Source organism: Aquimarina litoralis (assembly GCF_019295435.1).
Taxonomy (GTDB): Bacteria; Bacteroidota; Bacteroidia; order Flavobacteriales; family Flavobacteriaceae; genus Aquimarina; species Aquimarina litoralis_A.
In genome coordinates, this window is sequence record NZ_WEKL01000003.1 from 1 (window position 1) to 57,671 (window position 57,671).

General features: G+C 32.9%; 47 protein-coding genes, 1 pseudogene and 1 riboswitch (1 of these 49 running past the window's edge). Of the genes and pseudogenes, 5 read left to right on the forward strand and 43 right to left on the reverse strand.

Features of this window, described 5'->3' with window-relative positions:
* A pseudogene (locus GBO31_RS02160) lies at positions 1-293 on the forward strand (ribosome biogenesis GTP-binding protein YihA/YsxC); the annotation flags it as partial.
* Here the strand turns inward: GBO31_RS02160 and GBO31_RS02165 are convergent.
* From GBO31_RS02165 to gldB, 4 genes are all read right to left on the reverse strand, one after another.
* Entirely contained in the window at positions 290-652 is a 363-nt protein-coding gene (locus tag GBO31_RS02165) for a GTPase (protein ID WP_219006672.1), read from the reverse strand. The pseudogene GBO31_RS02160 and the gene GBO31_RS02165 sit on opposite strands and share 4 nt — an antisense overlap.
* 97 nt (positions 653-749) lie before the next feature.
* Positions 750-2,801: a T9SS type A sorting domain-containing protein gene (locus GBO31_RS02170; protein WP_219006673.1), complete on the reverse strand. Its 2,052-nt coding sequence runs from the start codon at positions 2,799-2,801 to the stop codon at positions 750-752.
* Positions 2,802-2,932: 131 nt separating this feature from the next.
* Entirely contained in the window at positions 2,933-3,271 is a 339-nt protein-coding gene (gene gldC / locus GBO31_RS02175) for a gliding motility protein GldC (RefSeq protein WP_219006674.1), read from the reverse strand.
* A complete protein-coding gene (gene gldB, locus GBO31_RS02180; RefSeq protein WP_219006675.1) occupies positions 3,271-4,239 on the reverse strand; it encodes a gliding motility lipoprotein GldB in 969 nt (322 codons plus the stop codon). Before gldB ends, gldC begins: the two co-directional genes overlap by 1 nt.
* Before the next feature lie 162 nt (positions 4,240-4,401).
* On the opposite strand from gldB, the gene nadE reads away from it, so the two are divergent.
* A complete protein-coding gene (gene nadE / locus GBO31_RS02185) occupies positions 4,402-5,190 on the forward strand; it encodes an NAD(+) synthase (protein ID WP_219006676.1) in 789 nt (262 codons plus the stop codon).
* Positions 5,191-5,335: 145 nt separating this feature from the next.
* The gene (locus GBO31_RS02190) at positions 5,336-5,968 is read left to right on the forward strand and encodes a response regulator (RefSeq protein WP_091407582.1); all 633 of its coding nucleotides are present in this window, start codon (positions 5,336-5,338) and stop codon (positions 5,966-5,968) included.
* On the opposite strand, the gene dnaG is transcribed toward GBO31_RS02190, so the two are convergent.
* From dnaG to GBO31_RS02305, 23 genes are all read right to left on the reverse strand, one after another.
* Positions 5,965-7,926, reverse strand: a complete 1,962-nt coding sequence (gene dnaG, locus GBO31_RS02195) for a DNA primase (protein WP_219006677.1) — start codon at positions 7,924-7,926, stop codon at positions 5,965-5,967. The two genes, GBO31_RS02190 and dnaG, sit on opposite strands and share 4 nt — an antisense overlap.
* A 114-nt stretch (positions 7,927-8,040) precedes the next feature.
* Complete coding sequence (locus tag GBO31_RS02200; RefSeq protein WP_219006678.1) at positions 8,041-11,316, reverse strand: T9SS-dependent choice-of-anchor J family protein; 3,276 nt, start codon at positions 11,314-11,316, stop codon at positions 8,041-8,043.
* Positions 11,317-11,841: 525 nt separating this feature from the next.
* Positions 11,842-12,912, reverse strand: coding sequence for a hypothetical protein (locus GBO31_RS02205; protein WP_219006679.1), 1,071 nt, complete (start codon positions 12,910-12,912; stop codon positions 11,842-11,844).
* A 78-nt stretch (positions 12,913-12,990) separates the two neighbouring features.
* The gene (locus tag GBO31_RS02210) at positions 12,991-13,830 is read right to left on the reverse strand and encodes a hypothetical protein (RefSeq protein ID WP_219006680.1); all 840 of its coding nucleotides are present in this window, start codon (positions 13,828-13,830) and stop codon (positions 12,991-12,993) included.
* Positions 13,811-14,380, reverse strand: a complete 570-nt coding sequence (locus tag GBO31_RS02215; RefSeq protein ID WP_219006681.1) for an RNA polymerase sigma factor — start codon at positions 14,378-14,380, stop codon at positions 13,811-13,813. The genes GBO31_RS02210 and GBO31_RS02215 overlap by 20 nt, the downstream gene beginning before the upstream one ends.
* 81 nt (positions 14,381-14,461) lie before the next feature.
* On the reverse strand, positions 14,462-16,045 hold the full coding sequence (locus GBO31_RS02220) for a S41 family peptidase (RefSeq protein ID WP_219006682.1): 1,584 nt from the start codon (positions 16,043-16,045) through the stop codon (positions 14,462-14,464).
* Between the two features lie 201 nt (positions 16,046-16,246).
* Positions 16,247-17,224 carry a polyprenyl synthetase family protein gene (locus GBO31_RS02225; protein ID WP_219006683.1) on the reverse strand — a complete coding sequence of 326 codons (978 nt, stop codon included), beginning with the start codon at positions 17,222-17,224 and terminating at the stop codon, positions 16,247-16,249.
* Positions 17,225-17,323: 99 nt separating this feature from the next.
* Complete coding sequence (gene rlmN / locus GBO31_RS02230; protein ID WP_219006684.1) at positions 17,324-18,364, reverse strand: 23S rRNA (adenine(2503)-C(2))-methyltransferase RlmN; 1,041 nt, start codon at positions 18,362-18,364, stop codon at positions 17,324-17,326.
* A 78-nt stretch (positions 18,365-18,442) separates the two neighbouring features.
* Complete coding sequence (locus GBO31_RS02235) at positions 18,443-19,414, reverse strand: chalcone isomerase family protein (RefSeq protein ID WP_219006685.1); 972 nt, start codon at positions 19,412-19,414, stop codon at positions 18,443-18,445.
* Between the two features lie 361 nt (positions 19,415-19,775).
* Complete coding sequence (gene queA / locus GBO31_RS02240; protein WP_219006686.1) at positions 19,776-20,825, reverse strand: tRNA preQ1(34) S-adenosylmethionine ribosyltransferase-isomerase QueA; 1,050 nt, start codon at positions 20,823-20,825, stop codon at positions 19,776-19,778.
* A gap of 79 nt (positions 20,826-20,904) precedes the next feature.
* Complete coding sequence (locus tag GBO31_RS02245; RefSeq protein WP_219006687.1) at positions 20,905-22,125, reverse strand: 3-phosphoshikimate 1-carboxyvinyltransferase; 1,221 nt, start codon at positions 22,123-22,125, stop codon at positions 20,905-20,907.
* Position 22,126: 1 nt separating this feature from the next.
* Positions 22,127-22,381, reverse strand: coding sequence for a hypothetical protein (locus GBO31_RS02250; RefSeq protein ID WP_219006688.1), 255 nt, complete (start codon positions 22,379-22,381; stop codon positions 22,127-22,129).
* Positions 22,381-22,707, reverse strand: a complete 327-nt coding sequence (locus tag GBO31_RS02255) for a nucleotide pyrophosphohydrolase (protein WP_219006689.1) — start codon at positions 22,705-22,707, stop codon at positions 22,381-22,383. The genes GBO31_RS02250 and GBO31_RS02255 overlap by 1 nt, the downstream gene beginning before the upstream one ends.
* Before the next feature lie 2 nt (positions 22,708-22,709).
* On the reverse strand, positions 22,710-24,725 hold the full coding sequence (locus tag GBO31_RS02260; RefSeq protein ID WP_219006690.1) for a DUF3857 and transglutaminase domain-containing protein: 2,016 nt from the start codon (positions 24,723-24,725) through the stop codon (positions 22,710-22,712).
* A 16-nt stretch (positions 24,726-24,741) separates the two neighbouring features.
* Positions 24,742-26,661, reverse strand: a complete 1,920-nt coding sequence (locus GBO31_RS02265) for a DUF3857 domain-containing protein (RefSeq protein WP_219006691.1) — start codon at positions 26,659-26,661, stop codon at positions 24,742-24,744.
* 24 nt (positions 26,662-26,685) lie between these two features.
* Entirely contained in the window at positions 26,686-27,138 is a 453-nt protein-coding gene (gene dtd, locus GBO31_RS02270; RefSeq protein WP_219006692.1) for a D-aminoacyl-tRNA deacylase, read from the reverse strand.
* A gap of 53 nt (positions 27,139-27,191) precedes the next feature.
* The gene (gene rsgA / locus GBO31_RS02275) at positions 27,192-28,139 is read right to left on the reverse strand and encodes a ribosome small subunit-dependent GTPase A (RefSeq protein ID WP_219006693.1); all 948 of its coding nucleotides are present in this window, start codon (positions 28,137-28,139) and stop codon (positions 27,192-27,194) included.
* A gap of 52 nt (positions 28,140-28,191) precedes the next feature.
* Entirely contained in the window at positions 28,192-29,274 is a 1,083-nt protein-coding gene (locus GBO31_RS02280) for a bifunctional 3-deoxy-7-phosphoheptulonate synthase/chorismate mutase type II (protein ID WP_219006694.1), read from the reverse strand.
* A 49-nt stretch (positions 29,275-29,323) separates the two neighbouring features.
* A complete protein-coding gene (locus GBO31_RS02285; protein WP_219006695.1) occupies positions 29,324-30,172 on the reverse strand; it encodes a prephenate dehydrogenase in 849 nt (282 codons plus the stop codon).
* Between the two features lie 12 nt (positions 30,173-30,184).
* A complete protein-coding gene (locus GBO31_RS02290) occupies positions 30,185-31,381 on the reverse strand; it encodes a pyridoxal phosphate-dependent aminotransferase (protein ID WP_219006696.1) in 1,197 nt (398 codons plus the stop codon).
* Positions 31,378-32,208 carry a prephenate dehydratase gene (locus GBO31_RS02295; protein WP_219006697.1) on the reverse strand — a complete coding sequence of 277 codons (831 nt, stop codon included), beginning with the start codon at positions 32,206-32,208 and terminating at the stop codon, positions 31,378-31,380. The genes GBO31_RS02290 and GBO31_RS02295 overlap by 4 nt, the downstream gene beginning before the upstream one ends.
* Before the next feature lie 348 nt (positions 32,209-32,556).
* On the reverse strand, positions 32,557-33,744 hold the full coding sequence (gene kbl, locus GBO31_RS02300) for a glycine C-acetyltransferase (RefSeq protein WP_219006698.1): 1,188 nt from the start codon (positions 33,742-33,744) through the stop codon (positions 32,557-32,559).
* Positions 33,745-33,801: 57 nt separating this feature from the next.
* Complete coding sequence (locus GBO31_RS02305; protein WP_219006699.1) at positions 33,802-34,776, reverse strand: NAD-dependent epimerase/dehydratase family protein; 975 nt, start codon at positions 34,774-34,776, stop codon at positions 33,802-33,804.
* A gap of 183 nt (positions 34,777-34,959) precedes the next feature.
* On the opposite strand from GBO31_RS02305, the gene GBO31_RS02310 reads away from it, so the two are divergent.
* Positions 34,960-35,421, forward strand: coding sequence for an Lrp/AsnC family transcriptional regulator (locus GBO31_RS02310; RefSeq protein ID WP_219006700.1), 462 nt, complete (start codon positions 34,960-34,962; stop codon positions 35,419-35,421).
* Here the strand turns inward: GBO31_RS02310 and GBO31_RS02315 are convergent, their stop codons facing one another.
* Positions 35,422-36,732 (reverse strand): glycoside hydrolase family 1 protein, encoded by a 1,311-nt coding sequence (locus tag GBO31_RS02315; protein ID WP_219006701.1) that lies wholly within the window; start codon positions 36,730-36,732, stop codon positions 35,422-35,424.
* 309 nt (positions 36,733-37,041) lie between these two features.
* Between GBO31_RS02315 and gldA the strand changes: the two genes are divergently transcribed.
* Positions 37,042-37,935: a gliding motility-associated ABC transporter ATP-binding subunit GldA gene (gene gldA / locus GBO31_RS02320; RefSeq protein WP_219006702.1), complete on the forward strand. Its 894-nt coding sequence runs from the start codon at positions 37,042-37,044 to the stop codon at positions 37,933-37,935.
* Positions 37,936-37,948: 13 nt separating this feature from the next.
* Here the strand turns inward: gldA and GBO31_RS02325 are convergent, their stop codons facing one another.
* The 15 genes from GBO31_RS02325 to cysD form a co-directional block, all read right to left on the reverse strand.
* On the reverse strand, positions 37,949-38,356 hold the full coding sequence (locus GBO31_RS02325; protein WP_219006703.1) for a response regulator: 408 nt from the start codon (positions 38,354-38,356) through the stop codon (positions 37,949-37,951).
* Complete coding sequence (locus GBO31_RS02330) at positions 38,349-40,268, reverse strand: PAS domain-containing sensor histidine kinase (protein ID WP_219006704.1); 1,920 nt, start codon at positions 40,266-40,268, stop codon at positions 38,349-38,351. Before GBO31_RS02330 ends, GBO31_RS02325 begins: the two co-directional genes overlap by 8 nt.
* Before the next feature lie 196 nt (positions 40,269-40,464).
* Positions 40,465-43,023, reverse strand: a complete 2,559-nt coding sequence (locus GBO31_RS02335) for a PAS domain-containing protein (protein ID WP_219006705.1) — start codon at positions 43,021-43,023, stop codon at positions 40,465-40,467.
* A gap of 280 nt (positions 43,024-43,303) precedes the next feature.
* Positions 43,304-44,053: a head GIN domain-containing protein gene (locus GBO31_RS02340; RefSeq protein WP_219006706.1), complete on the reverse strand. Its 750-nt coding sequence runs from the start codon at positions 44,051-44,053 to the stop codon at positions 43,304-43,306.
* Positions 44,050-45,144, reverse strand: a complete 1,095-nt coding sequence (locus GBO31_RS02345; RefSeq protein ID WP_219006707.1) for an acyloxyacyl hydrolase — start codon at positions 45,142-45,144, stop codon at positions 44,050-44,052. The genes GBO31_RS02340 and GBO31_RS02345 overlap by 4 nt, the downstream gene beginning before the upstream one ends.
* A 50-nt stretch (positions 45,145-45,194) precedes the next feature.
* Positions 45,195-46,148: a methylenetetrahydrofolate reductase [NAD(P)H] gene (metF, locus tag GBO31_RS02350; RefSeq protein ID WP_219006708.1), complete on the reverse strand. Its 954-nt coding sequence runs from the start codon at positions 46,146-46,148 to the stop codon at positions 45,195-45,197.
* 29 nt (positions 46,149-46,177) lie between these two features.
* Positions 46,178-48,877 carry a methionine synthase gene (gene metH / locus GBO31_RS02355; RefSeq protein WP_246615747.1) on the reverse strand — a complete coding sequence of 900 codons (2,700 nt, stop codon included), beginning with the start codon at positions 48,875-48,877 and terminating at the stop codon, positions 46,178-46,180.
* Positions 48,870-49,877, reverse strand: a complete 1,008-nt coding sequence (locus GBO31_RS02360) for a homocysteine S-methyltransferase family protein (protein WP_219006709.1) — start codon at positions 49,875-49,877, stop codon at positions 48,870-48,872. The genes metH and GBO31_RS02360 overlap by 8 nt, the downstream gene beginning before the upstream one ends.
* Before the next feature lie 173 nt (positions 49,878-50,050).
* Positions 50,051-50,158, reverse strand: a riboswitch (SAM riboswitch).
* 94 nt (positions 50,159-50,252) lie between these two features.
* Complete coding sequence (locus tag GBO31_RS02365) at positions 50,253-50,573, reverse strand: 2Fe-2S iron-sulfur cluster-binding protein (protein ID WP_219006710.1); 321 nt, start codon at positions 50,571-50,573, stop codon at positions 50,253-50,255.
* Positions 50,574-50,655: 82 nt separating this feature from the next.
* Positions 50,656-51,711, reverse strand: coding sequence for an NAD(P)/FAD-dependent oxidoreductase (locus GBO31_RS02370; protein WP_219006711.1), 1,056 nt, complete (start codon positions 51,709-51,711; stop codon positions 50,656-50,658).
* The gene (locus GBO31_RS02375; RefSeq protein WP_219006712.1) at positions 51,698-52,300 is read right to left on the reverse strand and encodes a precorrin-2 dehydrogenase/sirohydrochlorin ferrochelatase family protein; all 603 of its coding nucleotides are present in this window, start codon (positions 52,298-52,300) and stop codon (positions 51,698-51,700) included. Before GBO31_RS02375 ends, GBO31_RS02370 begins: the two co-directional genes overlap by 14 nt.
* Positions 52,301-52,321: 21 nt before the next feature.
* Positions 52,322-53,089, reverse strand: coding sequence for a uroporphyrinogen-III C-methyltransferase (cobA, locus tag GBO31_RS02380; RefSeq protein WP_219006840.1), 768 nt, complete (start codon positions 53,087-53,089; stop codon positions 52,322-52,324).
* 51 nt (positions 53,090-53,140) lie between these two features.
* The gene (locus GBO31_RS02385; protein ID WP_219006713.1) at positions 53,141-55,231 is read right to left on the reverse strand and encodes a HEPN domain-containing protein; all 2,091 of its coding nucleotides are present in this window, start codon (positions 55,229-55,231) and stop codon (positions 53,141-53,143) included.
* Between the two features lie 107 nt (positions 55,232-55,338).
* A complete protein-coding gene (locus tag GBO31_RS02390) occupies positions 55,339-56,586 on the reverse strand; it encodes a sulfate adenylyltransferase subunit 1 (protein WP_219006714.1) in 1,248 nt (415 codons plus the stop codon).
* Between the two features lie 163 nt (positions 56,587-56,749).
* Positions 56,750-57,671: the 3' portion of a sulfate adenylyltransferase subunit CysD gene (cysD, locus tag GBO31_RS02395; RefSeq protein WP_219006715.1), read on the reverse strand. 17 nt of this gene lie beyond the right edge of the window; only the last 922 of its 939 coding nucleotides appear in the window; its start codon lies beyond the right edge, outside the window; the stop codon is at positions 56,750-56,752.

Genomic DNA, 57,671 nt, shown 5'->3' on the forward strand with positions numbered 1-57,671 from the left:
AACTAGTATCTGCTTTTGTTCTTGTAGATTGTCGACATGAACCACAAAAGATTGATTTAGAGTTTATGCAGTGGCTAGGTGAGAATCAAATACCTTTTTCCATCATTTTCACTAAAGCAGATAAGCTTACGAAAACCAAGTTACCTCAAAACATTGGGGCTTATATTACTGAAATGCTGAAGTACTGGGAAGAAATGCCTAATTATTTTATCACCTCGTCTTCCAATGGATTAGGTAAAGAAGATGTCCTAAATTATATTGAAGAAATCAACAATCAACTCGCCAATTCTTAAATAATTTGCAGTTTCAACTTTTCAATAAGCTCCGCTACAGATTCCATCTTGCCGAGCTCTTCTGCGCTAATTAAAACTTCATATTCATCTCCTTTTTCTACCATCACTACAGGAAAATGGAATTCTTGATTAGGATGATTCTTGGTTCGAGTTAAAAATTCGTTTTTATATTTAAAAACCATAACATAAGGACTAGTCTCTCTGAATGTTTTCCAAATTCTTTTTTCAGAAAAATTACCATGTGTCAAACTACAAAGACTACAAGAGTAGGTAGATGGACTCAGAATTTTATGTGCAAAATCAAGTGATTTATTCCAAGGATCCGACTCAGCATTATACACGAAAATTATTTTTTTCATACCATCAAACTTAACAAAAAAAGAGTCGCAATCTTATCATTGCAACTCTTTTAAAAAATCATTTCATCGTAGATAATTATCTTATTTACGTTATTCTTTATCTTACAACTAATTGCTGAATTGAAGAAGAACCACTACTATTATCTACGATTGAAATCAAATATATTCCTGATTGTAATCCACTTACATCAATTCTCACAAACCTTCTTCTGTTAATAATATCAACATTTATAGGATTTCCTGACATATCATATAATTTCACTTCCAAATCATTATCTGCAAAACCTCTTGTGATCACATAAGCAACTCTAGAAGCAGGATTTGGAAAAACTCGAACATTTAGCTCTCCTAATCCTTGACATTCTGCACTATTGCCATCTTTTCTTATTACACCAATAGAATTTGACAAATCATATACTCCTGATAAATCTGTCAATGCGTTATTTCCAGACTCTAGACCTTCTATTTCAGAATAACTCAAATGCCAAATCAAACAGGTTCCTACACCGGCAGCATCAAAATCAATTCCTTCTACCGCAGCAATTGTAGGTGGTAAACCTAAAATCAATCCCTGATCATCGGTAATAACCCAAGTAGAATTACTACCAGAATTCCCTGACAAAGAAATACCACTAACATTATCTGCTTCTCCATCAACACAAAAAGCAAATGGACCTCCCGAAATTTCACCTCCATCCACAAATTCATTTCGAATAACTTCAATAGAATTAGATAAGTCATAACACCCTGATAAATCTGTTAATGCATTATTTCCAGGTTCTAAGCCTTCTACGTTTGAATAACTTAAATGCCAGATCAAACATACTCCTACACCAGCAGCATCAAAATCAACGCCTTCTACTGCGGCAATTGTAGGTGGTAAACCTAAAATCAACCCTTGATCATCGGTAATTATCCAAGTAGAACTACTTCCTGAATTACCAGATAAAGAAATACCACTAACATTATCTACTTCCCCATCTACAACAAACTCAAAAGGACCTCCAGAAATTTCGCCTCCTTCTGGCGCATTTCTGGTTACGCTTATTGAATTTGATAAATCATAAACTCCAGACAAATCTGTTAATGCATTGTTTCCCGGCTCCAAACCTTCTACTTCTTCATAACTCAAATGCCAGATTAGACACACTCCTCCACCAGCAGCATCAAAATCAACACCTTCTACTGCAGCAATGGTAGGTGGTAAACCTAAAATCAATCCCTGATCATCGGTAATTATCCAAGTAGAATTACTACCAAAATTACTAGATAAAGAAATACCACTAACATTATCTGCTTCTCCATCAACGCAAAAATCGAAGGGACCTCCTGAAATTTCACCTCCATCTACTTGTCCATTTCGAATAACTTCTATAGAATTAGATAAATCATAACATCCTGATAGATCTGTTAGCGCATTATTTCCAGGCTGCAAACCTTCTATATCCGTGTAACTTAAATGCCAAATCAAACATACTCCTACTCCAGCAGCATCAAAATCAACGCCTTCTACTGCGGCAATTGTAGGTGGTAAACCTAAAATCAACCCTTGATCATCGGTAATTACCCAAGTAGAACTACTTCCAGAGTTACCAGATAATGAAATACCGTTAACATTATCTACTTCCTCATCTACAACAAACTCAAAAGGACCTCCGGAAATTTCGCCTCCTTCTGGCGCATTTCTGGTTACGCTAATTGAATTTGATAAATCATAAACTCCAGATAAATCTGTTAATGCGTTGTTTCCCGGCTCCAAACCTTCTATTTCTTCATAACTCAAATGCCAGATTAGACAAACTCCTCCACCAGCAGCATCAAAATCAACTCCTTCTACTGCAGCAATGGTAGGTGGTAAACCTAAAATCAATCCCTGATCATCGGTAATAACCCAAGTAGAATTACTACCAGAGTTTCCTGATAACGAAATACCACTAACATTATCTACTTCTCCATCAACGCAAAAATCATAGGGACCTCCCGAAATTTCACCTCCGTCAATATTTAGATCGTAACCATCAATTAAATGTACTGAAGAATAAGCCATTGAGAAGCTTATAAAAAAAACAAAAGTTACGATTAGGACGTAACAAGATTGGAAAGATGACTCTTTATTCATCTTTCCTGAATAATGTAAAGTAGTTTTCATTTTAGGTAAGTTTTAGTTTTAAGAAATTTGTGTGATCACTAAGTGATTATTCTCAAAATTATTACCTAAAAAAAACCTAAAATGTTAGACACCTAACACTTAGACTTTTCAAAACTGTATATCTTTAATGTTTATTTTCTTTTAAGATCAAGTTTCTCTGCAAAATAATCGCAGAAATCTTTCATCGTTGCAGTCATTTTCTCATCTTGAGTAGCTCTGTTGAATGTTTCACTCATCGACACCAAAGTTTGATGAAAAAACACCTTCATTTCATCTACTGGCATATCTTTAGTCCAAAGATCAATACGAAGACTTTCCTTATTCTTATTATCCCAAACTGACAACAACAGTGCTTTCGTTTCTTCATTTTCTACGCCACCATCTTTTGCTGTCCAATTTAATTTTTCTGGAACTCTATTTTCATCCAGTTCTATTTCAATTTTGATTTCAGATTTATGAGTTTCTGCCATTATCTTGCGGGTTTATATTTTGAAGCATTAAAAATTGTTTCAGCATCTGTTAACAATAATTGGCGCAAAGATACATTGTTATTTTTCATATACGCACTTACAATTCTCCAACCGATATATTGTCCAACTCTATCTGGAGCTTCTTGATCAATTTCTTCTAAATAAAATTTGGAAAAAGGACCTGGATATAAGAATCTTGGTGATAAATCTGCTTCCGTACTATATAATAATTGCCTATCAATAAAATATCTCCAAATTTCCTCTTCATTCGCTTCTACCCATTCAAATTGATTTTCTGTATAAGCCATTTTTTGGCTATCCAAGAAGTTTGGAAGAAATAAATCAGTTAAATATAATTCCTTGCCATAATAAATCATATTAGCCAAAAAAGTTCTATTTCTAGGCAATTCTACTAATTGACGCGCATACATACTTGCAACATCAGGAATTATTTGACTTCTTACAAAACGATCTTTTAAATATGCTTGTATACCTCCGTAAAAATGATGATCAGCTCCTAGATAGGTATCCAAAGAAATAATCAACAAATTATCGGATAAAATCACTTTTCGTTGATAATCAACATWAGATGTAATCGTAATCACCCTAGGTACTGTTGCCTCAGGAAAATAATATTTTACATGCTGCAATAGCGATTCTAACTGCTCTCTCTCAACAGTAAAATCACTATAAGCCTTTTCCACTTCCCGATTAATTTCAAGTTGTATAGTATCCCTAGTTTTTTGTATCCAAACACTGTCATTATCAACTCCAGGGAAAAAGAAAGGGTATTTCTCTTTCACAGATGACAAATTCTCTTCTGTCACATCTGCAAAAATTCTATCAAAACGTTCAATACCAATCTCTACAGGTATTGCCGCAATTTCCTTTTCAAGTTTATTTTCTTTAGAACAAGAAGAAATTATGCAAAAAACTATTACTATTTTTAAAAACTTGGTATACTTCATTAGAATATTATAATATCTAGACAAATAACTGCACTTCCTATTTAACGCTAGCTTTTTTTATTAATTTTATGTCGCAAATGTACTATTATCAAATCTGGTAGCGATACTAATAGTTCATAAATACAAAATTGATATAATTTAATACCACAATAAAAATAAAATATGCAGACTGAAAAAGTGATTGAACACATCGTAAATTGGTTAAAGGATTATGCTAACAATGCTAAAATTGGCGGTTTTGTTGTAGGAATAAGTGGAGGAATAGATAGCGCTGTTACCTCTAGCTTATGTGCCAAAACAGGACTAAATGTTTTATGTGTAGAGATGCCCATACACCAAGCTCAAAGTCAAGTTAATAGAGCACAGGAACATATAGCACAATTAAAGCAACGTTTTGATAAAGTATCAAACACACGTGTAGATCTCACACCAGTTTTCGAAGAGTTTAAAAATGTAGTTCCAAAAGGGGACTCAGAAACACTATTAAACCTATCTCTTGCCAATACCAGAGCGCGTTTACGAATGACGACTTTATACTATTTAGCTGGTATAAATGGATACTTAGTAGCTGGTACTGGAAATAAAGTTGAAGATTTTGGTGTAGGTTTTTATACTAAATATGGTGATGGCGGCGTTGATATAAGTCCAATTGCAGATTTATTAAAGAGCCAGGTATATGAATTGGCTAAAGTACTAGAAGTACCCGAATCGATACAAAATGCTACTCCTACAGATGGGTTATTTGGAGATAGTAGAAGCGATGAAGATCAGATTGGAGCGAGTTATGACGAATTGGAATGGGCTATGAAAATGAAGGATTTAGGTAAGAAAAGTGATGATTTTTCTGGCAGAGAATTAGAGGTTTTTACAATTTATTCTCGTCTAAATACCGTAAATCAACATAAAATGATCCCAATTCCGGTGTGTGAAATACCCGTTAATCTGATTTAATCAACTTTTTATCGATAACTTGATAAAAAAAAGTTTACGACTAGTAGTTCTTATTAATTTTGTAATTAAAATAAATATCAGAATTACCCCTAGAGATGTTAACCCCTTTAAAATTAAAATTAACATTTATCAATTGTAAACAAGAATGACAAACGTACTAATCGCAGATCATCATCCTATTACTAGAAAAGGGATCGTTTCTTTGCTTAGAAACTCTGAAGATTTTGAAATCATCGGAAAAGTAAGCAATGGAAACGAAATGTATGATATTTTGAAATCTAATACTCCGGATATATTGATCATGGAATTAGACTTGCCTCAAATCAATGGCATTATGGCCTTGCGAACCATAAAGAAAGAATTTACTGGAATAAAAGTTATAATATTTAGCTCACATCCTGAAGAAATGTATGCACTTAGCGCTATAAAAGCTGGTGCTTCAGCATATTTATCAAAAACCGTTGCTACCAAAACTCTTAAAAAAGCTATTGAGCGTGTTGCAAGGGGTGGTATTTATCTTAATGACAATCTTACTCAACAGTTGGCGAATGGGAACACCAATGAGAATAATATGGTTGTTAAGTATAAAAAATTATCTTCTCGAGAAATAGAGGTATTAAACTTATTATCTTCTGGAAAACGTAATAAAGATATTGCGAGCACTTTATCAATTAACGAAAAAACTGTAAGTACTTACAAAACAAGATTACTTAAAAAGCTTAAAGTTGATAATCTTGCTGATCTAATTCATCAGTCTAGGTTATTACACATCAACTAAATCACTCTATTTAGTTTCTGATATAACAGTTTTTTTAACGTTTGATAATCTCTGATATCTTCTAAAATATTTAGATTATTTTCAAAATTTTGGGCTTTCACTTCTTGTGAAAGCTCATTTATTTTTTGATTAATCAAGAATCTGCGTAAATTCAAAATAGTATCTGATACATATTGCGAAACTGTATGTTCTTTCTGTTTTACATGAATTTCTTTGTCATACCACCTATGTAGAGCATGGCGCTCTTCATCCATCATAATTTCAGTAATTTCATAGGCTATTTCTGGAGGTATTTGATTGATAAAATGCTCAATCTTAAAATCTTCTTCTCGATTTAATTGTTCAATCAATACTTTATAGACTTCTCTAAAGATATTTTGGGTGAATTCAATTTCGTCTTCTTGAAGATCTAAATATATTTTTTCAAAAACTTTGGTGGTATACAATTCAGGCTCTAAAAACAATTCACCTTCTTCATTTTCTTTCATAACCAGATCCTCAAACTCCTCTTCCTGAGTGCCATACAGCAATAAAATTTCAATAATTCTCTTTTCTAGACTATTTAGTTCATTTATTTTCGGTTGTTGTTGCGGTTCCTTGTTGACGACCTCTAACGGCTTTTTAGACTCTTTTTGCTGCTTACGTTCCTCTTTTTTATCTACGTTACGAATTTGAGCTAATGTATCAAAAAGCACATCTTCAGAAATATCCATAATTCGAGAACATTCCTGCACATAAATCTCACGTTTGATCACATCAGGAATTTTAGCAATACTAACCACCATATCACGCACTAGTTCTGCTTTCTTGATAGGATCTGTTTTCGATTCTTCCTGTAACAAGGAAGCTTTGAATCGAATAAAATCTTGTGCATTTTCGTTTAAGTATGCTGTAAGTTCATCAAAGGTATTTTGCTTTGCAAAGCTATCAGGATCTTCTCCATCAGGAAAACTACAGACCTTTACGTTCATACCTTGTTCGAGAATAAGATCAATTCCTCGTATGGAAGCACGCATTCCAGCTGCATCTCCATCAAATAAAACCGTAATATTTTTTGTTAGCCTATTAATCAATCGTATTTGATCAGGAGTTAATGCTGTACCCGATGAAGAAACTACATTTTTAACTCCAGTTTGATGAAACTGAATTACATCAGTATATCCCTCTACTAAAAAACAATTATCCTCTTTAGCGATAGATTGCTTAGCATGATATATCCCATAAAGTACTTTACTTTTATGATAGATATCACTTTCAGGTGAATTGAGGTACTTTGCAGCTTTCTTTTCATTTGTCAAAATTCTTCCTCCAAAACCCAAAACACGTCCTGACATAGACTGAATAGGAAACATCACTCTACCTTTAAATCTATCAAATTGCTTTTCTTCTTTTACAATGGTAAGCCCGGTTTTTTCAAGAAATTCTAACTTATAACCTTTTTTRATAGCTTCTTTGGTAAATGCATCCCAAACATCTGGAGAGTATCCCAATCCAAACTTTTCTATAGTCTCTGAAGTAAATCCTCTTTCTTTAAAATAAGATAATCCAATAGCTTTACCTTGTTCTGTTTTGTGTAGGGTGTTTTGAAAAAAACCATTAGCAAACTCACTTACCAAATACATACTCTCTCTTTCGTTTGCCTGCTCCTTTTGCTGATCGGTTTGCTCTGTCTCCTCTACCTCAATATTATATTTCTTAGCTAGATATTTTATAGCTTCAGGATAGGTAAAGTGTTCGTGTTCCATAAGAAAAGCGACAACATTACCTCCTTTCCCACTCGAAAAATCTTTCCAAATTTGCTTTACTGGAGAAACCATAAATGAAGGTGTTCGCTCTTCACTAAAAGGACTTAATCCTTTAAAATTACTCCCTGACTTTTTAAGCTGGACAAAATCACCAATAACTTCTTCCAATCTGGCAGTTTCAAATACAGCATCTATAGTAGACTTATGAATCATGAGACAAAAATAATATAATTCCAGAGACTCTTTCCTCGCTATAGAACTATAAAAAAAAGAGGCTGTCTTTTCAGACAGCCTCTTTTGGCTAAATTATAACTTCATTATGCACTATTATTCTGCAATAACAAATTTTCTTGTTATTATAACTTCTTTTTCATCAGAAGTGAAACGCACAAAATATGTTCCTGAAGCTAAATTACTTATATCAATCTGGCTTTTTGTTCCTTGATCTGAAATCTCTTTAACCAATTGACCATACATTGAGAAGATTTTCACATTATCGATCTTGTTATCACCAACAGTAACATTCAATGTATTTTTTGCTGGATTTGGATAAATCTTAAATGCTTCTGCATCTTCAGAACGAAGACCACTTAATGGGAATGTATCCAATCTTGCTTCTGCTCCTTCAACACAGAAATCAGTAGCTTCGAAACTTCCAAATTCTCCACCACTTACAATAACTCCTGAATCACTTGATAGAGTATATGAACCATTTCCAAATCCGCAGCAGATTCCATCTCCGAAGGAATCAGAGATCGTGAAGGTATATGTTCCGTTCCCTAAATCAGAAATTGTTTCAGTTACTGTAGATCCATCAGGATTTGCAGTTGAATAGCTTTCAGAAGCTACTACACTTCCTTCAGCATCTGTTAATGTCCAAGAAGTTTCCTGAGGATAGTTATCAAAAGTAATGCTAAGTGTTACATCACCAGAGGCACAATCTGATCCTCCAGGTCCACCATCAGCAGTTACTTGTACATCGTCGATAGCAGCATCTGCTCTCCAAGTACCACCAGTTACTCTATTAAATCTCAATTGAACTCCTGTTCCAACATAAGCACCTAAATCGATACTTGCAGATTGCCAAGAATTACCTTGGTTTCCACTTCTACTCCAAATACTAGTCCAAGTAACTCCTTCGTCATTACTAGCTTCAACGTCTAGTGAACCGAAGTTATTTGCTCCAAACATATGATATTGGAATGAGAAAGTTGCAGAAGAAGCTCCTGAAAGGTCAATACAAGGAGATGTAATAATTGCCTGTTTATTAGGGAATCCTACTCCATTACCTGAAGCTTCTACATAAATATAATTTGAACCATCTACAGCGCTAGAAGGACCTGTTCTATTAGAAGGTGTTCCGTCTGCATCTACAGTCCAATCTAAATCATCATCTGAATTTTGAGTCCATGCCCCTAAACCAGTTTCGAAACTCTCTGCATAAGGTGGCACTAAACCTCCTAAACAACCTGAAGCTGCAGGAGTAGTCACAGAAAGAGGATCACTTGCCACAGACTCGTTTCCTGCTGCATCTTTTGCAATAACTGTGAACTCATAAGTAGTTTCTGGATCTAAACCTGTAACTACTACAGTAGTATCAGAAACTGTAGCTACCACAACACCATCTTGTAATACATCATATGCTGCAACACCTACATTATCTGTAGAAGCATCCCAGCTAAGTGTAGTTTGTCCTGCAGTAGTTGCAGAAGCTGTAAGATTTGTTGGAGCAGAAGGTGCTTCTGTATCCGGAGCTTCTGTAGTTACTGTTAATGCAGCACTAGCTGGTGATTCGTTACCAGCAGCATCTTTTGCTACAACAGTAAAGTCGTATGATGTAGAAGGAGCCAGTCCTGTTATATCCGCGGAAGTTGTAGCTACTGTAGTAACTAAAGCTCCATCTTGGAATACATCATAAGCGGTAACACCTATATTATCCGTAGAAGCATCCCAACTAACAGTTGTAGAAACATCAGTAGTATTAGAAGCTACTAAATTTGTTGGAGCTGTTGGCGCTTCCGTATCTGGCGTATCTGGTTGTAAACTAAAAGCTACCACATGGTTTTTTCTAAAACCAGCATCAAAATATTCTGCCGTGTGCCAGAAAGTCATATCATCTGTTGGATCTATAGTCATGTGACCATAATCACCATATCTAAAAGAAGGGTCTACCTGAGTACCTTCTACTGCAGATTGCTCTACAAGAGTCATAGTTCCTATTGGATCACTAGCCAATCTACCTGTATAACGAATAGAAGGAAAAACAGAAGTACTTACTACTGTATAAGCTAGTCCAATATTACCTTGACCATCCATAGCCATACTACCACAAAAAGCGCTTAAACCATCTGGTTGTACATATGTTCCTTCTTGAAAAATAGTCCAAGGCTGACCATCAGCTGTTTGTCTAAACTCGTACCAACGAATACCAGCAAGATCATCATTACCATCTAAATCCACTGCAAAATTAAAAATCATAGAGTTATGAGAAGGGAAACGTCTATAAGTGGTCATATACAACATTGTAGCTTGCAATGCATCAATATCACTACCACTTGGTTGTGGTAAATTAGAAAATGATCCACCATCAAAAACACTATCAAAAGGAGCTGTAATAACTTCTTGTGGCTGAGAAATTGTTGAATTCGCAAMATTTGTCCAATCTACATCTGTTGTCCATACTTTCACATGATCTTGAGATACTCCAGCCCAAGCATCATCTTGTAAATAGATTATAGAATGTCCAGCTCCTACAGGAGGTAAAGTAGGTCCTGTTGCACTAGATCCTCCAGGACTATAGAAACCACTTGTTGAAATACCTGGTAACGGAAACCCTACAAACTGAGCATTTGGATCACCTGCTAGCATTAGATCTCTTTCTACAGCGTATACTACTTCGCTAGAACCAGCCGAACCAGAATCTTTATTAGCTGTGATATAATATCCATCGCTCCAGATTGATATTTTTTCATAATCTGGGAATGAACCTGTATTAAATCTATACGTGAACCATCCATCATTTACTGGATCTGGCCCTTGTCCTACAGCGATTAGAATACCATTTGGAGTATTACTGAACTGCATGATAACAAAACGCTCTGCATAGTTATCATATAGTACAATTGGATCCCCTAAACTTTCTCCAGGAAAGATCGTAGCTAATGAAGCTTCTGCTAAAAGTACGTTTCCAGCTCTATCACGAATTCCGAAACCAGAATTAAATGCATATACATAATGGTTTGGACCTATAGCTCCTGTTGGATCTGTAGGTGTACTAAATCCTTCATGAGATTGGAAATTCGCTACTTCTGTAGAGATAGCTGTTCTTGCAGATTTTTGTTGGATCTCCATTAGAGGATCTTTTTGTCCGGCAGCTGGAAGACCCTTGCCAGGAACATAGATGTTCTTACCTCTTTTCTTTTCCTGTCCGTGTTTTATCATACCTTCGGCAGAAATAATATTATCCATCTTGGATAAAGCAGGTACTGTTCTCATGTAGGCAGCTTTTCCATACAAGCTGGCCTTTTCTTGAGGTTTTTGTTGAGCGATAAGCCCCACGCTACAAAGCACAAAAAATGCAAAATAATAGAATTGTGTTTTCATATCTAAAATTTGGTTAACAATTACTTCACTGAACCATTTTTAAACATAAGTAGTAGGTCTCTGGATTGCGGATAAGGGGGCATGCGCAAATTCAAAGCTTTAATTTTGGTCTCAAAAATTTAACATTTCGAGCGATTTAAATATAGATTATTTAAAGTAAGAATAAAAAAAAATAGATGTCATAAAATACTTACAATCAAGTATTTACTTTAAAACCGTAAGAGTATTAAGGGATTTATCTTTTAACGGTAATTTAACAATACAATGTATTTTGTTTATTATTTAACATTAAAAAAACAATCCCGCTTTCCATAGTAGATTAATAGAGTATTTTTGATCCCTTATAGAGCCTGTATTAACATAAGTATCTGAAATCCTACAAACAAAAAAAGAGTTATGATTTCACATAACTCTTTTCCCGCAAAAAATGGCTAACACTTAAAATTTAAATTGGTCTCAAAATTTACCTCTGTTTTATTTATAAAACTAAAATTGAATAGAGAACCTTACCGATTATGGTAATTCCTACAGGTCGAAACGCAATCCCAAAGACACATTTCGCTGATCAACTGCTGCATTTTCGAAAATTGGTGACAAATCATACTTAGCATATAATGACATATCTCCGAAACCAACATAGCCACTTAATCCATAAATTAAATCATTTGTATTATAGTCTCTTTTTATTTTGTCCTTTACTCTATCGCCATTTTCTTTATACTTTAATTTTTGCCTAGTACTTATATTTGCACCGGCATATCCACCTAAACCTATTCTAAATTTCCCCCTTGTAGAAAACCTTAATCTCTCTTCTGTTTCTATTCTTCTAGAGGGTCCAAACTCGAAATGTACTGGAACAACCAAATTATCCATCCTGAATTTAGATTTATCTAATTCTACTCTAAATTCCTCTAATTCTGTCTGGTCTCCATTTTCGACAAAATACCTATTATCTGTAGGTTTTAATCCATTAGATTGGTATGAGATCCCGTATTTAACTCTCAAAAAATTAGAATTTTTAAAAACTCGAGTCTTCCAAGCTAAACCAATTTCGAAAAATCTACTTCCTGCAATTTTATAATCAGAATCATCTAAGGATTGATCTTCCACAATGGCATTGTTTAAACCAAAAGCTACAACCAAATCAGAATATGTACGTTTATCATACTTCTTTTCAGCTTTCTTCGTATTCTTAACGTTTATTCCAAATAAAATATCGCCATCATCATTATCTCTAGCTCCAAAACCAATCGCTAATTTTGTTTTGTCATTAGTAAGATAAGACGCATTATTACGCTCAAGTAGTGCTATCTGATTATCGATAATAGCTAATCTATTTTCTATATTCAGCGCGTGTTTTTTAGCTAAACTTTCCTTTTGATCTTGAGCTTCAGCAGTAGTTAATTCTCCTTTTACCAGTCTTTCATTAATCTCTTCTACTCCTTTTTTAAGTTGTTCTTTTTCTGAAAGTACTATTTCTTCCTTATCCTTGTTTAATTGCTCTATTTTATCGGTATTATCGTCTTCTTGTGCATATAAAAATTGGGCACTAAGCGTCATTGTCGTTAACACGACATACATAATAATTGTTCTCATAAATAATTGATTTTACTTACGCTTTCCCTCTCTGATTAGAGAGGGAATCGGTAAGAATTGATTGATGAATGTTTATTGTTAATTATCCCTTTCTGCAACAGTTGTTTTAAGTTTTTCAAAACCGGTTTTTAGCGCTTCAAAAACACGATCTTTAAATGACTCATCCAATTCTGATTCTACGTCTAGAAGCAGTGCTGAAGCATTTACTTTATTTGATTGTAAAATTTGTTGTGTAGTAATCTCAAGTTGTGCATTTTTTAATAATGCATCGATCTCTTCATCTGTAACCTTTCTATTATTCTGTTCTAATTGCTGTACTTGCGCAACTATATCTGAAATTTTATTCTGTATTACAGCTTTATCTATTTCTAAAGGTTTTTCTATTCCTCTAACTGGATCACTACTTACAACACTTGACTTTATTGCTTTAGTCTCTTCTATGATTTCTGAAGAAACCTCTTCTGCTTGTGTTATCTTATCACTACTAGCAATGGCATTGTTAGGAGCTATTTTTGTCTTTTCTAACGCTACTTGTTTTTTTTCCTTTATTGGAGTTTTGATAACCTTTTCCTGCGTTTTTATTATTTTTTCATTAGCTACTACTTGCGTTTCAGGTTTTGTTTTTAAAACTTCGTTATTTTCTTCTAATTCGCTATTATCTTCTTTTTCTGTTGTAGTTTCTACTAGATGATTGTTAGAGGGTATTATTTCATTGGAAGTATTCATATACAATGTTGCGATTATCAAAAACCCTGCTACACTAGCAGCAACACCTATCCACCAATAACGTTTAATTTTTTTTTGTCCATTTTGCGCATCGAGTTCTTGATCCAATTGTTCCCAAACCGTTTTTGACGGTTGTATCGTGCGCTGCTCCAGCTTCTCCCTTATATTATCTTCAAATTTTAACGGCGCCATGATTAATCATATTTAGTTGGTTGAACTTTTGCTGTAGCATTTTCCTTGCCTTAAAAAGTTGAGATTTAGATGTATTGTCACTAATCCCAAGCATTTTTGCAATTTCATTGTGTTTATATCCTTCTACAGCATATAATACAAACACCATCTTATATCCTTCTGGCAAACTATCAATTAGTTCCTGGATTTGCTCTACTCCTAACTCTATATTTATGTTATTCCAAGACTCTTCTGTGTATATAGAAATGTCTTCTGTAAAAACTAATTGTTTTTGTTTTCGCAAAAATGAAATTGACTCATTTATCATAATTCTACGTATCCATCCTTCAAAACTTCCTCCAAAATTGAATTGTTTCAAATTGGTAAATACTTTTAGAAATCCTGTCGACATGACTTCTTCCGCATGATGAATATCCTTTATATATTGTCTACATACACTCAACATTTTTGGTGCATGTTTCTCATATATATAGCGTTGTGCATCTCTATGCCCTTTTACCGCTTTCTTAATGAGTTGTGTTTCGCTTTTATAAAACTGAATAACTTTCAAAGTAAAATCAATTATTTAAGACCTTCTATATATATAGACGCGTAAAGAATGAAAAAGGTTGTCTGAGGTTTAAAAAAAATATTATTTCTTATTCGATGCCTGAATATCACCTATCACCCACTCTAATTCTTTATCCTCTCCATTATACTCACTTTTTAAAGAAATATCTGGTTTTATACCATAACCATCTGGTTCGGTAGTATAAGGTGCATTTATTTTTAATAACCCTACTCTCATATTTATTTTAGAATTAGGCAACTCTATTTTAGCATAGTTTCCAGCCACTGTCCCGTTATACGCTCCTCCAGTTTCCTCTCCTACAAAAGTAGCACGTTTGGTAGCTTTTAAGTGTGTAGAAAAAACACTACTGGCCGAAAAACTTTCACCATTAATTAAAACATACACCTTTCCTCCAAAATTATTTGGTTTTGGTTCTCTTAGTTTACTATGCCTGAATTTAAAATATGTCTCTCCGTTCTCCTTTTTCACCTTAAACAATTGATATACTCCCAATACTGGTGATAACAAGGTTGCTAATGTTTTTGTGGTTATTGATTCTGAGTGGAAATAGGGATATAAAAAACTTAATCTACCAGTCATTTTGGATTTTTCTATAAACACATACTCTTTATCTGTTAAATATGAATATAAATCATCAATCTCAGTAAGTCTTCCTCCCAAATTACCTCTTAAGTCTATGATCAAGTTTTTGCATTTGGCAGAATCTATCTTAGCAAAACTCTCTTTATAAAACTCTTTATATCCACCATTTGTAAAACTTTTAATTTTCATATAAGCAATAGCAGAGCTATCATCAGATTTTAGAAATTCAAAATTCCTATTGTAATCTTCTGTCTTCTTATTATACCCATATTTATAGTTTTTCTTTTGTAACTTTTTCCGAGCTTCTTTTGCCTCTTTCTTTTCTAATTTACTTAGTTTTTTCTTTACCGTCTTTACTGTATCTTTTACATTACTTTCTTTTTTTGGTTTATCATAATTAGCCAACAAATACTTTTGATACAGACTATCTTTGAATTTCAGGTGTAATAAAACACTATCTTTTTGTTTATGCGTATTTGTGTAAAAGAATCCGAAACGGCTGCCGACAAATTTTGGGATAAAGGTTTTATTATATCCATCACTTGCATGGAGTGTTCTAAAAAAAGGTAACAACGTATCTATTTTTTCATCTTCGATAGCAATAACCTCTGAACCTTCTATTAATGTACTATCACCTTTAAAAACCTGTTTTAAAAATAGTTGATCGCCCACTGCTTGAAATGATACCGTATTAAAAGGAGAATCTCTTTTTCCTTTATTTTTTATTTCATCTTTCGTCTGTTTTAAATAAGGTACATGTACAGACAAGTGACCTTGTTTAACATTGGTGATAACAGGAGCAAATAATTTATAAAATTCTTTGGATGTTAATGGTCGAGTTAGTTCATTTTTCAATTTGTCTATTTTACCATCTAGTTCTTCCTTAGAAACATACCAATATACATCTGGATGTAATCTTTTTAGTTTTTTATAAGCATAATCAACATCTTGTTTTAATTCTTCTGGACTATGCTTCTTACTTATTTGTGTATTATATTTCTCTACGGATGCGCAACTTGATAGAACTATAATTGCAGCATATAAAAATAGTTTTCTAATCATAAAAAGTGATTGTTTAAGATAAATGAACTTGTTATTCCCTTTCATAAAGACGCTAAAAAAACCAAAACAGTTGTCTGATCATGAAAAAAAATCTTTTTAATTATCAAATAGCATCAAAACTGATACCAATATTTATTTTTAAGTAGGAAAATTGGGAAATGTAAGGTATACCTCATTCTAAGAAGAAGGAAGGATTCTTGATTATTTTTTTCTGTCAATCACATAACTTACCATTAACTCCAGGGAAGATCTGTATTCTGATTCTGGATATTCAGATAAGATAGTGAGCGCCTCTTCTTTAAATTGGTGCATGACTTTAGTAGCATATTCTAATCCTCCACTTACTTTTACGAAATCAATTACTTCTTTAACTCGTTTTTTATTTTTATTATGATTTTTAACCGAGTTTATGAGCCATTTCTTTTTTGCTGTAGAGCAATGATTTWAGGTATAAATTAGTGGTAAGGTCATTTTTTGTTCCTTAATATCTATACCTGTTGGTTTACCAATAGCCGTATCTCCGTAATCAAACAAATCATCTTTTATCTGAAAAGCCATTCCAATAAGCTCTCCAAACTTTCTCATTTTTTCTATTGAGTCAGAATCTGGTTCTACAGAACAAGCACCAACACTGCAGCATGCAGCTATCAAAGTTGCCGTTTTCTGTCTAATAATTTCGTAATAAATTTCCTCTGTTATGTCAAGATTCCTAGCTTTCTCAATTTGCAATAATTCTCCTTCAACAATTTCTCTTACAGCAACAGATATGATCTTTAATAAATCAAAATCATTATTATCAATGCAAACCAACATCCCTTTGGATAACAAATAATCTCCAATAAGTACAGCTATTTTATTCTTCCAAAGTGCATTTATTGAGAAAAATCCTCTTCTTCGGTTAGAATCATCAACCACATCATCATGAACAAGACTGGCAGTATGTATGAGCTCTATAACAGAAGCTCCTCGATAGGTTCGCTCTTTGATTTCTCCGCCTGAGACCATTTTTGCAACAAGAAAAACAAACATAGGTCTCATTTGTTTCCCTTTTCTATTTACAATATAATGTGTAATTCTATTGAGTAAAGCGACATTAGAATACATCGATTGAGAAAACTTTTGTTCGAAAAGTTCCATCTCATCAATAATTGGTAATTTTATTTGCTCAACGACTTTCAATTCGCCTTAGATTATTTTGTTTTCTAACTAGTTGCGAAGATAGTACAATACCTTTTTAGCATCAAAACACTTGATAAATAATTTATTGAAAACAAATATTTAAGATTTATTGGCTAACTGTCCACACGCTGCATCGATATCTTTACCTCTACTTCTTCTTACGTTCACTACAAATCCTTTTGCTTCCAATGCTTTTATATAATTATCCGTTGCGGTATTAGAAGCTTGCTGAAACTCTCCATCATCGATTGGATTATATTCGATTAAGTTCACTTTGCAAGGCACATATGAACAAAATTGTAATAGTGCATCGATATCTTTTCTAGCATCATTGATTCCTTTCCATACAACGTACTCATAGGTAATTCTACTTTTTGTTTTTTGATACCAATATTCTAAGGCTTCTCTGAGATCTTTTAGTGGAAATTTTTCATTAAAAGGCATAATAGAAGTTCTAACATCATCTATTGCAGAATGCAAAGAAACAGCTAGTTTAAATTTCACCTCATCATCAGCCATTTTTTTAATCATTTTAGGCACTCCTGAAGTAGAAACTGTAATTCTTTTAGGAGACATTCCTAGACCTTCTGATGATGTAATTTTGTCTATAGCTTTAAGAACATTATTGTAGTTCATTAATGGCTCTCCCATTCCCATAAATACAATATTCGAAAGTGGTCGATTGTGATATAATCTACTTTCATTATCAATGGCTAGAACTTGATCATAAATCTCATCAGGATTTAGATTTCGCATTCTTTTTAACCTTGCAGTTGCGCAAAATCGACAATCTAAACTACATCCAACCTGAGAAGAAACACAAGCCGTAGTTCTAGTTGGAGTTGGAATCAAAACAGATTCTACTACTAATCCATCATGTAATCTAACAGCATTTTTAATAGTACCATCGGTACTTCGCTGCATTTGATCTACTCGTATATGATTGATAACAAAATTATCCTCCAATATTTGTCTTGTAGATTTCGAAATATTGGTCATCCCATCAAAACTATGGGCTCCTTTATTCCATAACCATTCATATACTTGATTTCCTCGAAACGCTTTGTCACCATTTTCAATAAAAAACTGACGTATTTGTTCCTTAGTTAGCGCTCTTATATCTTTCTTTTTCGGTTTCATTTTGCTACAAAAATATGTAAAAGATTACGTTTACCGAAAGCGATATAAACAATTTAAATCCTTGAAAATATGTTATAATTAGAATTTTACTGTACGGAAATCTTCTCTATTATCTTTACGTGAAGTTTTGATACGTTTCCACTGATGTACTCCACCGCCTCCGCGATATTTTACATTAAGAACATCTAAGTCTTCTTCATCGATCCAAATCTGACAATCTGAAACTTTACCTGTTCTGATATCGGTAAAACGCCCATTAGTGTATTTTAGTTCATTCTTAGGTTGTAAGTTTTTCAGAATTACCAATCCTTCCACAGGTTGATTTTTATCATCACCATCGCACTCATAACATACAGCATCCCTTTCTGATTGACGAAGCATTTGTTGGATAGAACCGAAAATTTTATTTTCAATCATATAAAGTTGAACAATATTTATAGCAACTCCACTTTTTTTGTCATAAGCTTTCCATTCTCCTAAGATCGGATTAGCATCAAAAGATCCTAACAAATCTTCTTTCAATTGCGGGTCAACGGGGTTTTCCCCAAGCCAAATTTTAAACAATGCTTGTTTAAAATCAAAACATTCGCGTACAGCTCCAAGTCTTTCTCTATTTCTATAAAGAGTAAGTTTTTTATCGGTAGTATACACCACTTTAAAAATCTCATGTTTATTTATTTGTTTAGGAAGAAGTTTGATGAAATTTCTAATATGATCTTCCATCAGGTAACTATTTCCATCTGTAGCACGTTCTAAACCATTTCTAATAATCTCTTTCAGCTCTTCATTAGAAATATCTGATATCATTTTAATAGTAAGCGCCATAGTAGCATCCTTATCTGCTACCATTAAACCATCTTCAACTCCGTCAACTTCAAAATCTAAATATAGTCCAATTGCATACAGCTTTTCTCTTTCTCCTGCCCCATTGAGCATTAGTTCTTGATTTTCAAACACGTCAATATCATTATATTGAAGATTCCCAACTTTTGTTTGTGAAAACGAGAATAAAGTCACAAAAAGAAGACCAATGTGTAATATTCTATTCATAGGTTATAAGTTAATTTACTTAGGGTTCGTACAAGAAACGATTAATTTTTTAAAAAGAAGAATCAATAATTGCCACTATCCCCCTTTTTCGATAAACAACCAAATTAATCGTTATCTAACTACTTTTTTTAAGTACGGTAAAACCGTAATTTTTCAAAAAGCTCCGCAAAATAGTTATTTTTCATGAAACAAACACCATAACATACTAATTTTAAGATTTATACAACATATACTTCAATCCATACTTTAATTTTATATCCTGAAAAACTATACAATTTTGGAGATCTTAAAAAGAAAAACCTCCACTTTGTACTAGTACAAGGTGGAGGTTCAATTTTATATTGTATACCTATTTTCTATGTTATAGAATTAACATAGCGTCTCCATAGGAATAGAACTGATACTTTTCTTTAACAGCTTCTTCATAAGCTTCCTTAATGAAATCATGACCTGCAAAAGCTGAAACCATCATCAACAATGTGGATTTTGGTGTATGAAAATTAGTTATCATGCTATTCGCTATACTGAAGTCATAAGGAGGGAAGATAAATTTGTTTGTCCAACCTCTAAATTCGTTTAACGTTTTATCAGAAGAAACTGAACTCTCCAAAGCTCTCATTACCGTAGTTCCTACTGCACAAATTCTTTGTTTGTTCTGAATCCCTTTATTAATTGTACTAGTAGCTTGTGCCGTGATATATGCTTCTTCGCTATCCATTTTATGCTTGGATAAATCTTCTACTTCCACTGGATTAAAAGTTCCTAAGCCAACATGTAAAGTAATCTCTGCAAAATCTACTCCCTTTATTTCAAGACGCTTCATTAAATGTTTAGAAAAATGCAATCCAGCAGTAGGAGCTGCTACAGCACCTTCATTTTTAGCATAAATCGTTTGATATCTTTCTTCATCTTCTGGTTCTGCCTCTCTTTTTATATATTTTGGCAATGGTGTTTCTCCAAGATCCGTTAGTTTTTGTCTAAACTCATCATAAGAACCATCATATAAAAACCTTAATGTACGTCCTCTAGACGTTGTATTATCAATAACTTCAGCAACTAAACTTTCATCATCACCAAAGTATAATTTATTTCCAATTCGAATCTTACGAGCTGGATCTACAAGCACATCCCATAAACGAGTCTCTGAATTTAATTCTCTTAACAAAAATACTTCTATTCTTGCACCGGTTTTTTCTTTGTTACCATATAATCTGGCTGGAAAAACTTTAGTATTATTTAAAACCATAACATCATTAGGTTCAAAATAATCAATGAGATCTTTAAATTGCTTATGCTCTATTGTTTGATCTTTTCTATTAAGAACCATTAAACGAGCCTCATCTCTATTTTCTGAGGGATATTCTGCTAATAATTCTTTTGGAAGGTCAAAGTTGAAATGTGATAACTTCATTAGTGTTTCTTTTTTTGGAGCAGCAAATATACAATCTGGATGTAGGGGTTGTCAAGTAAATCAACAGATATATTTTTATTTACAGCACTTTAAAATCTAATTTCTTTAAATCATTCCAAAAATCAGGGTACGACTTAGACACTACATCTGCGTCATTAATTCGTAAAGTTTCTCTTAATGCTAACGGTGCAAACGCCATTGCCATTCTATGATCATGATAGGTATCTATAGCAATATCCGACCTTATAGAAGTCGCTGCACTTAATTTTAAAGAATCGTCTGTTACATATACTTCTCCACCTAATTTTTCAATTTCTATTTTAAGAGCTTCTAACCTATCTGTCTCTTTAATTTTTAGTGTATGAAGTCCTGTAAGATAGCATGCTTTCCCTAATCCAAAACATGTTACGGCTATGGTTTGTGCAATATCTGGAGAATTAGATAAATCCAATTCTAAGGTTTCAGAATTATCTACTGTAGTTATTTTCTTTAAAGTAACTTGATGATCTTGAAATGTGGTTTCTACTCCTAATTTCTTATAAATCTCAGCCAGAGAAGCATCTCCTTGATAACTGTTTTTCTTATAACTGCCTATAGTGACACTCCCAAAATCCGATAACGCAACAATACTATAAAAATATGATGCTGAACTCCAATCAGACTCTACAACGACCGTTTTAGGAGAAACTATTTTTAAAGGTTGAATTCGTATTATATTATTCTCAAAACTTCCATGGATTCCTACATCCTTCAATAAACTTAATGTCATATTAATATATGGCACAGATGTAACTTTACCTTCTAAGGTAATTTCCAAACCTTCTGGTAAGGAAGAGGCTATCAGCATTAAAGCTGATATGTATTGGCTACTTACATTTGCTGCCAGAGAAACTCTATTAGTTTCAGGGTTTTTACCAATAATTTTTATAGGTGGATACCCTTCTTCTTTCTCATAACTAATATTGCATCCTAATTGTTTAAGCGCATCTACAAGAATTTTAATTGGCCGTTCTTGCATTCGTTTACTACCTGTAAGAATTGTTTCTCTACCGTCTTTAATAGCAAAATATGCTGTTAAAAAACGCATTGCCGTACCCGCATGATGAATATCAATAAGCTCCTCATTACTTGCTAATGCAGCTCTCATTAATCTAGAATCATCACTATTAGATATATTATCTATTTCAATTTCTGGATAAAGAGACTGTAATATCAACAGTCTATTAGTTTCACTTTTTGATCCCGTAATTTGTAAACTGTTATTCTTAATATTCGAAATATGGCTTAATTCCAAATTCATTTTATTGATTTGATTTGTGTTTTCTTCTTTCAAAATAATATGCCTGTATCATTCCATATGCCAATCCACCTAAGACTCTAGACAATAAGTATCGCACCCAAAGCCCATTATTAATCTTAACAGCTAGAAAAGCTTCAGACCCATTACCAAAATAATATTTTAAATATTCTATTAAACTTATTAGTAGTATAAATGCAACTCCAAGGCGAGCTACAGAAATCCAATATCTTTTAGAACTTAGAATTGACTTAAACATTATTTTAATTTCTCGTTATTATGATGACGATCGTGGTCTCTTTTTGTTTTGATGTCTAATTTTTTGTCGAAAGCTTCCTGAAGATTAACTCCTGTTTGATTTGCTAAACATAATACTACAAACATAACATCCGCTAACTCTTCTCCTAAATCTTTATTCTTATCGCTTTCTTTTTCACTCTGTTCTCCGTATCGACGAGCTATTATTCTTGCAACTTCACCTACTTCTTCTGTAAGCTGCGCCATATTGGTAAGTTCATTAAAATAACGAACTCCGTGAGTTTTGATCCAATCATCTACCGCTTTTTGAGCGTTTTGAATATTCATGCTTATATCTTTTTAAGAACTATTTGTTCATTCTCTTTTTGTATCACTTGATTATAAAACTCTTTTACAGCAGGATAATAATTGGCTGGCACTACTGGTGCCGTTATTGTTTCATCTACCATAATCTGAATTACTCCGTTAGATACATTGGATCTAAATGTAAACATTCCCATATTATCAGGCAACTTAAATGCAGAAGTTTTCGGATACTCGGTAACTTCATATCCTTCAGGGATTTTTATATTCATCATATATTTATTCGTAAATCCATATCCAAAATCAATAGGATATTGTCGATCATCAGATTTAAATATGTTTTCTTTATTTCTTAGAAATAACAAAGGTGAAAAGAATAGTTCATCCTCTATTATTTCAATCTGATCCTCTATGGTAAAATCAAACTTTTCTCTCACTCCTTTTCCATACTCTTTTACTCCTATTGCATTATACTCTTCTAAGGATGAGAATCCATACTTTTTCTCAAATCGCTGTGCTTTACTTTCATCATCTTTTGCACCGTTTATACTTCTAAAATTGTGAGCTAAATAATCTTTATAATTCACCATCATCTTTCCTTTCACCATACCTTCATTATCAATTTCACATTGCACTCGACATCCCATAGTTGAAGGAATTCTTGGTCTTAGATCCACCATTTGAGAAGTCCCATTTTTTGCAATCACTCTTCCCATACCTCTAATTAATCGAGCAGGTAAAATATTGGGTAATCCATATTTATCGGTTGCATCTAAATAAAAAATCTTTCCATCTGCAAGTTTCACTCTAGTAATCACATAATTAAATCCGTTTAATGTTGGGAAGAGTGATACCAATCTATCACCTGTGCTGGCCACAACTGGATTAGCTTCTATATTAGCATAATTCAACATAGCGGTAAGCATCAGATTAATTTCGGCAGAATTTCCAGTGTTTTCTTTATATGCTTTCTTTACCCCTTTGTTTACGAATACTCTATTTTGTTTATTCCAATTCATCTTATTCTTTACAAATGTGTAAATCAAACCTACTTTTTCTAATTGACCTTTTGCATTGGCAAGAATATTATCTATATCTTCTTTAAAATAATTGGTTTTGCTTAACTCACCGCCAAAGCTAGAACTATTGTAAATCTTTTTAGTAACGTCTTCCCAAGTGGTTGAACGGTACTCTATCGGTTCATTAGGAAATTTCACATAAGACAATTCATAGCTTAACGATGAAATATAATTCTGAGCGTTTCCAGAATATGGTTCTTTTTTAAAAGCTGGCACATTGGTTGATTCTACAATATCCTGCTTCACTCTAAAATCTACAGTATTTTGATAAAACTTTGTAGTGGAGACTTTACCCCAAGATCTGACTTTATTATTAAAAGTAATTTTATCATTAGTAGCAGATTCCTTTATATTTAATGGTAAATATCCAGTAGAGAACTTTTTGTAATTAAAATATTCCGGAGATTTGACTTTAACTTCTATTTTTTTTATTGGAATTTCATATTGTAAATAAAGCCTATCGATAACAGATAAAAAAGGTGAGGTTACTTTATATTGGTACTCAATAACAGCTCCTTCTGTAATTGCAGGCATAGTGAACTTTTGTTCATTTAGATTTTCTGAAAACTCACCTTTAAAAATTCCGTCTTTCTTAAGTTTAATTTTTTCTATTTTATCGTTTGACAATATATAGGTAACCCCTTTTAAACTAGATACCGTTTCTTTATCACTACCACTCTTGTATAATAATAATTCTTCAGAAGCATATTTGAACCCATCTTTATTGTACAGTTTTATTCTTTTAAAAACATCAGTTACTAGTTGAAACCCTTTATTAGGATTGTACTCTACACTTACTTTCTTATTTTCATACAATACGGCGGCATTTGCAGAGCTGTCTAATGGATAAGATTTTTCCATTAACTCTTCTTTGGACACTTTACCAAATTTATATTCTTGAGCCGTCGAATTTATAGATATAATCAGCAAGAAAATTGCTGTTATTTTAGATATTTTTCCCATTGTTTCGTGCTTATTTTTATAGTTGTTTAAGTATTATTTTTGTTTTATCAGCAGTTCTTAGTTTTGCCATAAATTGCCTGTAATCTTCATACTTTTCTTTTGGGTGTTCGCCATCTTTGATCAGTAAGTTTCTACTATATTTCAAGGTAGACTCATCGACTTTTTCTATACTGCATGAATACTTCCCAAAAATTGTTTCGAATACTTTTTTTTCTGGAAGCTTATTAATCGCATATCCTTCTGGTACTTTAATGATATACTCATCTACATCCACATATCCTCTAGAAATAACCAAAGGCGTTTTTCTGTCCTTATACCTAGGCATCTTCCTTGTAATACGATTAAAAATATTAGGCATTATCAGTAATCTACTTCCAACTTTTGTAGCATAATTTCTTGCATCAATTTTCACATGTTCTTGATAACTAATACTATCCTTATCATCTTCTAATTCTATAGATACGATGTTTAGATTATTAATATGATCCCAATATTCTTTGTAATACAATTTCTGGTCTTTGATTGGTTCTAATTTTGTTAGATATCTCCAATCATATTGTAATCCTTTAGATATAGAAACTACTTCTGCTTTAATAGAAGCATCTGCTAGTAAAGAAATAGTTGCTGTTGTATGGAGTGTATTTTCTTCAGGGCTATATTTTTTTGTTCTTTTAATTTCTCCACCTTCTGGTTTGAGGACTAATACATTTCTATCATCAGTAAAATCTCCGATAAAATTAAAAGGAGCGGTCTGGCTAGTACATTCTAACCAAATATCCTCTTCTTCATCGGGAATATTTAATATAACATGATTCCCTTCAATCGAAGCAAATTCATCATCCATATCTCTTTTTTCCTGTCCAGCATATAGTTCTGTGTAATAAGATTCTATATTTTGAGATTTCAATAATGCTTTGGTATAATTTGTTAATGCCTTGCAATCACCATATCCCCACTTATCTACATCACTTGCCAAAAAAGGTATCAGCCCTCCTATACCTAACTGAACACTTATATATCTAGTTTTATTCTGAACATAGTTATAGATACGCTTGGCTTTTTCTCTTTTCGTATCTGCTCCTATCATCAATTTCTCAACCTCTTTTAATGTTTTTTCCGGTAATTGATCTCTACCCGCAATCAAATGATCATATTCCCATTTCCCTAAAGACTTCCAATCTTTTGCCGAGCCTTCAATACCATCTAGTGAAAAATCATTTAAAGCAATCCTAGCTATTGGAAAAATATTATAAAAAGATGGAGCTTGAACCTCAAAAGACGAAGCAGGAACATTTGACATTTCATAAAACAACTCCATATTTTCTTTGCTCATTTTAATATTGTAACCATTAAATCTTTCTTCCTTATTTCGAATAGGGATTTTTGTTGGATTCAAAACTCTGAAAGTTGATTTCTGAACACTTAGACTATATCCTGAAATAGGTACCCAAGGTCTTATATATGCTGTTATTGAACTTTCGATTTCACTTTCAAAAACTATTGAATATGGATATCCTGTAGGAGTATAATCAACATATTTAATCCTATCATCTGAAAATAAAGTTCCTGCACTCACTGCGCTCCGGTCACTAAAATCTTTCTTTTTATATTTATTAATTTCCTTTCCTAAAGCGTTATAAACTGTCAATTGAAGTTTTTTTATATTTCTGGAAGAATCGTATCCTTGATAAGATTTAGCATATTTATTTCCGTATTTATTCAAAATAGTAACAATACGTTTGGATCTTATTGTTACAGAATTAATAGAATTAATCTCAACTACTATATCTTCTGATCTTACAATTGCGTTGGCATCCTTAGTAAGTGTAGAGTCCAAAAGTATGGACTGTAACTCTAAATTTTCTTGACTGTTTATTTCCGAAAAGACACACAGAAATATGACAACAAGTATATGTTGTACTTTTGGTAATTGCATATTAATTTTATTCTGGGGTGGTTATTATTCTTTGTTTTTAGTATCGATTATTATGGTTACTGGACCATCGTTGATCAGTGATACTTTCATATCAGCCCCAAATTGACCCGTACCCACTTTTTTGTCCAAATCTTTTTCAAATTGTTTTACAAAATTTTCGTAGAGCGGAATTGCTTTCTCAGGTTTTGCAGCTTTAATAAAACTAGGTCTATTTCCTTTTTTTGTGCTGGCATATAGGGTAAACTGGCTAACTATTATAGCTTCTCCATTGATATCAATAATACTTTGGTTCATCATTCCTTTATCATCTCCAAAGATTCTTAATTTGCTTATTTTTCCAGATAACCAATTAATATCATCAATTGTATCTTCATCTTCTATACCAAGTAAGATCAAAAGACCTGAATTTATTTCAGAAATTATTTCTTGATTCACGGTAACAGAAGCTTCAGATACTCTTTGAATTACTGCTCTCATAATAGTATGTGTCAAATGGGAAAGAAATGTTACCCTAAAAATTTAAAAAAATATTATTCGTCATAATTATTTTTGCGGTAGTGTTCGTCTTCACCTTCTAAAATCTGTAGATAACTTTTATATCGGGACCAGGCAACTTCTCCATTTTCTAAGGCTTCCTTCACGGCACACTTAGGTTCATTGATATGTAGACAATTATTAAACTTGCACTGCTGTTTAAGCTCAAAAAATTCTGGGAAATAATCTCCTACTTCCTCTTTATCCATATCTACGATACCGAATCCTTTGATTCCTGGTGTGTCGATAATTTTAGCATCGAAACTGAGATCATACATTTCTGCAAATGTTGTAGTATGTTGGCCTTGCTGATGTTGATCGCTAATCTCAGCAGTTTTAAGAGATAAGTTAGGCTCAATCAAATTAACCAAGGTAGATTTACCAACACCACTGTGACCAGAAAACATACTTACCTTTCCTTTCATTAATTCTTTAACCTTATCTACATTTTTACCATTCTTAGCCGAAATCCCAATACATTCATATCCAATTTCTCGATAAAGAGCTGCCAGATATTTTATCTCCAGAAGTTCCTCTTCATTGTAGGTGTCAATTTTATTAAATAACAATATTGCTTTGATATCATATGCTTCTGCTGTAACCAAAAATCTGTCAATAAATGCAGTAAACGTCGGAGGATTATTAAGTGTAATTAATAAAAAAACCACATCAATGTTTGAAGCAATGATGTGGGTTTGCTTAGATAAGTTTACAGATTTTCTAATAATATAGTTCCTGCGTTCTCTTATGTTTTCAATGACACCAGTTTCTCTATCGTTTTTAGTTTCTAGTTTAAAATCTACGATATCTCCAACAGAAACTGGATTTGTGCTTTTGATACCTTTTATTCTAAATTTACCTTTGATACGACACTCATACACAGCTCCTTCATCCGTTTTAACGGTGTACCAACTTCCGGTAGATTTATATACAGTTCCTGTCATAAACGCAAAGATGCAAATAAATCTCTATACCCAATAGGTAATATATTCATATTTAAGATTTAGCAACTTTTTTCTGGTGATTAATCGATTCCTGATGTATCGCCTTGTATATTCTTAGAATAAACTCTTCACTTAATCCTTTTTCTTCTCCTTCAAGAATCATCTTACCTAATATTTCATTCCAACGTTTAGATTGCAATATTGCTACGTTTTGTTTTGCTTTAGCTTTACCAATCTCATCTGATATTTTCATTCTTTTTGACAAAACATCTAGTAATTGATTATCAGCTACATCAATTTTTGCACGTAATTCACTTAATGTTTTTTGGTATGATTCATCTACTCCCACTTCCTTACGAATTTTTAAATCTTTCATATGTTGAATTAAAGTATCAGGTGTAATTTGTTGTGCGGCATCACTCCAAGCATTATCAGGATCATAATGAGTTTCTACAATTAGTCCGTCAAAATTAAGATCTAATGCAGTTTGAGAAAGATCAAAAATCAAATCTCTTCTTCCTGCTATATGTGAAGGATCCAAAATCAAAGGAAGATCTGGAAAACGATTTTGTAAATCAATAGGTATTTGCCATTCTGGAATATTTCTATATTTTGTTTTCTCATAGGTAGAAAACCCTCTATGAATTACTCCTAAATTTTTCACATCTGCGGTATAAAAACGTTCTACTGCACCCAACCATAGGGAAAGATCGGGGTTAATAGGGTTTTTAATTAAAACCGGATTATCAATTCCCTTACAAGCATCCGCAATATCCTGAACAATAAATGGTGAAACTGTACTTCTTGCTCCAATCCATAATACATCTACTCCATGTTCTAGTGCAAGTTCAACATGATGAGGATTTGCTACTTCAGTTGCAATTTTCATTCCTGTTTCTTCTTTGGCACGTTGTAACCATTTTAATCCTAAGGCTCCAACTCCTTCAAAATTTCCAGGTCTTGTTCTTGGTTTCCAAATTCCTGCTCTTAAAACCGTTGCATCCGAATCTTTAAGTTGATGCGCAATTTTAACAACTTGATCTTCAGTCTCAGCACTGCATGGTCCTCCAATTACTAGAGGATGATCCAAATTATATGCATCTAACCAGTTTCTTAATTCTTTCTTATTCTCCATTTCTATTTTTTTATACTGTATTAATGTTCTGTTTTTATTTGGTTATATATTATGATATTCCTTTTAGTATAGTCTTTATATGGTTTGTATCTTCCATTTCCTTATAAATTTCAACAAAATTACCTTCTTCTATCAGTTCTTTAAACTGAGTAAGATTTGCGATATACTCGGTTAATGTTTCGATTACATTTTCTTTATTATGTTTAAAAATTGGTGTCCACATTTCTGGGGAACTTTTTGCTAATCGAACGGTAGAAGCAAAACCACTTCCTGCCATATCAAATATATCTCTTTCATTTTTCTCTTTTTCAATAACCGTTTTTCCTAACATAAACGAACTAATATGCGACAAATGCGATACATATGCTATATGTTTATCATGTGAAGCAGGATCCATATATCGAATTCTCATTCCTAACCTAGTAAAAATCTCCATACCGCGCTCTTGTAATTTGAAAGCCGTCCTTTCTACCTCACAAATGATATTCGTTTTTCCTCTATACAAATTTGCTATCGCTGCCTGTGGTCCTGAAAACTCCGTTCCCGCAATAGGATGCGCTGCTAAATAGTTTCTTCGTTTCGGATGTTCTCCAATCGAAATACATAATTTCTTTTTCGTAGAACCTACATCAAAAACTAAACATTCATCATTAATCTTATCCAAGATTTTTGGTAGCAATTTAACGGTAACATCTACCGGAACAGATACGATTACAACATCAGCTTTATCCAATTCTTCAAAAGTGGATTTTTCATCAATAATCCCTAAAGAAATAGCTTTGTCTAAATGTTGTTCGTTTTTATCAACCCCATAAATCTGAGATTCATTAAAAGCTGCTCTAATATCTATAGCAAACGACCCTCCTATTAACCCTATTCCAATTACAAATACTTTCATTCTATATACAAATTACGATTTTTGATGTACGATGTTATTCTTTGCAAATTGTGTTTGTTCTTTCTCAAATCGTGCAATAGCTTCTTTTATATTTTCTTTGGTAACACATAACGAAAAACGAATATATCCTTTTCCATTACTTCCAAAAATATCTCCAGGAGTAATAAACACACTATTTTGATATAAGATATTATCAATAAATTCTACTGCGTTAATTCCTTCAGGTAATTTTGCCCATACAAACATTCCAGTTGCCGTTTTATCATAAGTACAACCGAGTAAAGAGGCTAATTTCCATATTAATTGGCGCCTTTCTTTATAGATAGTGTTTATTTGGCTAAACCAATTACCAGACATTTTCAATGCTCCAATAGCTCCTTTTTGAACTCCTAAAAACATACCGCTATCCATATTACTTTTCACTTTAAGAATAGCCTCTATTTTATCTTTACTTCCACTCACAACACCTACTCTCCATCCTGCCATATTGAAAGTTTTACTTAAAGAGTTTAATTCTAACGCAACTTCTTTTGCTCCATCAATAGACAGAATACTAGTGGGGTTATCATTTAAAATAAAACTATAAGGGTTATCATTTATCAGTAGAATATTATGTTCTCTTGCAAAAGAAATCAGTTTTTCTAACGTTTTTAAACTTCCTCTTGCACCTGTTGGCATATGGGGATAATTAATCCACATAATTTTTACACGACTGAGATCTTTCTTTGATAAAGTTTCTAAATCAGGTTCCCATCCATTATCTTCTTTTAGATCATAAAAAATTGGCGTAGCACCAACCAATTTTGTTACTGATGTATAGGTAGGATATCCAGGATTAGGAACCAACACCTCATCTCCTTCATTAAGATAAGCCAATGAAATATGCATGATACCTTCTTTGGAACCCATAAGTGGTAAAATCTCATTCTCTGGATCCAACTCCACTCCATAATTCATCTTATAAAATTCCGAAAACTCTATTCTTAGTTCAGGTATCCCTTGATAGCTTTGATATTTATGAGCGCCATCTTGTACTACAGAACTTTGTATAGCTTCAATAACTTCTCTTGGAGGATCCAAATCAGGACTTCCTATAGCCATATTTAAAATTGGTTTCCCTGAAGCTGCCAAAGCTCTAACCTCGCGAAGTTTCTTAGAGAAATAATATTCCTCCACCGTTTCTAACCGTTTTGCTGTTTGAATACTCATCCGTTCTGGTTTTTATATTCTCCTAATATTTTTAGTTCTAAAGCCATAATTTTCAATATAGAAATTGCTTTTTGGTAGTCCTCATATTTATCAAAAGTTACATCAACAAAAAAGGAATATTTCCAAGGCATGTTAATCACAGGTAATGACTGGATTTTAGTAAGATTTAATCTACAATCACTCATCACGTTGAGTACAGTAGCCAAGCTTCCTCTTTTATGATCGGTAAGAAATTTCAAGGATGCTTTGTTAATCTCTTTACTATCAATTCCAGAATTTTCATCTGTATTCAGAATAAAAAACCTTGTACTATTGGTTTTAATTGTTTGAATATTTTTGGCTAATATGTCTAATTCATAAATTTTAGCTGCCGTTTCTCCTGCGACCGCTGCTATACCCGTCAACTTTTGTTCCTGAATTCTTTTTGCAACATCAGCGGTATCAGCATCTTCCACCAATTTAATATATGAATGTTTTCTAAAAAAGTCTTTACACTGCAATAACGCCATTGGATGTGAATACACTTCTTTGATATCTGAAATTTCTTGATTTCCTAATGCCATTAAGCAATGATGAATTGGTTGAAAATACTCTCCACAAATCGTCAGATCATGTTCATCTATGTATGCATAATTTGGAATAATTGATCCTGCAATAGAGTTTTCAATTGCCATCACCGCATCTGTGCTTTTTCTATCCTCTAAACTATGCACTAATTCCTGAAATGACATACACTCATGAACATCTACTTCATTTCCAAAATATGCTTGGGCGACTCCATGATGGTATGAACCTTTTATTCCTTGTATGGCAACTTTCTTACTCAAACGTTTTAAATTTTATGTTCAAAAAAAAATCCCGATTCTACATCGGGATTCTAGTTTTATAAATTTGGCTTATTTATTTACATAGCGATCCCGATCTTACTTTTAAAATAAAAGAAGAAAAAATAAAATCGGTTCCATGTAAACAAATTGCTCATTGTTGTCTTTTTAATACGTTGCTAAAGTAGCTAAAACTATTACTCTACAAAATAAATTTTAGTTTTTTTCATCGATTACCTCTTATTATCATCAATTATGAATTTTTTACTACAAATCAATGTAATATTTTAAACAAACATACCTAGATAATAAGAATTTTCTATGTTTTTGATCACTAACAAACGTTCGTAATTATATTACTCCTAGCTCTTTACCAACTTTAGTAAATGCTTTTACTGCTTTTTCAAGATGTTCTCTGTCATGCCCTGCTGATAATTGCACTCTAATTCGTGCTTTCCCTTTTGGAACAACAGGGTAGAAAAAACCAATTACATATATTCCTTCATCTAAAAGTTTTGCTGCAAATTCTTGAGCTAATGTTGCTTCATATAACATTACTGGTACTATTGGATGATCTCCAGGAACGATATCAAATCCAGCAGCAGTCATTTCTGATCTAAAGTATTTAGTATTTTCCTCTAACTTATCTCTTAATTTGGTAGAAGAGCTTAATAGATCAAGTACTTTTATAGAAGCCCCTACAATAGAAGGTGCCACGGTATTTGAAAACAAATAAGGTCTAGAACGTTGTCTTAACATATCTACTATTTCTTTTCGAGCAGCTGTAAATCCTCCTGAAGCACCACCAAGTGCTTTACCGTACGTACCTGTAATTATATCAATGCGTCCCATTACGTCTCTATACTCATGAGTACCTCTTCCTGTTTTACCTAAAAAACCGGTAGAATGGCATTCATCGATCATTACCATTGCTTCATACGCATCAGCTAGATCGCAAATTTTATCTAACTGTGCAATGGTTCCATCCATAGAAAATGAACCATCTGTAACAATTAATATTCTTCTTGAACCTTCAGCAGCTTTTAATTGTTTTTCCAGATCGACCATATTGTTATGTTCATATCTAAATCGCTTAGCTTTGCACAAACGAATTCCATCAATAATAGAAGCGTGATTTAAGGAATCAGAAATAATCGCATCTTCAGCAGTAAGAATTGGTTCAAAAACTCCTCCATTAGCATCGAACGCTGCTGCATATAATATACAGTCCTCCATTCCTAAAAACTCTGCTGTTTTACGTTCTAGTTCTTTATGTATGTCCTGTGTTCCACAAATAAAACGTACGGAAGATAATCCATACCCATGAGAGTCGATAGCATCTTTACCTGCCTGGATAACATCTGGATGTGAAGAAAGTCCAAGGTAATTATTCGCACAAAAATTCAAAACATCTTTAGTATTTGTTGTATCAATTTCTGCACCTTGTGGGGTGGTTATTATTCTTTCTGATTTATATAAACCTGCAGATTTTATATCCTCTAATTCTTTTTGTAATTCGTCTTTTATATTTGAAAACATGAAAGTATTTTTACTATTTTAAATTTATTATTTGAAATTTCAGAAGATTTACAAATCCTAAAACATTAGAATTTCCTTATTTCGTGATCCTTTTTTATATTGTTGTTGAAGTTTTTCGATCATAATTTCGGTGATATTTTTAAGATCAAAATTAGCTTGCCATCCCCAATCATTTCTTGCGGCAGTGTCATCTATAGATTTGGGCCATCTTGCGGCAATTTCCTGTCTGAAATCTGGGTTATAGGCAACTTTAAAATTAGGATACAATTTACAAATTTCTGAAGTGATTTGTTCCGGAGAAAAGCTAATTCCAGCAATATTGTAGGACGTTCTAACCGTAATATCTTCTTTTGGAGCTTCCATAAGTTCTAGAGTAGCTCTTATAGCATCTTCCATAAAAATCATAGGAAGCATTGCATCTTCTTTCAAAAAACATGTGAAGTCTTCTTCTAATACTGCTTTATGATAAATATCAACCGCATAATCCGTAGTTCCTCCACCCGGTAAGGATTGATATCCAATAACTCCAGGATATCGAATAGATCTTACATCTAATCCATATTTAAGAAAATAATACTGGGCCCAATTCTCGCCCGCAGCTTTGCTCATTCCATATACAGTAGCGGGATTTAGATAAGCATCATTTGGTGTTTCCAAAAGTGGTGCACCTTCTCCAAAAACGGCTATCGAACTTGGAAAAAAAACTTTTTCTATTTGATTTATTCTAGAGACTTCAAGAACATTGAATAAGGTTTTCATATTAATATCCCAAGTAGCTAATGGTCTCTCTTCTCCTTTTGCGGATAAAATGGCAGCTAAATGATATATTTGGGTAATTTGATATCTCTCAACCACTTCTTGAATCCTCTTCTGATCTGTAGCATCAATTACTTCAAAAATACCTTTATAAGATTCACGTTGTTCAAGATCTGAAGCAATTACGTTTTCTATTGTATGYTTTTTCTGAAGTTCCTTAGTCAATACCGAACCCAACTGACCATTTGCACCAATTACTAAAACTTTTGTACTCATTTTCCTCTTAAAATTTTAACACTTATAAAGCATTATTTACTTACTAAGATAACAATAGCAACTTTTAAATTTGTTTTTTCACAAAAACTAAGTAATTATTCCTGAAATATTAAAATATAAAAGTTTTATTTACTTTTACTGTTATAATAATGATAAGATTGAAGTAATTTTTAATTAACAATTATGGAGCAACTAGATCAAACGGATTTAACTATTCTAAGAATTCTTCAAAAGGATTCAAAAAAAACTGCCAAAGAAATTGCGTCAATTTTGAATTTGACTCCATCTCCAGTATATGAAAGAGTAAGACGGTTGGAAAAACAAGGATTTATTAAAAAATACGTCGCTATTCTTGATAAAAAATTGATTGACAGATCTATAACTACTATTTGTCAAGTATCCATGCGATATCACAATGAAGCATTCATTGAAAAGTTTGAAGAACAAATCCAAAATTTAGATGAAGTGCAAGAATGTTATCATATGGCTGGACAAGTTGATTTTGTATTAAAAATCCATACTAAAAGCCTTGAAGAGTATCATGACTTTGTTAAAACAAAACTATCCAAGATAGAAAACATTGGAGTTTTAAACAGTACGTTTGTTCTTAAGGAAATTAAACATTCATCGGAGTTTTATATTTAATCAAAGATTCGTAGAGAGATATTCTTTAATCCAAATTGCTGTCTTTTTCATAGTACGATCTAGCGTAGTTTTATTCATACTTATAATTCCAAACTTAGGAACAAAACCTTCTGCCCATTCAAAATTATCTACAAGCGTCCATAATAGAATTCCTTTTAAGTTTATTTTTTGAGCTACTACATTTTCCATTCCTTTAATGACTTTTTTATAATATGTTATTCTTTTCGAATCATCTTCCTCATCTGACAGTGCCATTCCGCATTCTGAAAGCCATAAAGGCTTTTTGGGGTCATATTTAGAGAATCTTTCTAAAAAAAATTGCGCTCCTTCTGGATATGTTTCCCAACCCATAACTGAAACTGGTACCTTTCTCTTTTTTGGGCTTACCAAAATACTTCCTAAGTAAGGTATGTACCATGCACTTTTTACTACTTCTCGAGCATACGTTTGAACTCCCCAAAAATCAAAATCCACTTTCATTAAATCCATATCACCTTCTTGGACAAATTTTTCTATTCTTGTTACGATTGGTAATTCTTGTTTTGGATACCCTAATCCTAGATAAGGTTCAATGCATAAACGATTCATCAAAGCATCAATTTTTAAGGCCGCTTTTTGATCCTTTTTACTATTTGTATAAGGATCTATTTTGGTGCAACTTACAGCAGTTCCTACATGTAAATCGCTATCTTTTTTTAAAACATAAAAACCTTTCGCTTGCGCCAATAAAATATGATGGAGACTGGAGCTAAAATTTTTGATTCCTCTTTTCCCAGGAGCATGTATTCCTAAAAAATATCCCGCTCCTATACAAACAATTGCCTCATTTACTAGAACCCAATTTTTTACCCGATCTGCAAAGTGGTCTTTGAGAATAGCAACATAATTTTCATAATCAGTAACTACTTCTCTATTTCTCCAACCGCCCTTATTTTGTAATTTTTGAGGTAAATCCCAATGATATGTGGTTATCCAAGGTTCTATTCCAACTTCAAGACAATAATTTATTACGTCGTTATAAAATTCTACCCCTTTTTTATTAAGGATTCCGGTACCATCAGGTAATATTCTTGACCAAGAAATCGAAAAACGAAATACCTTTAAACCTATATCTACACATAAGTCTATATCCTCTTTAAAGCGTTCATAAAAATTTGTCGCAACCCGATTATTAGACTTATCCTTTATTTTCTTTTGATTTGAAGTAAATGTATCCCAAATAGAAGGTCCTCTACCATCTTTATCGAATGCTCCTTCCGTTTGAGCAGCTGCAGTTGTGACTCCCCAGATAAGGTGTTTTATGGTATTCATTAATAGGACAAAATACTTTGCAGAAGAAAACTATTAATGCTTGAACATACCTTTCTTAAAAAAAGGAAACATTATAATGAAAATTACTTGTTGAATATTACACACTAGTTTTCTAAATAACTTAGCTATAATTTTTACAAAAAATCTATTTAACATCATGAATATCTTTTGATTATAAATTTAAGAAAACACGCTATCGATAAGTTTACCTAAACATTATCCTAATGTTATGATCAGATTTTTTAATTTTTTATTTGATTTATACACAATAAATATGGTTTTATGTACTTTTGAATATAAAGGGTAAGTATGTCAATTTCAGTTTCAAAAATTTCTAAAACTTATGATGATCAACATGCTTTAAAAGATGTTTCTTTTGAAGTAAAACAAGGTGAAATCGTTGGTTTTTTGGGTCCTAATGGTGCAGGAAAATCCACCATGATGAAAATTTTGACAACCTATCTAGATGCTTCAGATGGAACAGCTTTAGTAAATGGATTTGATGTAAACTCACAATCCATGGATGTGCAAAGAAGTGTTGGCTATCTTCCAGAACACAATCCTTTATATCTGGAGATGTATGTAAGGGAATACTTATCATTTAATGCTCAGGTTTATAAAATATCAAAATCTCGTATCGAAGAGGTTATCCAGCAAACTGGCCTTTTACCTGAATCCAATAAAAAGATCAATCAATTATCTAAAGGATACCGACAACGTGTAGGACTAGCATGTGCACTATTGCATGATCCTAAAGTACTTATCCTGGATGAGCCTACTACTGGTCTTGATCCGAATCAATTAGTAGAAATTAGAGAACTTATAAAATCTGTTGGGAAAGAAAAAACAGTTTTTCTTTCAACACATATTATGCAAGAAGTTGAAGCCATGTGCGACCGCGTAATTATTATCAATCAAGGAGAAATAGTTGCCGATAAGAATCTAAATGAAATGATAGATCAAAATGATCAAATAATTGAAGTAGAATTTGATTATAGGGTCGAAGATGCTTTCTTATCCAAATTGGATCATATAAAACAAGTTAAAAATATTTATGGTTTTGTATATCATCTTACTTTTGACACTGCGATAGACATGAGACCCGCAGTTTTTGATTTTGCACATGATAATCAACTAAAAATTCTTCAATTATCAAGGAAAAATAAAGATTTAGAGAGTTTATTTAGAGAATTAACAAACTAAATTTTGTTTTACCCTAGCTTGTTGCGTTTTCAAAATCGTACAATACTTCTTTCAGCTTTGCCACGGAAATAGGTTTTACGATATAATCACTAACATTTTCATAGGATTTAGCACGCAAAACATCTTCGGGATCTACAGAAGAAGAAACTACATAAATTAGAATTTTTTTATCACACGGAATTTTTATAAACTCCTCTAAGAACTGCCATCCATCAAGTACAGGCATATTCAAGTCTAGCAGAATAACATCAGGTAATTGTTCTTTTGCTGAAATAATTGCTTTTAGATTGTTCAATGCTTCTTGACCATTTTTAAAAACTAAGATTCCTTTGCAAAAGTCAATCAATTGCATAACTTTTTTAATCCCAAAAACAAAAATTGGATCATCATCTATAACACAGGCAATATCTATCTTACTCATATTTCATATAAATTTTAAATGTGGTTCCTTTGTCAACCTCACTACTCACTTCTATTTTACCTCCAATTGCTTCAACTTGATTCTTTGTAATAAACAATCCAATTCCTCTAGCATTTTTGATATTAGAATGAAAGGTTTTATACATTCCGAATAACTTAGATCGATGTTTTTTCAGGTCAATTCCAAGTCCATTATCTTCTATTGATAGTTCGACATGTTTTCCAGTTTGAACAGCACTTAAGGTAATATGACTATTTCTTTCTTCAGATCTATACTTAATCCCATTTGTAATAAAATTTAGCAGTATGCTATCCAAATAAGCAGGAATCGCAAGTACTTTTAAGTCATTATCTATTAAATTATGAATTGCCACTTTAGATTCTAATGCAATGGCCGAAACTCCCTTTACTACTTCATCGACAACTTCCTTTAATTGGATTGGCACTAAATTTTTATCTAATGACGTATTAATCAATACTACTTCATTAAGATGTGCGATCGTATCCGAAAGATTCTGAGAGGCAGTTTTAAAAAGTTTAATAATCTCATTTTCCTGAATTTCTGGATTTTCCTGAATATATAGGTCTAATAGCATTTCGAAATTCCCAGAATGTGACTTCAAATTATGAGAAACGATATGTGCAAAGTTTTTTAGTCTTCTATTTTGATCTTCGGCAACTCTTAAAAGAGATTTCAATTCTTCTTCTTTTTTAATTCTCGTAATATCGGATACGTGAATAATAATACCTCCTATTTCATTTTCATCAGAATACCAAGGGCGTAACTCCCAAGATAACCAAACAAAGTCACCTTTTTTTCTATGTATTTTTTCTTCATAATTTTTAACAACTTCACCTCGGAGACACTTAATAATATTTTCTTTTCTTTTTTTACTTACTGTAGAAAAGATCTCATCATAGAATTTACCTACTATATCTTGATAACAAATTTCATAAATTTCCAACCATTTCTGGGATGCAGCCAAATACTTCATCTCATTATCAAACATTGCAATTGCACTTGGTGTTTGCTGAATAAAAAGCCTATTTCTTTCAAAGTCTCTTTTCTTCTTTGTTATTTCTTGGTGAGATCCAACCATCCATTCAGGATTTCCTTCTTCATCCCAGCTTACTACCTTACCTCTATCCAAAACCCAAATCCATTCCCCGTTTTTATGTTTCATTTTAAACTCACATTCATAATATGGAGTTCTTTTTTTAAAATGTTCTTTTAAAAGCTTGTTAGACCTATCTTGATCTTCTTTAGTAGAGTGTTCTAGCCAAGTACCTAAGGATATTGGTTTCAATTCTTCTAAGGTGTATCCAATCATATTTGCCCATCGTTCATTTAGGATCGTCTCACCTGTTTTTACATTCCATTTCCAGGTCCCTAATCCTGTTCCATCAATAATATGTTCAAAAAACGCTGATTGTAATTTGATTTCTTCTTCCTTTTTTTTAATCGTTGTAATATCGGTATGAGCTCCGAGCATTTTTACAGGCTTTCCTCTATCATCTCTAAGCATGACACCTCTACAACGAACCCAGATAGTATGACCTAACTTATGTCTAAATCTAACAATTTGATCGTAAGGGATTGAAGGATCTTCTGCATGAGCAGTAAAATTAGCGTATACATTTTTTAGATCTTCTTTGAATACTATTTCTTGCCAAGAATCAACTTTGTGAGGCATTTTCTCAGGATCGTAACCGAACAGCGTCCAATATCTCGGATTCATCCATACGTTTTCTGGATCTAAAAGATCCCAGAACCATATACCATCTAAGGCAGCCTCTTGAATAAAATCAAAGATTGCACTATCTGTTTTTACTAGATTATATAATTCTGATTTTAAATAATGATCCTTAAAATGTGCGTCCTGTTTTTCTTCCGTTACTTTTTTCAATTTCATGGTCATGTTCATTTAATTTGTAAAAATGGGGATAGAGTGTGTAACGTAATATTTAAATTTAAGAAATATTCCCCGGAATAAATAAAAATAAGACCTAATAATAGGTTAATAAAATTGTACTCTTTGAGAAACAACACTTTACAATTTATGTTTCTCAAACGAAAATGTACCTTACTAGAATCTTTACGATCCTATTTTAGTCATAAAAGTTATTATCAATGACTTTACTTAAATCCCTAATTGTTTCTAGAAGTATTTCAAATTTTATTGCTTGCGATTTTAAATTACCTGATATCAAATTCAGAAAATTCGTTATTTCCATATTCTCATTAATTGTATTTCCAAAATTAGATGTAAGCTTTTTCTCAGTAGCTTTAATATTAGAAATATTCATAGCGATACATAAATATCCGATAACATCTTCTTCTTCTTTTAAAGGAACTAAGGTTAACAACATTAAAACCAACTTTTCATTTTTAGTTACAAGATTCCACTCAGTAGTAAAATACTTTTCATTTTCAGCTGATTTTATTAACTGAGAAAATACATCAGTTTTTAATGAATCTTTTGCAATGGTTTCATTAACGAACAGTTTAGAAATATTCTCCTTTAATAAAAGTTCATCTCTCGAATATCCAAGCAAATTTTCTGCACCTTTATTAAAAATGGTAATTACCCCAGAAACATCTGTTGCTGTAATTACAAGATCATTTTCAGATTCTAAGATGTTTTCTAGTTTTTTTTGTGCTTCCTTGAGTTTCTTTAAAGCATTTACTCTTTGAGAAATATTTGCTATTTGAGAAATAAAGTACAACGGATCTTTATTTTTATCTCTAACCAGAGATACAGATAATATCGCATGTACCTCTCTACCGTTTTTATGAAAGTATCTTTTCTCTAAATGGTAGTAGGAAATCTTTCCGTTTAAAAGCTCATTCAACAATCCTAGATCTTTATTAAGATCTTCTGGGTGGGTTATATCCTGAAATGTCATTTGCGTTAATTCCTCTTTTGGGTAGCCTATCATATTACAAACTGCATCATTTACTTCTACCCATCTTCCATCTAAACCAATAATAGCCATACCCGTTGCCGCACTTTCAAAATTTCCTCTAAAAGCTTGTTCGCTTATTTTTAATTTTTCTTCCGCAATCTTTCTATCGGTAACGTCATGCATTGCAACCACAGCACCTTTGATTTCTCCATTTATTCCTAATAATTGCGAACCATTAGTGACTACCTGTCTTTTCTTTTCGTTTTTAGACGTTATAACGATTTCTTCATTTAGAACTTGACGACCTTTTAACGCTTGTAGAAGAGGTATTTCTTCCTCTTTTAACGGTGTTATCCCATCAGGTTTGCAAAGTCCATAATATGTAGAGAGTTCCGAAGGAGAAATGGGCCTTGCTTGGAGACCATGCCATTTTTTTGCTGTCTCATTAAAAAGAGTTAATAGCCCTCTATCATCACATGAAACTACCCCTACATCTAAACTATCCAAAATAACTTCTAAAAAAACTTTTCGTTCTTCGCTAAGCGTTTCAGCTTGTTTTAGTTTAGAAATATCAGAAGTATGTTTTAACAAACCACCGACTTTACCCTCTTTATTATACCAAGGACGAAGTTCCCATGAAATCCATTGCAAACAACCTTCTTTTCTTTTCAAACAATCTTCATCTTTTGTTAAGACATTACCTTTAAGGCATTTATTATAAATCTCCTCCCATTTTTCTTTCATCTCGGGAAATACCTCAAATTGGGTTTTTCCTATAATGTTTTGGCCAACGATATCATAATCTTCAAACCATCTACTTGATGCTGCTAGATATCTCATGTTATTATCGAACATGGCCATAGCACTTGGTGCCTGACTTACAAATAGTCTATTTTTTTCTAATGCTTTTTTATTTTCGGTAATATCCACTTGTGTACCTACCAATAATTCTGGATTACCCTCATTGTCCCAACTAATTATTTTGCCCTTTATGAGCGCCCAAATCCACTCTCCATTCTTATGTTTTAGTCTGGTTTCACATTCATAATATGGGACAAGTTTCTCATAATGCTGCTGTAATAATTTAGTGGATTTAATATGATCTGAGGGATGCATAAAATTCACCCATGTATTTAAAGAAATTGGTTGTAATTCGGAAAGTGAATATCCAACAATATTAGCCCATTTTTCATCGAACACTACTTTACCAGTTCTCAAATTCCATTCCCAAGAGCCTGAATTTGTACTTTCAATTACATCTTCATATTTCTCTACCTGTTTTTGTAATTCTTCTTCAGTCTCTTTTAGATTAGTAATATCAGTATGTATTCCAATCATTCGCATAGGCTTACCATTATGATCTCTAATTGCCATACCTTGACTCCTTATCCAAACCGTACTTCCAGATTTATTCGTATATCGAATTACCTGATCATAAGGATAATCAGGTTCATTTAAGTGTTTATCAAGATTTTCTAATGCTTTTTCTAAATCTTCTTGATTAATCAGCTCTTTCCAAGCAGTTTTGAGATTTGGAATATCATTATGATCATATCCTAGATTTATCCAAAATCTATTATCATTCATCCATTCTGTTTTGGGATCCTTTAAATCCCAAAACCAAATACCATCTAAAGCATTGTCTTGGATAAAGTCAAAAATTTTCTCATCCTTTTTTACAATTTCGAATAATTCTTGACGTAAATAATTTTCTGGAAAATGGGTATAATCCCTAGAAGTAGTTTCCTCGCTATAGGCCATACAATTTTGTTAAGATTCAACTGTTTGCTTTGCGGGGTATTTAAATTTACGCAATAATATCAACTTTTTGAAGCAGTAAAACCATTTATTTGATATAACAAAACCGTAATGGCACTATTTTAAATTATGAAGAAAAAATAATTTTCAAATTATTGATATGCAATTGTTTATACGTTAATGTAAATATATATATAAAATTAAAAAGAACAGAATCATCCAAAAAATTTAACACAAATAAGGAAAATAAAAAAAGGGAAAAATCCCTTTTTATGTATTTTCTTTAATTAAATATGAGTCTTCCTGTGAAAAATTCTTGCACTTCTACTGTAGGAGGTTGATTTACCGCAATCACATCTCCGGTACTTCTAATTTCTCCTTTTATCGATTGACGGGGATTTACAATAATTTTATTAGTCCCTCTGTGTTTTATATTAACATTTTCAGCGATTAGGTTTTCTCCTTCAAACCTTCCAGTACCAGATGCAAAGTTAATATTCAAAACATCAGTTTGACCTGATATAAAAAAAGAAGTAATATTATTCCCAACTATAAATAGATTTTGATTATCAATTTCCATGGAAAACGTACCTGTTACATTTCCATTATTATCTTCTGTAGAATCTTCAGATAATAACCTTAATTCGGGATAGCTAAGAGTCCCCTCAGACGAGACTTCAAACTGTGATGCACTTCTTATTTCAGAAATATCAGGAGCGACAACAAAAATTTTGGTTTGATTAAAGTCACGAACAAAATTACAATCGTTTGTATTACTTAAAATTAATCGATCACCTTCTACCGAGGCAAAAACCTCATTCAATAAGTTATCACCAGTTTCTATTAACACTTTAGTTTCTGGACCTTGCTTTACAATCAATTCTACATTTGGTAAAACTAAAATTCTTGTGAAATTTGGAACCTCAATTTCTTGTCTTACAATATCTCCTGTTCTTTGAAAACAATCTAAAGCATTTTCAGTATCACAAGAGATTAAGAATAAATAAATTAATACTATTAATATCTTTTTCATAGCCTATACCCAATAGAGAATTCAACTGCCTCTGCCTTTGCTGCATGAGATCGGACCGTAATGGAGCCAAAGATTTTTTTACTCATATAATAGCGCAATCCAAAACGGTTATACACTTGTCCTTCAAAATCGTAAGGATAATACACATAATATCCTAATTGGGTTAATATAGAAATTTTATCAATCCTTAGTTCATGTCCTAAAGATAATCCTATTCTTTTGGCATCTTCATCACCCGTTGTTCCGTCTTCAAAGGCTCCTGTAGATCTAAAATCAATAAAACGTTCCAGCGCCTTCGAAAAAAATAATTCCGCTCCTAATTGAATACTACTTTTCTTATTCAATCGTTTATCTGCAAATAATGCGAAGGTATAAAATGGAAATTGACCAGATCCGACGACATCACTCTCATTGATTCCACTACGGAAGATAAAACCATACCCTAAAGGTTCTGCGCCTTTTATAGCTCCCTTTTCTTTTGTTTCAAATTCTGGATAATTTGAATCTAATAAATAATTAAATCCTGCATTGAATACTAATGTATTTGTACTTTTATTAGGAGCTTTAAAATTTGCATTTGAGTAATGAATTACTCCTAATCCCATTTGAAAACCAAGTCCTCCAATTATATTTTCTTTTTTTAGATTAAGCATTGCGAATGTTGAGCTCATAAAATGAGAACCGTACGCAACATTTCTAAAGTTAGTATCTTCATCATATGGATTCGTAGTATATGCTAATCCTTGTCCTAATCGAAGCATTAGAATACGKTTGAAGAAGTAAAAGTTATAGTGCAAATACAATCCAAAGTTTTCACCTAAGAATTCATTATCCATATCTTGATAAATGAATGACATACCATAATCAGGTGAATTATATAGCTTTTGCCATTCTTTGGTGCCAAAAGTTTTTCTATTTGCAGAAAAAATAATTCCTGAAGGATGTCCGGTTATTAAATGGGATATATCTGGATTGTGCATTAGCACAGTACCGTAGAAATTATTTATATCAAAACTATAATATTTCTTATCCTCCTGAGATTGTACTACATGTCCCAATAACATTAATACTATACAAACAATTCTAATCATTGAAGCAAATGTAAGATAGCGCTTTTAGGATTCCAAAATCTTACTAGTTTTTAAAAAATGCTTGCCGCTATTTTTTTGATATTATCAGACTTCCCCATGGAATAATAATGCAACACTGGTACACCATATTCCATTAGTTCCTTTGATTGTTGAATAGCAAACTCTATACCTACTTCACGAACTTCTTTATTAGTTTTACAACTTTCCACTGCTTTCACTAAATCATCAGGCATATCCAACTTAAATACTTGTGGCAATAATTGTAAATGTCTTTTAACTGCTACAGGCTTTATACCTGGAATAATAGGAACATTAATTCCCGCTTCTCGAGCTTTTTCTACGAAAGCAAAATACCTTTTATTATCAAAAAACATTTGGGTTACTACATAATCTGCTCCAGCATCAACTTTATCTTTTAATCTTCTTATATCAGAATTCATAGAAGGAGCTTCCATATGTTTTTCAGGATATCCTGCAACACCAATACAAAAATCAGATTGATTATCACTTTCTATAACTTCGTGAAGAAACCGACCATTATTCATATTTACGATTTGTTCTACAAGTTCATTCGCGTAACAATGCCCTCCGTTCGTTGGGTTAAAATATTTTTCTTCTTTCATAGCATCTCCTCGTAATGCCATTACATTATCTATTCCCAAATAATGACAATCTACCAAGAGATACTCTGTTTCTTCTTTGGTAAATCCTCCACATAACACATGAGGTATGGTATCCACATTATATTTGTGAGTAATTGATGCACAAATACCCACAGTTCCTGGACGCATTCTAGTAAGTTTTTTATCCAGCAAACCTTCTCGATCAATATAGATGAATTCCTCTCTTGATGTAGTTACATCTATAAAAGGCGGATTAAATTCCATTAAAGGATCTATATTATTATAGAGTTCTTGAATACTCTTCCCTTTTTGTGGTGGTATTAGTTCAAATGAAAATAATGTTTTCCCTTTAGCTTTTTTTATATGATCGGTAACCTTCATTTAGTTTTGTTGTTTACTTGATATCCCTTTTATTCTGATAGGTTAGGAGCTAACCATTTTTTTGCATATTCAACATCGATGTCCTTTCTTTTGGCAAAGTCTTGCACTTGATCTTCTTTTATCTTACCTAGACCAAAATACTTTGCCTCCTCATTGGCAAAATAATAACCTGATACTGCTGCTCCTGGCCACATCGCTAAACTTTCTGTTAACTTAACTCCAATAGCTTTTTCTACATTTAGAATTTCCCAAATAGTAAGTTTTTCCAAATGATCAGGACAGGCAGGATATCCTGGTGCAGGACGAATTCCTTTATATACTTCCTTAATTAATTCTTCATTGGTATAATTTTCTTCAGCAGCATATCCCCAATGCTTTGTTCTTATTCGCTTGTGTAAATATTCGGCAAAACCCTCAGCGAACCTATCTGCAAGTGCTTGAACCATGATGGCATTATAATCATCATCTTGATCTTTGTAAGATTTTGCTAATTCATCAGCTCCGAAAATAGCGGTGGCAAAACAACCCATATAATCCGTAATTCCAGTTTCTTTTGGTGCTATAAAATCTGACAATGCAATGTTAGGAACTCCTTGTCGTTTTTTTAATTGCTGACGTAGGGTTCTAAAAACACCAACTTCTTTACCTTTCTTTTGGATTGAGATATCATCATCATTAATACTATTAGCTTCAAATAATCCAAAAATTGCCTTTGGCTTTAATAATCTTTTTTCAACAATTTTTTTTAAGATTTTTTGAGCGTCATTAAATAGAATTGTTGCTTGTTCTCCAACTAATTCATCTTTCAAAATATCGGGATACTTTCCATGTAGGTCCCAACTTCTAAAAAACGGAGTCCAATCGATGTAAGGTTCAATTTCTTTTAAAGTAACTTGCTCCAAGGTTTGAATTCCTATTTCTTTTGGTTTCACAATATGGGTAGTCTCCCAATTAATTTTAAATTTATTCTCTCGAGCTTCTTTCAAAGAGAGGTATGTTTTTTGTTTACCACGTTTCAGGAATTTTTCACGGAATTCCTCATAATCCTTTTTCAACTTGGCAACATATACATTGCTTGTTTGCCTATTCAATAAATCTCCTACAACAGTAACTGCTCTTGAAGCATCATTAACGTGCACTACTGCATTCTTATATTGTGTATCAATTTTAACAGCAGTATGTGCTTTGGAGGTTGTTGCTCCACCAATTAATAAAGGAATATTCATGTTTTCACGCTCCATTTCTTTAGCCAGATAAACCATTTCATCTAAAGAAGGCGTTATCAGTCCTGATAATCCAATAGCATCTACATTTTCTTGTTTAGCAGCTTCTAGAATTTTCTCTGGTGGAACCATTACTCCCAAATCGACAATTTCGTAGTTATTACACCCTAAAACGACACTCACGATATTTTTACCGATATCATGAACATCTCCTTTTACAGTTGCCATTAATATTTTCCCTAAAGCCTGTTGTTCTTCATCTTTATCAGCTTCAATAAATGGATTTAAATAAGCAACGGCTTTTTTCATTACTCTGGCTGATTTAACTACTTGAGGTAAAAACATTTTTCCTTCACCAAACAAATCTCCTACTACATTCATTCCTGTCATTAAATGACCTTCGATAACATGTAGTGGTTTTTCTACGGAAACTCTTGCTTCTTCAACATCTTCAATAATAAAAGCATCGATTCCTTTTACTAAAGCATGTGTGATTCTGTCTTGCAATGGATTGTTTCTCCAAGATAAGTCTACCGTTTTTTCCTTTTTAGTTCCTTTTACAGTTTCTGCAAATTCTAACAAGCGTTCTGTAGCATCATCTCGTCTATCTAAAATAACATCTTCTACATGTTCCAATAAATCCTTAGGAATATCATCATACACTTCTAACATGGCAGGATTTACAATACCCATGTTCATACCATTTTGTATGGCATAGTATAAAAATACGGAGTGCATTGCTTCTCGCACTACATTATTTCCACGAAAAGAAAAAGATACATTACTAACTCCTCCACTCACACTTGCATTGGGCAAATTTTCTCGAACCCAACGTGTAGCTTCAATAAAATCAATAGCATTTCTACGATGTTCCTCCATTCCTGTAGCTACAGGAAAAATATTTAAATCGAAAATGATATCTTCTGATGGAAAGCCTACTTTATTTACTAAAACATCATAAGACCGTTTTGCAATTTCAATTCTTCGTTCATAATTATCTGCTTGACCAACTTCGTCAAAAGCCATAACTATTACAGCTGCTCCATATCGTTTAATTTGTTTTGCTTCCCAAATAAATTTTTCTTCTCCTTCTTTAAGACTTATTGAATTAACAACACATTTCCCTTGAACCACCTGTAATCCTGCTTCAATAATTTCCCATTTTGAGCTATCAATCATTATAGGAACACGGCAAATATCAGGTTCTGCTGCTATTAAATTTAAAAAACGAACCATTGAAGAAACACCATCAATTAGCCCATCATCCATATTGATATCGATAATTTGTGCACCACCGTCTACCTGATGGCGTGCTATATCCAAAGCTTCATCGAACTTCTCTTCTTTTATCAAACGCAAAAACTTACGAGAACCCGCGACATTGGTTCGTTCCCCAACGTTGATAAAATTGCTATTTTCGTTTAAAACCAGTGGTTCTAATCCAGACAATTTCATATACTTTGTCTGCTTTATATTTACTGGATCTAATTTTATCATCTTACTCATAACTACCAACCATCATCTTTCTAGACTCATACTTTGCTGCAATATCTGCAATCACTTTAATATGTGCTGGTGTAGTACCGCAGCAACCACCTATTATATTAATTAAATTTTTCTTTAAATATTCTTCTATTTGCGCACCCATTTCTTCTGGAGTTTGATCATACTCCCCAAAAGCGTTGGGTAAACCAGCATTTGGATGAGCCGATACAGCAAAAGGGGTTTTATTTGCTATAGCTTCTAAATGTGGTTGTAGTAGGTTTGCACCTAACGCACAGTTAAAACCTACTGATAATAAAGGAATGTGCGATACTGATATCAAGAAGGCTTCTGCTGTTTGCCCTGACAAAGTTCGCCCTGACGCATCTGTTATGGTTCCACTTAACATGATAGGAACATCAATACCTCGTTCTTCCTTTACTTCCTCTATAGAAAATAAAGCTGCTTTAGCATTTAAAGTATCAAAAACTGTTTCTACCAATAGTATGTCTGCACCACCATCTAGTAAAGCTTCTACCTGTTGTTTATAAGCAATGCGTAATTCATCAAATGTAATAGCTCTATATCCAGGGTCGTTAACATCAGGAGACATGCTTGCTGTTCGGTTTGTTGGCCCTATAGATCCCGCTACAAAACGTGGTTTATGTGGTTCTTTAGCTGTAAATTCATCAGCAACCTCTCTAGCTAACCTTGCAGATTCATAGTTAAGTTCGTACACCAAATTTTCCATCTGATAATCTGCCATAGCAATGGTTGTTCCTGAAAATGTATTAGTTTCTGCTATATCAGCACCTGCTTCAAAATATTTTGAATGAATAGTTTTTATAGCTTCAGGTTGTGTTAGAGATAATAAATCATTATTTCCTTGTAATGGTGTTGGATAGTCCTTAAAACGTTCACCTCTGTAATCTTCCTCGGTAAAATTATAAGCTTGTATCATAGTACCCATAGCTCCGTCGAGTACTAAAATCCTTTCTTCCATTATTCTTCTAATGTCTTTCATTTATCCATTTTTTAATCCAAACTCATTTAAGTTACTTTTTAAATAGCTAAAAACTTTTTCGCATATATCTATAAAATACTATATCATAATAAATAATCATAGTCTCTTGTATAAAGCAAATAACAATAAGAATATCAAGAAAAATAAATGGAAACAGGTAGTACCATACATTGTTGTTATCTATTTCGTTGTTTAACGAATAGAATGTAGCACCTTCTTTAACAGATAAAGGGTTGCTAAGGTTTCTTAGGGTCTATTCCCTCCACCTTTCTTGATAACATAATTACTTTAATGAACTGAGCAGATAGATTCTCTGCTTATATTTTTCACAAATAAAAGGCATAGCCATTTATTTTGCAAGTTTAATCTATTTTTTTAAGATTCCGGAGCTAATTCTATCTCCAGCCCATCTAATTCTGGGGTAATTGGAATCTGGCATCCCAATCTACTATTATCTTCTACATAAAAAGCCTCAGCTAACATTAAATCTTCATCTTGTCCCATTTCTGGAAGTTCGTGATCAGATAAAATATAACATTGACAAGAAGCACACATTGCCATACCTCCACATGTCCCTTCAACTGGAAGTTCATAGGCTTTACAAACTTCCATAAGATTCATAGCCATATCTGTAGGAGCTTGTACTTCATGAATCTCTCCTTCTCTATCTTTTATCTTTATAGTAACATCTGACATACTATTGCTTTAAGGGTATAAAAATCCTCGTAAATATACCGAAAATGATCAGTATTACTTACGAGGAAAAATATTATAAATCTTATATGATGGCTTTTACTACTTCTTTTTTGGCTTCTTTTTTAGATCCATCAAACCCTTCTACTCCACCCACTGTAGTATACTTCATAACATACTTTTTATCAGGAAAGATTCTTTGATAAGCACTCTGACACATAATCGCAGCTTCATGGAATCCAGAAAGGATCAATTTCAGTTTTCCCTTGTATGTATTCACATCACCGATTGCATAAATACCAGGAATATTTGTTTGGTAATCATAGGAATTATCCACTTTAATAGCGTTCTTTTCTATTTCTAATCCCCAATTTGCAATTGGTCCTAATTTCGGGGATAACCCAAATAACGGTATAAAATAATCAGTATCTACATTAATATCACCTTCAGTCTTGTGCTTAATTCCAACACCAGTAACATGATCTTCTCCTTTGATTTCTTTTACTTCAGCTTCAGTAATTAGATTTACTTTACCAAGTTTTGTCAATTCACCAACTCTTTCCACAGAATCTAAAGCTCCTCTGAATTCGTTTCTTCTGTGTACTAAGGTTACTTCACTTGCTACATCCGCTAAGAAAATTGTCCAATCTAGCGCAGAATCTCCTCCTCCAGCAATCACAACTCTTTTATCTCTATATACCTCAGGATCTCTGATAATATAAGCTACTCCTTTATCTTCGAAATCCGTAATATTTGGAATAGGTGGTTTACGAGGTTCAAAAGAACCTAATCCTCCAGCTATGGCAACAACTGGTGCATTATGCTTTGTTCCCTTATTAGTAGTAACTAAAAAGGTGTCATCTTCCAACTTCTCAATTGTTTCAGCTCTTTCTCCTAAAGTAAAACCTGGTTCAAATGGTTTTATCTGCTCCATTAAATTATTTACTAAATCCCCAGCCAAAATTTCTGGAAATCCAGGGATATCATAAATTGGTTTTTTAGGATATATTTCAGCACATTGACCACCTGGTTGTGGCAACGCATCAATAAGATGAGTTTTTAATTTTAATAATCCTGCTTCAAAAACAGTGAATAAACCTGTTGGTCCTGCTCCGATGATTAGAATATCAGTCTTGATCATGTTCAACTTCTTTTTTTCCTATTAATCCTTTGGTAAATTCATTTAGTGTCTCCACCTTTTCCTCGAAATCACCTTTTATTGTTTTTCTATAATCGTTTAAATTTTTAACTAAATCGTCTATATTTTCAGGAATTACTTCTTCAAAAAATTGACGTAGTCTTTTGGCTGTGGTTGGAGACTTCCCATTAGTCGAAATAGCCACCTTCACATTACCTTTGGTAACAATACCTCCCATATAAAAATCACAGTAAGGAGGATTGTCTGCTACATTTACCAATTTACTTCTTTTCCTACAATCTTTATATACTTGGATATTGACTTTTGGAACATCTGTAGTAGCAATTGCTATATGTTTTCCTTTTAGAAAACGTCTGTGATATTTCTTTTTAATCATCTTTATTCCGAATTTATTAGCTAATGCAATAGTATCTTCTCTAAACATTGGTGACACCATTGTAACCTTAGCATCCGGACTAGATTTTAACAAGAACGTAAGTTTTTCTTCAGCTACATTTCCTCCTCCTACAATTAGAATTTCTAAATTTCTAACCTTCAGAAAAACGGGATATAAATTATTTCTTTCTTCCATCTTTATAGCTATCCTGAACTATCAAGATACGATTTCTTCTTTTATATTCTTACAAATAGAAGCTAATTTAGCTCTTTGTTTCACCACTTCTCCAATCACAATAATGGCAGGTGAAGACAATTTTTGTTCTGAAACTACTTGTTCTATAGTACCTACAGTTCCATATCCAAATCTCTCATTTTCAGTTGTTCCATTCTGAATTACCGCTACAGGAACCTCTTCTTTATTTTCGGCTGCAAAGATACTAACAATTTCATTTAACTTGCTCATTCCCATTAAAATTACCACAGTCGCATTAGATTTAGCTGCCAGGCAAACGTCCTGTGATAATTTATGAGATTTTGTTGTTCCGGTTATTACCCAAAAGCTCTCAGACGAACCTCTTTTAGTTAATGGAATACCTTGATATGCTGGCACCGCTAAAGATGATGATATTCCAGGAACCATATTTGTTTCTATTCCAAATTCTTGGACATAATCAATCTCTTCAGCTCCACGTCCAAAAATAAACGGATCTCCACCTTTTAATCGAACGACATGGCCATGAGTTTTCGCCCTGCTAACAATTAATTCATTAATCTGTTCTTGTTGATATGCATAACACCCTTTTCGTTTACCTACAAATATTTTTTCTGCATCCGGCGCATACTCCAGCAACGATTCATTGATCAATGCATCATATAGAATTACATCTGCCGACTCTAACGCTTTGATAGCTTTTAATGTAATCAAATCAGGATCTCCAGGACCTGCTCCTACAACTGTTAACTTTGGTATTTTAGCATTCATTTTCATCTACTTACACGATTTATCCCTACAAATTTATACTGTGTAAAGATATTATACATTTTCCACTTCAAGTGCTCTAAATGCTTGCACTTTTTGCAAAAATTGCCCTGCATTTTTAATATAATCCACTGCAAAATCCTTACTTGGTGCATTTTTTTGAATCTGATATATTAAATCTGCAAATGTCCCTTCGAGATTTATTTTACCTGTGGACACAAATTCTTCATCAAACTGACTGATGATATTAGCATGTGTATTTGTTTTCTTGTTTTCTGCTAATAACAGGGCTTTAGCCGAGTTAACGAGAGAACTGTATGCATGGTAAACTGCGTCTGAGTACACCTCATTTTCAAAAGACACTTTAGCATTTTCAATTTTCTCTTCACTTTCCAAAAACAAAGTAGCAATTAAGTCAATCACCACACCTGCACATTCTCCAATTCCAATAGCTTTTACGTACTCCTCTTCATTTCCCCAATCGATAAAATCTTCTTGTGTTAAGTTATCAACATTAGATAAATCAGTTAAAAAGTCATAAAAATACTTTTCTCCCTTATCAGCATAATACTCCACAAATTTTCTGCCATTTGCATTAGCTTCAAAATCGTTTAAAATTCTGCGTAAAGCTTCTGGTCCTCTTCGACTCGGTACTTTAACTACTTTATCTGCAAAGCGTCCTTTACCATCTCCTAGGTTTCCTCCGCCTAAAAGTATTTGCAATGCTGGCGCTACTAGTTTATCTTTTGTCCTTACAGACATTCCTTGAAACCCTATATTGGCCATATTATGTTGCCCGCAAGCGTTCATACATCCACTTATTTTGATCACAAGATCTTCTTTTTCTAAATACTGTGGATACTCTGTTTTGATAACTCTTTCTAACTCTTCTGCAATACCAGTACTACTTGCTATTCCTAAGTTACACGTATCAGTTCCTGGGCATGCAGTAATATCAATTGCTTTGTTGTAACCAGCTTCTACAAATCCTAATTTTTCTAATTCTTGATAAAAGAAAGGTACTAACTCTTCCTTTACAAAAGGAATCAATATATTTTGACGCAAGGATAATCTTAATTCTCCGGCTGCATATTTCTCTACTAAATCTGCTAACAACCTAGCTTTATCTGTATAAAAATCTCCTAGTAACACTTTAATTCCAATGGCAACATATCCTTCTTGTTTTTGTTGAATTACGTTCGTAGATTTCCATAAGTCAAATGCTTTTTGGTCATCAATCTTTACAGAAGGTGCTTCTACATTAACAGGAACTGATGCTGTATACTTTTCTACATCTATTGCTACCGTTTTTTGAGAAATCGCATTTTGTTCTGCTTCTACTAATTCTTTAAAAGCATCTAAACCAATTTTCTTGACTAAAAATTTCATTCTTGCTTTGGCTCTGCTTTTACGCTCTCCATGACGATCAAAAATCCTTAGCACTCCTTCCATTAATGGAATGATTTTATCTGCTGGTAAAAAATCATATAATTCATCTGCGTGTCTTGGTTGCGAACCTAATCCACCTGCTAACATTACTTTGAATCCTCTTACTCCATTTTCTATTTTAGCGATAAATCCTAAATCATGCATATAGGATAGTCCTGTATCTTCCTCCGTTCCAGAAAAGGATACTTTGAATTTACGTCCCATTTCCTGACAAATTGGATTTCTTAAAAAGAAACGAAACAATGCATCTGCATAAGGTGATACATCAAAAGGTTCTCTAGGGTCAATCCCTGCGGTTTCGGAAGCAGTTACATTACGCACTGTGTTTCCACAAGCTTCTCTTAGAGTAACATCATCTTTTTCTAATTCTGACCAAAGCTCTGGAGTTCTATTTAAATCAACATAATGTATTTGAATATCCTGTCTTGTAGTAATATGCAATCTACCTCTTGAATATTCGTCAGAAACTTCGCAAATTCTTCGTAACTGATTGCTTAAAACTTTTCCATAAGGCAGCTTGATTCGAATCATCTGTACTCCTTCCTGGCGTTGCCCATAAACTCCTCTAGCTAAACGAAGGCTACGAAATTTTTCCTCATCAATTTTCCCTTTATGAAATTGCTCAATTTTGTTAGCTAATTCAATGATGTCTTTTTCGACAACTGGGTTTTCTATTTCTGTTCTAAAACTTTGCATTTTTTTTCGTGTTTAAAGCTTAAAAAAAGACGTACCTATGACTTTTGTATTCAATTTTTAATTCTTAAAAAATCTTGTTTCTTTTTCTCTAAATGTTGATTCTTTACCTAACCTATAAAACCAACTCCAGCAGTATTATTTGTTTGAGAATCTATTAATATAAATGAGCCTGAAGCTTTATTCTTGCTGTAAGAATCTATTGCTAAAGGTTTACTTAATTGTATTTGAACTTTTCCAATTTCATTAAGACCTAGTGAATTTTGTTCTGTATTTTCTCCAGAAAAATCTGTGGCAATTGTACCACTGATATTTTTCACTTTTGCCAAAATTCTACTACTCCCACTTTGAATCAGATAATTGGTTCCTGGAAGTAATTGTTTATTATCCATCCAACAGACTGTTGCAGCAAGCTGTTTTTCCACCTTAGGTTGTTCTGATGATTTTACGATCATATCACCACGACTTACATTCACATCATCTTCTAGGGTTAATGTACAAGAGCTTCCTCTACCTGCTGTATCAAATTGCTGATCAAAAAAGAATATTTCCTTTATCTTAGATGTAGTTAATGAAGGTAAAATAGTAACCTCATCTCCTACAGAAATATCACCTCCATATAATTTTCCTGCATATCCTCTGAAATCATGAAATTCATCTTTCTTCGGTCTAATAACTGTTTGTACTGGAAAACGTACTTCTGCTTTTTCAAATACATCTTGTGCATCTAATTGTTCTAAATGCTCTAATAAAGTTTGACCATCATACCAAGGTGTATTTTCAGATTTTGTAACTACATTATCTCCTTGTAATGCACTAACAGGAATGAAAGTAACATTTTGCTCTTTATAGTCACTTTTAGCAATTAGTTGCTCAAAATCGGACTTAACAGCATCATATTTTTCTTGTGAAAAATCCACTAAATCCATTTTATTGATGGCTACAATCACATCTTTCACTCTCAACAAATTATTAATAAAAAAGTGTCGATATGTTTGCTCAATTACTCCTTTTCTTGCATCTACTAAAATTATAGAAGCTTGTGATGTAGAAGCTCCTGTAACCATATTTCGAGTATACTCTATATGTCCAGGTGTATCAGCGATAATATAACTTTTCGTTTTAGTGGAAAAGTAAATGTGCGCAACATCTATAGTTATTCCTTGTTCTCTTTCGGCTACTAATCCATCTGTAGCAAGAGAAAAATCAAGATAATCAAATCCGTTTGCTTTACTTCTGGCTTCAATAGCTTCTAATTTATCAGTAGTTAATGACTTTGTATCATATAAAATACGACCAATCAAAGTACTTTTTCCATCATCTACACTTCCTGCTGTTGCTATTTTTAATACGTCCATTTCTTTTTTGATTGAAGGTTAATAGTTAATTGTTGATCGTTATACTTTCTAATTTTGATCAGCAAAAAGACTATCCCTATATTTTTTTAATCCTTTATCACCATTTCATTATTAGCCAGTCGCATAGCACTATCTACTATGAACTAACAACTATAAACTCATTTTAAAAATATCCTTGTTGTTTACGTTTTTCCATGGCTGCTTCGGATCTTTTATCATCAATACGAGCTCCTCTTTCTGAAATTGTTGACTCTCTTATTTCGGCAACTACTTTATCAATGGTAATTGCATCAGAAAGCACAGCAGCGGTACATGACATATCTCCAACGGTACGAAACCTAACTAATCTTTCTTCTACCAATTCATCTTCTTCTCTATGAACTATATCATCTTCTGCAGACCAAATCATTCCATCTCTAATAAACGTTTTGCGCTTATGGGCAAAGTAAATTGATGGAATCTCAATCCCTTCTTTTTCTATATAACTCCAAACATCTAATTCTGTCCAGTTACTAATAGGGAATACACGAACATTCTGACCTAAATCTATTTTTCCATTTAGGTGATCAAATAGTTCTGGGCGTTGGTTTTTTTCATCCCATTGACCGAAATCATCTCTTACAGAAAAAATACGTTCCTTAGCTCTAGCTTTTTCTTCATCACGGCGTGCTCCTCCAATTGCTGCATCGAACTTAAATTCTTCTAAAGCATCTAAAAGTGTTGTTGTTTGTAAACTATTACGACTCGCATATTTTCCTTTTTCCTCTACTACTTTACCTTGATCAATTGAATCCTGAACATTGCGAACAATAAGTTCTACTCCCAACTCTTCTACTAATCGATCTCTAAATTCAATAGTTTCCGGAAAATTGTGTCCAGTATCTATATGCAATAAAGGAAATGGAATTTTCGCAGGATAAAATGCTTTCTGCGCTAGTCGCACTAATGTTATAGAATCTTTTCCTCCAGAAAATAACAGTACTGGTTTTTCGAATTGCGCAACTACTTCTCTAAATATATATATAGCTTCGCTTTCTAATGGATTTACTCCTAGCACTTTCTTGTCCAAAACTTGTTCTTTTATA

Coding starts and splice junctions, on each gene's coding strand:
- cobA (WP_219006840.1), bottom strand. CDS start 53,089: ATGAATGCTAAAATACCAAAGTTAACAGTTGTAGGAGCAGGTCCTGGA.
- GBO31_RS02335 (WP_219006705.1), bottom strand. CDS start 43,023: ATGGCCTATAGCGAGGAAACTACTTCTAGGGATTATACCCATTTTCCA.
- GBO31_RS02285 (WP_219006695.1), bottom strand. CDS start 30,172: ATGAAAGTATTTGTAATTGGAATAGGGTTAATAGGAGGGTCGTTTGCT.
- GBO31_RS02310 (WP_219006700.1), top strand. CDS start 34,960: ATGGAGCAACTAGATCAAACGGATTTAACTATTCTAAGAATTCTTCAA.
- GBO31_RS02375 (WP_219006712.1), bottom strand. CDS start 52,300: ATGGAAGAAAGAAATAATTTATATCCCGTTTTTCTGAAGGTTAGAAAT.
- GBO31_RS02330 (WP_219006704.1), bottom strand. CDS start 40,268: ATGAAATTGAAAAAAGTAACGGAAGAAAAACAGGACGCACATTTTAAG.
- GBO31_RS02325 (WP_219006703.1), bottom strand. CDS start 38,356: ATGAGTAAGATAGATATTGCCTGTGTTATAGATGATGATCCAATTTTT.
- GBO31_RS02245 (WP_219006687.1), bottom strand. CDS start 22,125: ATGAATTTGGAATTAAGCCATATTTCGAATATTAAGAATAACAGTTTA.
- GBO31_RS02210 (WP_219006680.1), bottom strand. CDS start 13,830: ATGGCGCCGTTAAAATTTGAAGATAATATAAGGGAGAAGCTGGAGCAG.
- GBO31_RS02290 (WP_219006696.1), bottom strand. CDS start 31,381: ATGAGTATTCAAACAGCAAAACGGTTAGAAACGGTGGAGGAATATTAT.
- kbl (WP_219006698.1), bottom strand. CDS start 33,744: ATGTTTTCAAATATAAAAGACGAATTACAAAAAGAATTAGAGGATATA.
- GBO31_RS02170 (WP_219006673.1), bottom strand. CDS start 2,801: ATGAAAACTACTTTACATTATTCAGGAAAGATGAATAAAGAGTCATCT.
- rlmN (WP_219006684.1), bottom strand. CDS start 18,364: ATGAAACCGAAAAAGAAAGATATAAGAGCGCTAACTAAGGAACAAATA.
- nadE (WP_219006676.1), top strand. CDS start 4,402: ATGCAGACTGAAAAAGTGATTGAACACATCGTAAATTGGTTAAAGGAT.
- GBO31_RS02205 (WP_219006679.1), bottom strand. CDS start 12,912: ATGAGAACAATTATTATGTATGTCGTGTTAACGACAATGACGCTTAGT.
- GBO31_RS02340 (WP_219006706.1), bottom strand. CDS start 44,053: ATGAAAAAGATATTAATAGTATTAATTTATTTATTCTTAATCTCTTGT.
- GBO31_RS02360 (WP_219006709.1), bottom strand. CDS start 49,877: ATGAAAGACATTAGAAGAATAATGGAAGAAAGGATTTTAGTACTCGAC.
- metF (WP_219006708.1), bottom strand. CDS start 46,148: ATGAAGGTTACCGATCATATAAAAAAAGCTAAAGGGAAAACATTATTT.
- GBO31_RS02235 (WP_219006685.1), bottom strand. CDS start 19,414: ATGAATAGAATATTACACATTGGTCTTCTTTTTGTGACTTTATTCTCG.
- GBO31_RS02315 (WP_219006701.1), bottom strand. CDS start 36,732: ATGAATACCATAAAACACCTTATCTGGGGAGTCACAACTGCAGCTGCT.
- GBO31_RS02220 (WP_219006682.1), bottom strand. CDS start 16,045: ATGATTAGAAAACTATTTTTATATGCTGCAATTATAGTTCTATCAAGT.
- queA (WP_219006686.1), bottom strand. CDS start 20,825: ATGAAGTTATCACATTTCAACTTTGACCTTCCAAAAGAATTATTAGCA.
- GBO31_RS02255 (WP_219006689.1), bottom strand. CDS start 22,707: ATGAATATTCAAAACGCTCAAAAAGCGGTAGATGATTGGATCAAAACT.
- GBO31_RS02250 (WP_219006688.1), bottom strand. CDS start 22,381: ATGTTTAAGTCAATTCTAAGTTCTAAAAGATATTGGATTTCTGTAGCT.
- GBO31_RS02280 (WP_219006694.1), bottom strand. CDS start 29,274: ATGGAGAATAAGAAAGAATTAAGAAACTGGTTAGATGCATATAATTTG.
- gldC (WP_219006674.1), bottom strand. CDS start 3,271: ATGGCAGAAACTCATAAATCTGAAATCAAAATTGAAATAGAACTGGAT.
- GBO31_RS02390 (WP_219006714.1), bottom strand. CDS start 56,586: ATGGACGTATTAAAAATAGCAACAGCAGGAAGTGTAGATGATGGAAAA.
- GBO31_RS02190 (WP_091407582.1), top strand. CDS start 5,336: ATGACAAACGTACTAATCGCAGATCATCATCCTATTACTAGAAAAGGG.
- GBO31_RS02370 (WP_219006711.1), bottom strand. CDS start 51,711: ATGATCAAGACTGATATTCTAATCATCGGAGCAGGACCAACAGGTTTA.
- GBO31_RS02385 (WP_219006713.1), bottom strand. CDS start 55,231: ATGCAAAGTTTTAGAACAGAAATAGAAAACCCAGTTGTCGAAAAAGAC.
- dtd (WP_219006692.1), bottom strand. CDS start 27,138: ATGAGAGCAGTAATTCAAAGAGTATCTGAAGCTTCTGTTACCGTGAAT.
- rsgA (WP_219006693.1), bottom strand. CDS start 28,139: ATGACAGGAACTGTATATAAATCTACCGGAAGTTGGTACACCGTTAAA.
- GBO31_RS02260 (WP_219006690.1), bottom strand. CDS start 24,725: ATGGGAAAAATATCTAAAATAACAGCAATTTTCTTGCTGATTATATCT.
- GBO31_RS02265 (WP_219006691.1), bottom strand. CDS start 26,661: ATGCAATTACCAAAAGTACAACATATACTTGTTGTCATATTTCTGTGT.
- GBO31_RS02365 (WP_219006710.1), bottom strand. CDS start 50,573: ATGTCAGATGTTACTATAAAGATAAAAGATAGAGAAGGAGAGATTCAT.
- GBO31_RS02165 (WP_219006672.1), bottom strand. CDS start 652: ATGAAAAAAATAATTTTCGTGTATAATGCTGAGTCGGATCCTTGGAAT.
- gldA (WP_219006702.1), top strand. CDS start 37,042: ATGTCAATTTCAGTTTCAAAAATTTCTAAAACTTATGATGATCAACAT.
- metH (WP_246615747.1), bottom strand. CDS start 48,877: ATGAGTAAGATGATAAAATTAGATCCAGTAAATATAAAGCAGACAAAG.